Annotated in this window: 63 protein-coding genes (1 of these 63 running past the window's edge); 53 read left to right on the plus strand and 10 right to left on the minus strand. The window is 63.3% G+C overall.

What is annotated here, in order from left to right; translation table 11 throughout:
- The 44 genes from A7G45_RS27625 to A7G45_RS27835 all read left to right on the plus strand — a co-directional run.
- Positions 1-193: hypothetical protein (locus A7G45_RS27625; protein ID WP_260941590.1), on the plus strand; the 193-nt coding region annotated here is incomplete at its 5' end.
- A complete protein-coding gene (locus A7G45_RS27630; protein ID WP_260941591.1) occupies positions 190-381 on the plus strand; it encodes a hypothetical protein in 192 nt (63 codons plus the stop codon). The genes A7G45_RS27625 and A7G45_RS27630, both read left to right, overlap by 4 nt.
- Before the next feature lie 19 nt (positions 382-400).
- Positions 401-796 carry a hypothetical protein gene (locus tag A7G45_RS27635; protein WP_260941593.1) on the plus strand — a complete coding sequence of 132 codons (396 nt, stop codon included), beginning with the start codon at positions 401-403 and terminating at the stop codon, positions 794-796.
- A 190-nt stretch (positions 797-986) separates the two neighbouring features.
- A complete protein-coding gene (locus tag A7G45_RS27640; RefSeq protein ID WP_260932057.1) occupies positions 987-1,331 on the plus strand; it encodes a hypothetical protein in 345 nt (114 codons plus the stop codon).
- A complete protein-coding gene (locus A7G45_RS27645) occupies positions 1,328-1,480 on the plus strand; it encodes a hypothetical protein (protein ID WP_260932060.1) in 153 nt (50 codons plus the stop codon). Before A7G45_RS27640 ends, A7G45_RS27645 begins: the two co-directional genes overlap by 4 nt.
- A 283-nt stretch (positions 1,481-1,763) precedes the next feature.
- Positions 1,764-2,081, plus strand: a complete 318-nt coding sequence (locus tag A7G45_RS32810; RefSeq protein WP_407667549.1) for a WhiB family transcriptional regulator — start codon at positions 1,764-1,766, stop codon at positions 2,079-2,081.
- A gap of 265 nt (positions 2,082-2,346) precedes the next feature.
- The gene (locus A7G45_RS27650) at positions 2,347-3,255 is read left to right on the plus strand and encodes a hypothetical protein (RefSeq protein WP_260941596.1); all 909 of its coding nucleotides are present in this window, start codon (positions 2,347-2,349) and stop codon (positions 3,253-3,255) included.
- A 295-nt stretch (positions 3,256-3,550) separates the two neighbouring features.
- Complete coding sequence (locus tag A7G45_RS27655; protein WP_260941598.1) at positions 3,551-3,982, plus strand: hypothetical protein; 432 nt, start codon at positions 3,551-3,553, stop codon at positions 3,980-3,982.
- Complete coding sequence (locus A7G45_RS27660) at positions 3,983-4,156, plus strand: hypothetical protein (protein WP_260941599.1); 174 nt, start codon at positions 3,983-3,985, stop codon at positions 4,154-4,156.
- On the plus strand, positions 4,156-4,431 hold the full coding sequence (locus A7G45_RS27665) for a hypothetical protein (RefSeq protein ID WP_260941600.1): 276 nt from the start codon (positions 4,156-4,158) through the stop codon (positions 4,429-4,431). Before A7G45_RS27660 ends, A7G45_RS27665 begins: the two co-directional genes overlap by 1 nt.
- A 131-nt stretch (positions 4,432-4,562) precedes the next feature.
- Positions 4,563-5,147, plus strand: a complete 585-nt coding sequence (locus A7G45_RS27670; RefSeq protein WP_260941602.1) for a hypothetical protein — start codon at positions 4,563-4,565, stop codon at positions 5,145-5,147.
- A gap of 221 nt (positions 5,148-5,368) precedes the next feature.
- Entirely contained in the window at positions 5,369-5,842 is a 474-nt protein-coding gene (locus A7G45_RS27675; protein ID WP_456094115.1) for a phage terminase small subunit, read from the plus strand.
- The gene (locus tag A7G45_RS27680) at positions 5,817-7,388 is read left to right on the plus strand and encodes a terminase large subunit domain-containing protein (protein ID WP_260941606.1); all 1,572 of its coding nucleotides are present in this window, start codon (positions 5,817-5,819) and stop codon (positions 7,386-7,388) included. Before A7G45_RS27675 ends, A7G45_RS27680 begins: the two co-directional genes overlap by 26 nt.
- A 27-nt stretch (positions 7,389-7,415) precedes the next feature.
- Positions 7,416-7,613: a hypothetical protein gene (locus A7G45_RS27685; protein ID WP_260941608.1), complete on the plus strand. Its 198-nt coding sequence runs from the start codon at positions 7,416-7,418 to the stop codon at positions 7,611-7,613.
- On the plus strand, positions 7,610-8,989 hold the full coding sequence (locus tag A7G45_RS27690) for a phage portal protein (protein ID WP_260941611.1): 1,380 nt from the start codon (positions 7,610-7,612) through the stop codon (positions 8,987-8,989). The genes A7G45_RS27685 and A7G45_RS27690 overlap by 4 nt, the downstream gene beginning before the upstream one ends.
- A complete protein-coding gene (locus tag A7G45_RS27695) occupies positions 8,976-9,926 on the plus strand; it encodes an HK97 family phage prohead protease (protein WP_260941613.1) in 951 nt (316 codons plus the stop codon). Before A7G45_RS27690 ends, A7G45_RS27695 begins: the two co-directional genes overlap by 14 nt.
- Entirely contained in the window at positions 9,923-11,452 is a 1,530-nt protein-coding gene (locus A7G45_RS27700) for a phage major capsid protein (protein WP_260941615.1), read from the plus strand. Before A7G45_RS27695 ends, A7G45_RS27700 begins: the two co-directional genes overlap by 4 nt.
- 87 nt (positions 11,453-11,539) lie before the next feature.
- Positions 11,540-11,827 carry a hypothetical protein gene (locus tag A7G45_RS27705; RefSeq protein ID WP_260941617.1) on the plus strand — a complete coding sequence of 96 codons (288 nt, stop codon included), beginning with the start codon at positions 11,540-11,542 and terminating at the stop codon, positions 11,825-11,827.
- Positions 11,820-12,230 carry a hypothetical protein gene (locus A7G45_RS27710; RefSeq protein ID WP_260941619.1) on the plus strand — a complete coding sequence of 137 codons (411 nt, stop codon included), beginning with the start codon at positions 11,820-11,822 and terminating at the stop codon, positions 12,228-12,230. The genes A7G45_RS27705 and A7G45_RS27710 overlap by 8 nt, the downstream gene beginning before the upstream one ends.
- A 151-nt stretch (positions 12,231-12,381) precedes the next feature.
- Positions 12,382-12,951, plus strand: coding sequence for a hypothetical protein (locus A7G45_RS27715; RefSeq protein ID WP_377042174.1), 570 nt, complete (start codon positions 12,382-12,384; stop codon positions 12,949-12,951).
- Positions 12,952-12,974: 23 nt separating this feature from the next.
- Positions 12,975-13,343 carry a hypothetical protein gene (locus tag A7G45_RS27720; protein ID WP_260941623.1) on the plus strand — a complete coding sequence of 123 codons (369 nt, stop codon included), beginning with the start codon at positions 12,975-12,977 and terminating at the stop codon, positions 13,341-13,343.
- A 2-nt stretch (positions 13,344-13,345) separates the two neighbouring features.
- Positions 13,346-13,813: an HK97 gp10 family phage protein gene (locus tag A7G45_RS27725; RefSeq protein ID WP_260941625.1), complete on the plus strand. Its 468-nt coding sequence runs from the start codon at positions 13,346-13,348 to the stop codon at positions 13,811-13,813.
- Positions 13,806-14,222 carry a hypothetical protein gene (locus A7G45_RS27730; RefSeq protein ID WP_260941627.1) on the plus strand — a complete coding sequence of 139 codons (417 nt, stop codon included), beginning with the start codon at positions 13,806-13,808 and terminating at the stop codon, positions 14,220-14,222. Before A7G45_RS27725 ends, A7G45_RS27730 begins: the two co-directional genes overlap by 8 nt.
- A gap of 103 nt (positions 14,223-14,325) precedes the next feature.
- On the plus strand, positions 14,326-15,378 hold the full coding sequence (locus tag A7G45_RS27735; RefSeq protein WP_260941629.1) for a hypothetical protein: 1,053 nt from the start codon (positions 14,326-14,328) through the stop codon (positions 15,376-15,378).
- A gap of 94 nt (positions 15,379-15,472) precedes the next feature.
- Positions 15,473-16,000 (plus strand): hypothetical protein, encoded by a 528-nt coding sequence (locus A7G45_RS27740; protein WP_260941631.1) that lies wholly within the window; start codon positions 15,473-15,475, stop codon positions 15,998-16,000.
- Positions 15,954-16,358 (plus strand): hypothetical protein, encoded by a 405-nt coding sequence (locus tag A7G45_RS27745; protein WP_260941632.1) that lies wholly within the window; start codon positions 15,954-15,956, stop codon positions 16,356-16,358. Before A7G45_RS27740 ends, A7G45_RS27745 begins: the two co-directional genes overlap by 47 nt.
- Positions 16,359-16,747: 389 nt before the next feature.
- The gene (locus A7G45_RS27750) at positions 16,748-20,062 is read left to right on the plus strand and encodes a transglycosylase family protein (protein WP_260941633.1); all 3,315 of its coding nucleotides are present in this window, start codon (positions 16,748-16,750) and stop codon (positions 20,060-20,062) included.
- Entirely contained in the window at positions 20,059-21,693 is a 1,635-nt protein-coding gene (locus tag A7G45_RS27755) for a DUF7257 domain-containing protein (RefSeq protein ID WP_260941635.1), read from the plus strand. Before A7G45_RS27750 ends, A7G45_RS27755 begins: the two co-directional genes overlap by 4 nt.
- Entirely contained in the window at positions 21,694-23,418 is a 1,725-nt protein-coding gene (locus A7G45_RS27760) for a Gp37-like protein (RefSeq protein WP_308204176.1), read from the plus strand.
- Between the two features lie 9 nt (positions 23,419-23,427).
- Positions 23,428-24,264 carry a hypothetical protein gene (locus tag A7G45_RS27765; protein ID WP_260941639.1) on the plus strand — a complete coding sequence of 279 codons (837 nt, stop codon included), beginning with the start codon at positions 23,428-23,430 and terminating at the stop codon, positions 24,262-24,264.
- Positions 24,261-26,312: a phage tail family protein gene (locus tag A7G45_RS27770; protein ID WP_260941641.1), complete on the plus strand. Its 2,052-nt coding sequence runs from the start codon at positions 24,261-24,263 to the stop codon at positions 26,310-26,312. The genes A7G45_RS27765 and A7G45_RS27770 overlap by 4 nt, the downstream gene beginning before the upstream one ends.
- An 18-nt stretch (positions 26,313-26,330) precedes the next feature.
- Positions 26,331-26,771 (plus strand): hypothetical protein, encoded by a 441-nt coding sequence (locus tag A7G45_RS27775; protein WP_260941642.1) that lies wholly within the window; start codon positions 26,331-26,333, stop codon positions 26,769-26,771.
- 10 nt (positions 26,772-26,781) lie between these two features.
- Positions 26,782-27,159: a hypothetical protein gene (locus A7G45_RS27780; protein ID WP_260941644.1), complete on the plus strand. Its 378-nt coding sequence runs from the start codon at positions 26,782-26,784 to the stop codon at positions 27,157-27,159.
- Complete coding sequence (locus tag A7G45_RS27785) at positions 27,159-27,764, plus strand: hypothetical protein (RefSeq protein WP_260941646.1); 606 nt, start codon at positions 27,159-27,161, stop codon at positions 27,762-27,764. The genes A7G45_RS27780 and A7G45_RS27785 overlap by 1 nt, the downstream gene beginning before the upstream one ends.
- Positions 27,761-27,883 (plus strand): hypothetical protein, encoded by a 123-nt coding sequence (locus tag A7G45_RS27790; RefSeq protein WP_260941648.1) that lies wholly within the window; start codon positions 27,761-27,763, stop codon positions 27,881-27,883. Before A7G45_RS27785 ends, A7G45_RS27790 begins: the two co-directional genes overlap by 4 nt.
- A gap of 75 nt (positions 27,884-27,958) precedes the next feature.
- On the plus strand, positions 27,959-28,354 hold the full coding sequence (locus tag A7G45_RS27795; protein WP_260941649.1) for a hypothetical protein: 396 nt from the start codon (positions 27,959-27,961) through the stop codon (positions 28,352-28,354).
- Positions 28,351-29,997, plus strand: a complete 1,647-nt coding sequence (locus A7G45_RS27800; protein WP_260941651.1) for a hyaluronate lyase N-terminal domain-containing protein — start codon at positions 28,351-28,353, stop codon at positions 29,995-29,997. The genes A7G45_RS27795 and A7G45_RS27800 overlap by 4 nt, the downstream gene beginning before the upstream one ends.
- Positions 29,997-30,149 (plus strand): hypothetical protein, encoded by a 153-nt coding sequence (locus A7G45_RS27805; RefSeq protein WP_260941653.1) that lies wholly within the window; start codon positions 29,997-29,999, stop codon positions 30,147-30,149. Before A7G45_RS27800 ends, A7G45_RS27805 begins: the two co-directional genes overlap by 1 nt.
- Complete coding sequence (locus A7G45_RS27810; RefSeq protein ID WP_260941655.1) at positions 30,146-31,591, plus strand: glycoside hydrolase family 19 protein; 1,446 nt, start codon at positions 30,146-30,148, stop codon at positions 31,589-31,591. The genes A7G45_RS27805 and A7G45_RS27810 overlap by 4 nt, the downstream gene beginning before the upstream one ends.
- Positions 31,581-32,663, plus strand: a complete 1,083-nt coding sequence (locus tag A7G45_RS27815) for an alpha/beta hydrolase family protein (RefSeq protein ID WP_260941656.1) — start codon at positions 31,581-31,583, stop codon at positions 32,661-32,663. Before A7G45_RS27810 ends, A7G45_RS27815 begins: the two co-directional genes overlap by 11 nt.
- A gap of 13 nt (positions 32,664-32,676) precedes the next feature.
- The gene (locus A7G45_RS27820) at positions 32,677-32,886 is read left to right on the plus strand and encodes a hypothetical protein (protein ID WP_260941659.1); all 210 of its coding nucleotides are present in this window, start codon (positions 32,677-32,679) and stop codon (positions 32,884-32,886) included.
- Entirely contained in the window at positions 32,883-33,389 is a 507-nt protein-coding gene (locus A7G45_RS27825) for a hypothetical protein (protein ID WP_260941661.1), read from the plus strand. Before A7G45_RS27820 ends, A7G45_RS27825 begins: the two co-directional genes overlap by 4 nt.
- Positions 33,386-33,763 (plus strand): hypothetical protein, encoded by a 378-nt coding sequence (locus A7G45_RS27830; RefSeq protein ID WP_260941663.1) that lies wholly within the window; start codon positions 33,386-33,388, stop codon positions 33,761-33,763. The genes A7G45_RS27825 and A7G45_RS27830 overlap by 4 nt, the downstream gene beginning before the upstream one ends.
- A 241-nt stretch (positions 33,764-34,004) precedes the next feature.
- Complete coding sequence (locus tag A7G45_RS27835; RefSeq protein WP_260941667.1) at positions 34,005-34,283, plus strand: hypothetical protein; 279 nt, start codon at positions 34,005-34,007, stop codon at positions 34,281-34,283.
- Positions 34,284-34,999: 716 nt separating this feature from the next.
- On the opposite strand, the gene A7G45_RS27840 is transcribed toward A7G45_RS27835, so the two are convergent.
- Together A7G45_RS27840 and A7G45_RS27845 are read right to left on the minus strand one after the other, a co-directional pair.
- Positions 35,000-35,758, minus strand: coding sequence for a nucleotidyl transferase AbiEii/AbiGii toxin family protein (locus tag A7G45_RS27840; protein ID WP_260941668.1), 759 nt, complete (start codon positions 35,756-35,758; stop codon positions 35,000-35,002).
- Positions 35,755-36,402: a type IV toxin-antitoxin system AbiEi family antitoxin domain-containing protein gene (locus A7G45_RS27845; RefSeq protein WP_260942215.1), complete on the minus strand. Its 648-nt coding sequence runs from the start codon at positions 36,400-36,402 to the stop codon at positions 35,755-35,757. The genes A7G45_RS27840 and A7G45_RS27845 overlap by 4 nt, the downstream gene beginning before the upstream one ends.
- A 154-nt stretch (positions 36,403-36,556) precedes the next feature.
- On the opposite strand from A7G45_RS27845, the gene A7G45_RS27850 reads away from it, so the two are divergent.
- Together A7G45_RS27850 and A7G45_RS27855 are read left to right on the plus strand one after the other, a co-directional pair.
- A complete protein-coding gene (locus A7G45_RS27850; protein ID WP_043985442.1) occupies positions 36,557-37,432 on the plus strand; it encodes an alpha/beta fold hydrolase in 876 nt (291 codons plus the stop codon).
- 57 nt (positions 37,433-37,489) lie between these two features.
- Positions 37,490-39,175, plus strand: a complete 1,686-nt coding sequence (locus tag A7G45_RS27855) for a patatin-like phospholipase family protein (RefSeq protein WP_260941671.1) — start codon at positions 37,490-37,492, stop codon at positions 39,173-39,175.
- Between the two features lie 352 nt (positions 39,176-39,527).
- Here the strand turns inward: A7G45_RS27855 and A7G45_RS27860 are convergent, their stop codons facing one another.
- Entirely contained in the window at positions 39,528-39,875 is a 348-nt protein-coding gene (locus tag A7G45_RS27860) for a hypothetical protein (RefSeq protein WP_260941673.1), read from the minus strand.
- 122 nt (positions 39,876-39,997) lie between these two features.
- Positions 39,998-41,142 (minus strand): IS3 family transposase gene (locus A7G45_RS27865; protein ID WP_407667536.1). Its coding sequence is split into 2 segments (ribosomal slippage): positions 39,998-40,878 and positions 40,878-41,142, totalling 1,146 coding nucleotides; the frame shifts between segments, so codons are not numbered across the junction.
- 263 nt (positions 41,143-41,405) lie between these two features.
- On the opposite strand from A7G45_RS27865, the gene A7G45_RS27870 reads away from it, so the two are divergent.
- The 4 genes from A7G45_RS27870 to A7G45_RS27885 all read left to right on the plus strand — a co-directional run bounded on the left by A7G45_RS27870 (position 41,406) and on the right by A7G45_RS27885 (position 44,612).
- On the plus strand, positions 41,406-41,567 hold the full coding sequence (locus tag A7G45_RS27870; RefSeq protein ID WP_156127171.1) for a hypothetical protein: 162 nt from the start codon (positions 41,406-41,408) through the stop codon (positions 41,565-41,567).
- Between the two features lie 293 nt (positions 41,568-41,860).
- Positions 41,861-42,823, plus strand: coding sequence for an alpha/beta fold hydrolase (locus tag A7G45_RS27875; protein WP_231575561.1), 963 nt, complete (start codon positions 41,861-41,863; stop codon positions 42,821-42,823).
- A 220-nt stretch (positions 42,824-43,043) separates the two neighbouring features.
- Complete coding sequence (locus A7G45_RS27880; RefSeq protein WP_260941676.1) at positions 43,044-44,231, plus strand: PrsW family intramembrane metalloprotease; 1,188 nt, start codon at positions 43,044-43,046, stop codon at positions 44,229-44,231.
- Positions 44,232-44,309: 78 nt separating this feature from the next.
- A complete protein-coding gene (locus A7G45_RS27885) occupies positions 44,310-44,612 on the plus strand; it encodes a DUF4333 domain-containing protein (RefSeq protein WP_051954822.1) in 303 nt (100 codons plus the stop codon).
- A gap of 15 nt (positions 44,613-44,627) precedes the next feature.
- On the opposite strand, the gene A7G45_RS27890 is transcribed toward A7G45_RS27885, so the two are convergent.
- Together A7G45_RS27890 and A7G45_RS27895 are read right to left on the minus strand one after the other, a co-directional pair.
- Positions 44,628-45,380, minus strand: coding sequence for a TetR/AcrR family transcriptional regulator (locus tag A7G45_RS27890; RefSeq protein ID WP_260941677.1), 753 nt, complete (start codon positions 45,378-45,380; stop codon positions 44,628-44,630).
- Positions 45,381-45,401: 21 nt separating this feature from the next.
- Positions 45,402-46,058 carry a TetR/AcrR family transcriptional regulator gene (locus A7G45_RS27895; protein ID WP_260941680.1) on the minus strand — a complete coding sequence of 219 codons (657 nt, stop codon included), beginning with the start codon at positions 46,056-46,058 and terminating at the stop codon, positions 45,402-45,404.
- A gap of 168 nt (positions 46,059-46,226) precedes the next feature.
- On the opposite strand from A7G45_RS27895, the gene A7G45_RS27900 reads away from it, so the two are divergent.
- Entirely contained in the window at positions 46,227-46,820 is a 594-nt protein-coding gene (locus tag A7G45_RS27900) for a TetR/AcrR family transcriptional regulator (protein ID WP_260941682.1), read from the plus strand.
- 11 nt (positions 46,821-46,831) lie between these two features.
- On the opposite strand, the gene A7G45_RS27905 is transcribed toward A7G45_RS27900, so the two are convergent.
- Positions 46,832-48,310 carry a mechanosensitive ion channel domain-containing protein gene (locus tag A7G45_RS27905; RefSeq protein ID WP_260941684.1) on the minus strand — a complete coding sequence of 493 codons (1,479 nt, stop codon included), beginning with the start codon at positions 48,308-48,310 and terminating at the stop codon, positions 46,832-46,834.
- A 2-nt stretch (positions 48,311-48,312) separates the two neighbouring features.
- Positions 48,313-50,490: an adenylate/guanylate cyclase domain-containing protein gene (locus A7G45_RS27910; RefSeq protein ID WP_260941686.1), complete on the minus strand. Its 2,178-nt coding sequence runs from the start codon at positions 50,488-50,490 to the stop codon at positions 48,313-48,315.
- 136 nt (positions 50,491-50,626) lie between these two features.
- Here A7G45_RS27910 and A7G45_RS27915 point away from each other — a divergent pair, with 136 nt between their 5' ends.
- Complete coding sequence (locus A7G45_RS27915) at positions 50,627-51,946, plus strand: DUF445 domain-containing protein (RefSeq protein ID WP_260941689.1); 1,320 nt, start codon at positions 50,627-50,629, stop codon at positions 51,944-51,946.
- 12 nt (positions 51,947-51,958) lie between these two features.
- Here the strand turns inward: A7G45_RS27915 and A7G45_RS27920 are convergent, their stop codons facing one another.
- Positions 51,959-52,543 (minus strand): TetR/AcrR family transcriptional regulator, encoded by a 585-nt coding sequence (locus tag A7G45_RS27920; RefSeq protein WP_043395314.1) that lies wholly within the window; start codon positions 52,541-52,543, stop codon positions 51,959-51,961.
- Between the two features lie 124 nt (positions 52,544-52,667).
- Between A7G45_RS27920 and A7G45_RS27925 the strand changes: the two genes are divergently transcribed.
- Positions 52,668-54,431 carry an acyl-CoA dehydrogenase gene (locus tag A7G45_RS27925; protein WP_276555786.1) on the plus strand — a complete coding sequence of 588 codons (1,764 nt, stop codon included), beginning with the start codon at positions 52,668-52,670 and terminating at the stop codon, positions 54,429-54,431.
- Positions 54,432-54,509: 78 nt separating this feature from the next.
- Here the strand turns inward: A7G45_RS27925 and A7G45_RS27930 are convergent, their stop codons facing one another.
- Positions 54,510-56,519, minus strand: the 3' portion of a protein-coding gene (locus tag A7G45_RS27930; protein WP_260941695.1) for an alkaline phosphatase family protein. 285 nt of this gene lie beyond the right edge of the window; the window shows 2,010 of its 2,295 coding nt (coding positions 286-2,295); its start codon lies beyond the right edge, outside the window; its stop codon occupies positions 54,510-54,512.

Below are 56,519 nucleotides of genomic sequence, written 5' to 3' on the forward strand. Positions count from 1 at the left end.
CGGCGACGACGGCATCAACGTGGCATGGCGTCACACGTCACTCTGGCACGCAAGCAGCGAGAACCCGAAGCAGATCAGCATCCACGACACCCACCGGTACATGACCGTCGATGCGGCCGAAGCACTGGCGGCAGACCTACTCGCTGCCGCCGCTGCTGCACGTGCTGACGCCGCCGAGGGTGGGGCGAAATGAGCGGATTCAGCTGGCAGGTCGGCACACAAGACGACTTGGTGTATCTCGAAGGCCGCAAGATGAAATCCGCCGACGACTACCAGGTTCTGTGCCGAGGAACTCTTGAGCCTGATCAGGCGCGCGGATTAGCTGCCCTACTCGTCAAGTCTGCCGACGACAGCGACCGACTGCGCGGGATAACCCAATGACTGCTGATTCCCTCACATCGTGGCGCAACCGACGCAGATACCACAGAAGCGCGTGGGGTCGGCGATGAACCGTCACCAGCTCCTCGCCTGTGCCAGCGCCGAAATGCAGACCGCGCTCAAAACCTACACACACGACGACCTACCACGCACAGTCACCGACACCGCCTCAATCGACGTGCTCAGTGCGTTGCGGGAAGGGTTGCGCATCAGCACCATTCACCAGTTGGATGCGCTACCACCCGGCGTGCTGATTCGGTCGGCTGTGGTCGGGTCTGTCGGACGCTTCTACGAGAAGTTCCCCAACGGCTGGTACGAACCCGGCTGCACAAACCCATTTCCGCACCACATGCGAACCACCCTGCTCGACGCGCTACTGCTTTGGCACCCGACGTGGGCAACGAAAGGCATGAAATGAGCTTCCAGGCCAAGTACCCCGTTCAATGCGCGGCCTGTGATGAACGTATCCACGAAGGCAACTGGGTCCGCTACGAAGACGACTTCCTGGTCCACGACGATTGCCCAGAACCCGTGAATCACGATGCGCCACAACGCAACGAACGCAAATGTACACACTGTTTCACCATCCACGCAGGAGAGTGCATCTGATGAGAATTGTTGGCCTGCAAGAGCTACTGACACTGCCCAACGGCACACTGTTCGCCGAACTGCGCGAGCCTTGGGTATTCGGCGAACTCTATCTAAAAGGCGACAACCTAGGCGGCGCAAATAATGACTTCTGGTCGAAGTCGCTCGCATGGCCAGACGCTGACGAATCAGGAATGGCGTTCTCCCGACTGGATGCAATGCTGGTCGATCCAACTGTCAGCTACCCGGCCGACGAAGGCTACACGCGCGGCGAATACCTAGGCGAAACCCGCGACTACAAGTTCCTCGTCTACGAACCCGCCGACACCGCAGCACTCATCGAACTACTCAAGGAAGCGCTATGAGTCGTGGTCGTCACCGCCTGTTCGACGCCAAACGCCGCAATAAGCCTCACATCAAGATGAGCGGACAGCACCTCGTCATGGACTTCCGATTCATCGACAACCCAGAACTCGGACGATGGGAATTCCTACTGGTTCTCGGAGGCGAATGATGGACACACGCGAAGGCGAATCATTCACCGCTAGTGCGGATTGCCCATCGTGTGGACACCTGGCAGTGCACTGGATCGATTCGCCACGACTGCGGCCCGAGGTGGAAACCCCACTCCAGCAAGGGCTGAGGGTAATCAACGAGTCGATGTGGGCAATGTCTCTGTATTCACCAGGCCCATACGTGCCGAGGCACTACTACGACAAGGATGGCAACACCGTCATTCGGGTGTGCGTCAAATGTGGATACCGATGGGGCCAGCGATGAAAGCTGACCGTGACTGGATGATCAACGCAGCCTGCCGAGAACACCCACCAGACGACTGGTTCCCACACACCAAAGACAAGCACGGACAACGGCACGCAACCCGCATCTGTCAAACCTGCCCCGTACGAGCCGAATGCGCCAACTACGCCCAACAAACCGGAGCCACCCACGGCATCTGGGCAGGCCAATACCGCAACGTCAAAACCACCAAACCCGGCATCGAACACGGCACCGAAGCGGGCGCACGAGCCCACTACCGACTAGGCGAAAAACCCTGCGACAGATGCCAAACCGCAGTATGGGAAGCCAAAAAACGACGACTAGGAGCAAGATGACCTTCCATCAGTCCACATTCCTCGCGGTATGCGCACCCGACACAATGATGGGCAGCAAGTTCTGGGGTTGTGGGGCAGAGCTTTTGATCGAACAAGTGCGAGGCATCGAGGGCGCACGTGAAGCCGCCGTGGCGAACGGATGGACCTGGTCCCGACCAAGCGCATGGGACGAAGACCGCCGAGACATCACGCTCTGCCCGGAATGCACACGGATTCGTGAACAGAGGATCGCCGCCCGGAGTGGGCGTACAGGAGCCGTTGACGAATGAGCCAGTGCCGAGTCTGTGAAGGTCATGCGCAACTGTTCCTGTGCATCACCCACATCAGCAGCTTGCGAGATGCGTTGCGCGACTTGCCGTGGTGGCTGCGGAGATTGGATGAGTCGGCGGTTGGTGACGTGCGACTAGGTGAAGGTGGCCGAAGAGGTACGCGCGCACACGAGCTCGACGAGTACACCGGTCCCGATGGCGCCGAGAAGTTGGACCAGGCGCGCAAGGCCGGAAAGTTCGCCATCGATAAGGCTCTCGCCGCCGGCAGGGTCAACGCGAAAGCCTCACGCCTGCTTGGTAGCGCAACCAACGAGCTCGGTACATGGGTGCGGCACATCTGCGAGACACGCGGAGTCGAGACGCCCGCATTGAACGTCAGGGAATGCGCCAAGTGGCTGGAGAAGCACACGCACGCCATCGCATCGGATGAAGCGGCGGCCGAGTGCTACAACGCCGTCATCGACCTTATTGACCAGATTCGCAAGGTGGTCAATCGCGCTGAGCCACCCGAGTTCTGCGGCCCGTGCGATGGCGAACTAACACCCGAGCAGCGCACGAAACTCGTCACGTCAGGCGATGAAGATCGAACACATTGCCGCGTGCAGCTCTACGCCAGACGTGGCCTCACCCGCGTCACCTGCCACGACTGCGGCAAGGAGCACGACATCGCCCAATTACAGGCCGCGATGCTTGAGGAGGCCGACGAATTCAGCTTCACAGTCACCGAGCTCGCCGATGCGATCCTGCCGAAGCTGGGCATCAAGGTCTCGCGCCGGACGCTGCACGGATTGGCCAAGGTCGGCAAGCTGGCTCCGAGCGGTTGGGAGTCTGCCGTTGCTCGCTACCAACTTGGGCATGTGCGCGACGTGGTACGCGAAAATGTCCGAGGAAAACGCGCGAGATAGGTTGCGTGGACTTGCGGCTCTGACCTGGTACATTCTGAATTGCGCAGGCAAACGTCACTGACGAAGCGCGCCAGAATTACCCAGAGCCCCGTATTTGACCTCGTCATACGGGGCTTTCGTCATGTCAGCCGGTCGACGTGGCCAAGGTCTACCCAGCACCACCCCTCGCACAACGCATCACCATCGCCTTGCAACGGTTGCGTGACGCACGAGCAGACGGTGACGCCAACCGAATCCACTACGCAGCACGGTTGCTCGATCAACTTTTGGATCAATACCCGCGAGGTAAGTCGACGTGAACGAAGCTGCTGTATCTGCCCTCGCCCAGGGATTCCGCACTGGACTGAGCCATCCCGGCCGGCCCGAAGAGAACCTGCCTGCCAAGTTGATCTCGCTGCCAGTGTTCCGTTCAACGGGCATCCCCAGTGAGATGGCCGACCACTTCGCCGCAGAAGCCGGATTCGCAGACAACGACACACCCAGACTCACCGCAGAAGCCGCCGTCCACACGCTTGAGAACGCGGGCCTAACCATCATCCCCACCGACGAACTCGACGCACTCAGAACCGCAGCAGCAGACGCACCCGACGGCAAGAGGACGATCACAGCTTTCTGCCAGTGTGACGCCCAACGGTTAAACCCCTTGCTACGCATCACCATCGACAAAACCAACACCGTGGTCATCCCCGGCGCACTACTCCAACCCTGCACACACGGAGCCAGCTGAATGAAGGACCCCCACACCAACACGGTGCTGCTGGTCATCAGCGTCGTTCTCGCCGCCGTGACCCTGTGCCGCGCCGATGTCGCCACATTCGCCATCGCAGCCGGCTGGGTGCTCACATTCGGAACCTACGGCTACAGCGTCGGCTGGGACGCAGCCAAGAAGGACAACCACTGATGGCACAACTCAAGGTCGTCGTTGATGGCAAGACCATCCTCGACGGCGACCCCAAATACGTCGGCAAACCACCCGAAGAACTCGCACCCGACAAGATCCGAGCGGCCGGCAAAAAGCTCAAGCCCAGCCAAGTCGCACTAGCCACCGTCTTCAGCATCTACGCCATGCAAGGACAAGTCACAGGCGCAGTCAACTTCGACTTCGCACAAGAAGACTGGACACTCACCGTCAAGAACATCGACGGCGTCAGGCACATCGACATCGTCACAGGCTAATGCCATCGCGCGGCTCAACAACCCAGCGCGGCTACGGCTCAGGACACCAAGGCCTACGCAAACGCTGGGCCACACGAGTCGCCGAAGGTGGCGTCATCTGCTGGCGCTGCGGAGAACCCATCGAACCAGACATGGAATGGGACCTCGGCCACGACGACCACGACAGGTCGAAATACAAAGGCCCAGAACACGCCCGCGCCAAAGACTGCACCGAAGGCGGCAACCGAGCCACCAAAGGCCGAGGCAAGAAACGCGGACCCAACAACATCTACATCGTCACCGGACCACCAGCCGGCGGCAAAACCACCTGGGTCAGGGACCACGCCAAACCCGGCGACATCACCATCGACTTCGACGCCATCGCCAACGTACTCACGCCACCAGATGGCAAGCCGCACAAGCACACACCTCAAGTGCAAGCCATCACCAAAGCAGCACGGCAAGCAGCCATAGACGCAGCACTGGCAACTGTCGGAGTGGACGTGTACATCATCCACTCGACACCCGGCGCATCGACAGTGCAGCGGTACCAGGAACTCGGCGCGCACATCATCACCATCGACCCCGGCCAAGACATCGTGCTGGCACGGTGCAAAGCCGAACGACCGTGGCAGATTCAGCAGGCCGCCAAGCACTGGTACGCCGCCCAGCAAACTTCGGATGCGAGCCAGCAAACATCTGGCCAACCAGCTGCCCTCGGATGGTTCGGCACCTAAAGGCTCGCATCGGTGCAGGTCAGCGGGTTATCGAGCGATGCTAACCAATCCGCCGAGCGGCCCGTCGACAAAAGCCCAGGTCACGGGGGGTGGGTTGCCATCGAAGGGGCGACACGCCTACTGACCCCAATCGTTCCCGTCAGCCGCTGTGCGTACGGAGTCTGGGGACTTTGGACCGAGTCTGGAGATTCCAGCAAACTTTCTAGCAAACGGGGTGCGATATGGCTGGTTGTGGCCCTGCGCCCGGAGTTGGCGCCAAACCTGCTGGTCAGACACGACGACGCAACAAGCCTACGCCCATGACGGTGGTGACGGCAGATGGTGAGCAGCACGGCCCAGAGCTACCCGACACATATGAGTGGCCGCCGGCGACGTTGACGTGGTGGAAGACGTGGCGGACGTCGGCGCAGGCGTCGAAGTTCACTGAGACGGACTGGTCGTTCCTGCTGGATACAGCGGTGCTCCATGCGGAGTTCTGGATGGGTAATCGCGGACTGGCTGGCGAGCTGCGTTTACGGGCAGCGAAGTTCGGTGCGACGCCGGAGGATCGGGCTCGCCTGAAGATCGAGATCGGTGACCCGAATGCGCCGACTAAGGCGCCGACGCAGTTGCAGACCAAAGAGACGAAGAATCGGCGAACGCGGTTGTTGCGTGCCGTAGGCGACGACGGTGGCGACGAAAACTCCGACGAGTAGCCAGTTTCGATCGCTGGGCTTCTATGCCATCGCCTGGATAGAACACTTCCTGGTTCACGGTCCCGGCGACGTACAGGGGCAGCCGATCGACCTGGACGATGAGTTTGGCGCCTTCATCCTGAAGGCCTACGCACTCAATGAGTCCGGCAGCCGGAAGGTCAAGCGCGCATTCCTGTCTAGGCCGAAGGGCCGCAGTAAGTCTGGCTTGGCGGCGATGATCGAGTGTTTTGAGGCGCTCGGCGAGTGCCGGTTTGACCACTGGGCGGAAGAGGGCGAAGTCTCGGACTGGGGTTACCGGTACGAGCCTGGCGAACCTGTTGGCCGGCAGCAGATTTACGTCGAGGCGCTGAATGTCGCGACGGAGGAATCACAGGCCGGCAACACGTACGACGCGGTGTACTACATGCTGCACCCGGACACGTGCTCGCAGGAACTGCTGGACCAGTTCGGCCCGATTGACGTTGGGCTGACGCGGACCAATCTCCCGAACGCGCGGGGATTCATTGAGCCGGTGACGGCGTCAAATGAGTCGAAAGACGGTGGCAAGTCGACGTTCATCGTCGCCGACGAGACGCACCTGTGGATGCCACCAATGTCGGGCGTGTTCAAGCTCGGGAAGATGCATCAGACGATGGTGCGCAACCTATATAAGCGCGCTGTTGCATCCGGGTGGATGCTCGAGACGTCCACGATGTACGCGGCCGGTGAGCAGTCGGTTGCCGAGGGAACGCACAAGACGGCGAAGAAGGCCGAGAAGTCCGGCGACAGTCGCCTCCTGTTCGATCACCGGCAGGCGTCGGATCACTGGAACCTCGAGGATCGCGGCGAGCGCATTCAGGCACTGCGTGAGGCGTACGGTCCTGCGGCTGCATGGATGGACCTGGAAGCCATCGCGGACTATTGGGATGATGAGCAGGCGTCGGAGGCGGAGTTCCGGCGGTTCTGGCTGAATCAGCCGGTGCCGCTCGTGGATTCATCGGTGATGAGTATCGGGCAGTGGAACAACCTGAAGAACTTGGCGGCGCCCCAACCTGAACGGGTTGTCTTGACCGTCGCTGTTGCGCAGGACCGATCCTGGTCATGTATCGGAGTGGCGGGCGATGTGTTGATCGGTGAGCACACGAAAACGCTGCTGATGTGCAACTCGCTCAAGGGAATCGGCGGCGTGGCGGCCAAGATCGCTGAGCTGAAGACTGACCGCAACGTCGCAGAGGTCGCGCTAGTTGGGGCGCAAGCCAAAGCGCTACAGCCGGATTTCGTCAAGGCCGGCATCGAGTTTGAGATGTTGAGCGGCGTTGACGAGGCGGCATCGTGCGCAGGCTTCCTTGAAGCGGTCAAGGGCGGCGCAGTCGTTCATGTCGGGCAAGTAGAGCTCGACAAGTCGGTAGAGAACGCACGGACGCGAATGTCCGGCGAATCGGAGCGGTGGGACCGCAAAGACGCAAAGGTCGACGACTCTCCACTCGTGGCAGTCTCTGGAGCGCTTTTTCGATGGGGCTTACAGGAGAACGTCGTGGTTGAGGTGTGGGAGCCGCTGTGGACGTGACAGCTCAACAGGATTCGGGGTAGCCAGGTGTCAGCTTTGCAGATGGTTTTCGCGGTCACTCTTGGGGTGGTTGCGGTGGCTATCGGGCTGGTGGTGGCTGGTGTGGCGGTTCTGGTTGGTGCTGGTTTGGCGTTGATCACTGGTGGTGTGCTGCTGGCTGTGGCGGCGGTTGTGACTGGCGTGATTCTGTTGCGTGACGAGGCTAAGGCCAAGGTCAAGAAGTGACGTTCCTGGATCGTCTGCGTGGTCAGTCGTCGGAGCGGATGACTGTCGACGAGTACGCGAAGATGGTTAGCCAGTTCTCGTTCAACGGGCTGAGTTACGGGATGGGCTTGAATCCGGTTATTCAGCAGACGTTGGCTGGTCAGGCGACGGTGATGGCGCCGAACAACTACGTCGGGCTGGCTACTCAGGCGTATGGCGCGAACAGTGTGGTGTTTGCGTGCATGTTGGTGCGCCAGATGTTGTTCTCTACGGTCAGGTTTCAGTGGCAGCGGCTTCGAAATGGGACACCGTCGGGAACGTATGGTTCGGCTGATTTGGCGTTGTTGGAGAAGCCGTGGCCGGGTGGTACGACGCAGGATTTGCTGTCGAAGATGATTCAGCATGCCGACCTGGGCGGCAATTCGTACGTAGCCGACCTGGGTAACGAGTTGGTGTGCATGCGCCCCGACTGGGTGGACATTGTCGTTGAGGAGCGGCAGGGCGGTGTCACGTCGATGTACACCGGTGGCCAGGTTGGTTGGCGCAAGGTGGGTTACCTCTATTGGGAGGGCGGCCGTGGCGTTGAGAAGAATCCGACGGCGTTCCTTGCTGATGAGGTCGCGCATTTTATGCCGATCCCGGATCCGTTGTTTGACTATCGTGGGATGTCTTGGTTGACGCCTATTTTGCGTGAGATTCAGGCAGATCAGGCGATGACTACGCACCAGTCGAAGTTTTTCGAGCAGGGTGCGACTCCCAATATGATTATTAAGCACAGCCCTGGTGCTGACCGGGATGCGGTACAGAAGTGGGCTGAAGAGGTCAACAGCAAGCACTCCGGCGCCGCGAATGCGTACAAGACGCTGAACCTGTACCCCGGCGCTGATGCGACAGTTGTTGGTACCAACCTCAAAGACATCGACTTCGCCGAGGTGCGCGAGGGCGGCGAAGTTCGGGTGGCTATGGCGGCTGGTGTGCCGCCAGTGATCGTGGGCCTGGCAAAGGGTCTGGATTCGGCGACGTACTCGAACTACAGCCAAGCGCGGCGACGGCTCGCGGACGGTACGGCGCATCCGTTGTGGCAGAACCTGTCCGGGTCGTTGCAGCAGATCATCACACCTCGCGATTCGGCGTCGCGGCTCTGGTACGACACCTGCGATGTGCCTTTCCTGCGTGAGGACGAGAAGGACGAAGCAGACATTCAGGCGGTGCGGGCGGCGACGATCAACACCTTGATCACAGCGGGGTTCACGCCCGAATCATCGGTGGCGGCAGTGGAATCCGGAGACTTCGGGCTGTTGCAGCACACCGGCCTGACGAGCGTGCAACTACTCCCACCCGGCACCACCCAGACCCCGCCGGCATCAACCGATGGAGGTTCCAATGGCAACCAGTGAGCGCGCGGCACGTCCGCCGTTGCAGAGCGTGCGGGAAACCCCGTTCCGGCTGCGTGACACCAGCGGTGACAGTGAGCCGGACGACGGGCTGACCCTCGACGGGTATGGCGCGGTGTTCGGCTCGCGCACGGTCATCGACTCCTGGGAAGGGCGCTTCGCCGAGGAATTCTCCCTTGGGTCGATGAAGCGGTCGTTCCGCGAGACACCTCCCAAGGTTCAGTTCGACCACGGACGGCACCCGATGATCGGCTCCATCCCGATCGCTGCACTGCGGTCCATCAACGAAGAGGTCGACCCCGTGCTTGCGCCGAAGGGTGGCGCGCACATCGTCGCGCGAGTCTTCGACAACTGGCTGATGGCCCCCGTGCGCGACGCCATTGCCGCCGAGGCGATCTCGGGTATGTCGATGCGATTCTCGGTTGTCCGCGAAGCATGGACGACGTTCGACGGCAAACCGATCCGCGACGAACAGACCCTCATGCAATTGCTGCGTGAGGCGATCTACGACGACGTTCCCGACGACCAGTTGCCGGTCCGCACTGTCAAAGAGGCGAAGGTGCCCGAAATGGGTCCGGTTGTATGGCCGGCCTACGACGCCACATCGGTGTCCATGCGTTCCACGGTGATTGACCTGGGACGCCTTCACGAGCCCGAGCAGCGGAAGTTGCTCGCACAGGCGGTGTTCCTCGCGGACGTCGCCGAATCTGAGGACGCACAGCGAGACGCGCAAGTTGTCGAGCCGGTGTCCGACGCGCAGCAAGACACCGCCGATGCGGTAGTCGAGCGCCCGTCACCAGAGAAGAACGACGCGCAGCGATCCACACCTGTAGGTGAGCACCCGTCGAAACCGCGCAACCTCAGCGACAAGCAACTGCGGTTGAGGAATCAGCGCGATCGATTGTTGACCCTTCGAGCGATTGGAGATCGCCCACTATGAGTACCGAAAACGAGGAACAGCGCGGACCGACGCTGACCTACAGCCAGTCCCGAAACCGGGCTGACGAAATCCATGCCCGCATGGAACAGATCAACGAGCTGGACAACCCCACCCCGGAAGAGGACGCCGAGTTCCGCTCCCTGGGCGAGGAGTTCGATCAGCTGGTCGTGCACATGGGCCGGCTCGAGCGTGCCGCCGAGATGGCGCGCGTGAACTCGACGCGTGTCGGTGTCGGCGAAGGTGCCCGTCCCCGGCAGCGTGCCGTTGTCCCCGGCTCGCAGGGCTCGCGCGACGAGTACGACCGGGACTCCATCCTGGAGCCTGACAGCATCGAGGACTGCCGGTTCCGCAACCCGTGGGACCTGTCCAGCATGCGGACCTGGGGCCGGGATCAGGGCGAGGTGGCCGGTGAACTCCGCGCCCGTGCCCTGTCGGCGATCGAGAAGATGCAGGGCGCTTCCGACAATGTTCGCGAGGCGGCCACCAACATCATCGAGCGGTTCGACAACGACAAGAGCTCGCCGCTGGCACAGCTCTGCCTCGCAACGTCGTCTCCGGAGTACCTGCGCGCCTGGTCGAAGCTGGCCCGCAACGCCGGTCACACCATGACCGACGCCGAGCAGCGTGCAGTCGCTCATGCCGAGCAGGTTCGCGCGATGTCGCTGACCGACTCGGCCGGTGGCTACCTGGTGCCCTTCCAGCTGGACCCGACTGTCATCGTCACCAGCTCGGGCGTCCGTTCGGACATCCGGCAGGTGGCACGCCAGGTCGTCGCGACCGGTGACGTGTGGAACGGCGTGTCGTCGTCCAACGTGTCGTGGTCGTGGGACGCGGAAGGCTCTGAGGTCAGCGATGATTCGCCGACCTTCGCCCAGCCGTCCATCCCGAACTACAAGGCGCAGGGCTTCGTGCCGATCAGCTTCGAAGCGCTTCAGGACGAGGCCAACGTCACTCAGGCGGTCGGCGAGCTCCTGGCCGGAGGCAAGATGGACCTGGAAGCCGCAGCGTTCATCACCGGCTCCGGATCGGGTCAGCCCACCGGCATTATCACTGCGCTCGTGGCATCTTCGCCCACAGTGGTGGTGAACTCGGCGACGACCGACACCTTCGCTCTGGCGGATGTGTACAGCCTGCAGGGTGCCCTGCCGGCGCGTCACCGGGCCAACGCGTCGTGGCTGGCGAACAACCTGATCTACAACAAGGTTCGCCAGTTCGACACCTCCGGTGGTGGTGGCTTCTGGACCAACCTGAACGGCGACCGGCCGCCGATGCTGATGAACCGCAACGCCATCGAGGCTGAGGCGATGGACGGCGTGATCAACGCGGGCGCGGAGAACTACTCGCTGCTGTTCGGCGACTTCTCCAACTTCGTGATCACCGACCGTATCGGCACCACGGTCGAGTTCATCCCGAACCTGTTCGGGGCGAACCGTCGCCCGACCGGTCAGCGTGGCTGGCTGGCCTGGTACCGCACCGGTTCGGACAGCGTGAACGACAACGCTTTCCGCCTGCTGGACATCACTTAGTCACACCCTGAGCGGTAGTTGGCAGGGTGAGCGCGTGAATCACTCGCCCTGCCAACGACTCTCACGACCAACGAAGGGAAGCTAGTGATGGCAATCTATGCAGCCAAAGAGGCGTTCACGTTCGACCAGGATGGCGCCCCTCGGGTGTTCACCCCCGGTGATCTCATCTCGGATGATGACCCCGGTTACAAGGGCCGCGAACGCCTGTTCGAGGCGGTCAATGTGGTCGCTGCCCGCCGATCCGGCGTGACCGAGACGGCGTCGGCCGCACCTGGTGAGGTCCGGCACCGTGGCCGTGGACGCCAGCGTGGCACTGAAGACAAGACCGAGGAGAGCTCGGCGGACAAGACCGAAGGGGAAAACGCTGATGCATAACCTCTATTCCAACGCGCTGCCCGTTCCGGCGCTGTCGTCGCAGACGGTGCAGACCGGAACCGTCAACGGCACCGCTGTGGATACCAGCGTGTACAACAACAACTTCCGCGACGTCCTGTTTGTGCTGACGTCGGGCACCTTGACTGACGGCACGTACGCGGTCGCGGTGGAGGAGTCCGATTCCAGCGGTTCGGGTTACGCCGCAGTGGACTCGAGCCGTGTGCTCGGTGCGTTGCCGTCGTTCGCCGCGACCGATGACAACGCGGTGAAGTATGTCGGCGCGCGGCCCACGAAGCGGTACGTCCGCATCACGGTGACTGCGACGAGTGCCACCACGGGTGGCGTTCTGTCGGCGACCGCTGTGCTGGGTAACGGTTCGCTGCATCCGGTCGCGCGTTCGTAAATGATCCGCAAGTGGCTCACCGCTCGGCGCCTGTCGCGCAGTGAACCGGCGGGTTGGATGGCTCCGCGCGGAGGTGGTTATTGCCCTGGCGTGAATAACAATCCGCGCGGGCAGGTCATACCATCGCGGCACTTGCCGCCAATCGGAGGTGGTGGCGTTGTCCGAACTCGTCGCCGCTGACCTGTCGGCGTACACCAACGGCCGGCTGCCTGACAATGACGACACCCAGGACTTGCTGGATGCTGCGTTGTCGGCGGCTCGCCGTTGGTGTGGCTGGTGGGTGACGCCGGTTCAGACGGGTGTGACGGTTGAGGTTGATGGGCCTGGTGGTCGGGTGTTGTCTCTGCCGACGCTGAATCTCATTGCGCTCACTGCGGTGTCGGAATGCGGTGTGGCACTCGATGTCACGAAGCTCGACAAGTCCAAGCGCAAGGGAACTGTCGAGAAGTACCCGTACGGGTGCTGGTCGTCGCGTGCTGGTGCTATTTCGGTGACGATGACGCACGGCTTCACCGAGGATGAGGCGGCGGATTGGCGGCGTGCTGTTCTGCGGCTGGCCGACATGATGGACCGCGAGGAGCGATTCACTCAGCGCAGTGGTGGCGACATGATCGAGAAGCGTATCGATGACGTCACGTACAAGTGGGCCGTGGGCATCATCTCGGCTGATGAGCGGTTGCGGGCGTTGTTTTCGAACTATCGGATTCTGCCGTCGCCGTGAGTGAGTCGTTTGGTGATCAGGTGGTGGCGTTCGTCGCCGTGTCTCAATCGGGTCAGCCTGGCTGGGGTGGCCTGAAGACGAATACGCGCACCGCAACTCGGCTTGCTGGTTGCCATTTTCGTCCCGTGTCGTCGGATGAGACTCCGGTGACGCAGACGGATGTGACGACTGAGGTGTGGAAGTTGACCGCGCCGCCGGATGCTGTCGCGTTGGCGGCGAAGGGCAACGGCGAGCTGGTTTACGACGGCAGCCAGCACCCGGAATCGCTGGACCTCGAGGCTGATTCGACGCGCCAGTACGTGTTCCAGATCGATGGTCAGCGTATGCCGAAGTACGACTTGGACGGGAGCGTGCATCACGTGACTGTCTATCTGAAGCGGCAGGTTGGTTGACGGTGGCTAATCCGTTCTCCGGGTATGGGGTTTCGGATGAGGAGGTCGCGAAGGCGATCCGTGAGTCCGTCGAAGTGAATCTCGGGATCGATGAGTTCGTCGAGGGTGAGTTGATCCCGTTCGCGCGCAGCATCAGCCCGGTTGATTCGGGGAAGTATGCGGCGTCGTGGAAGTTGAAGAAGAAGGCTAAGAACGGGAAAGCTCTTGCGGGGCCGACTGTTTGGTATTCGCATCTGATTGAGTTCGGGACTGGCGCGGACAAGAAGAACCGCGTGCATGTCAACGACAAAAAGCCGCGTGAGGGCCGGAAGAACGTTCCGGGACCTGGTGATTCGCGGATTGTCGACATGGACGGAGAGTTCGCCGAGCTCGGTCCCGATACTCCGACGCCTGCGTTTGGTATCGCGCAGAAGGTGGCTGAGCGGTTCGGCGGCACGTACAAGGGTGGCATCGGGGTGAACGATGACTAATCCGCTGTTGGATGTCGATGCGCCGGATGGTGAGGATTTCGTTGCGGCCTGGTTGCAGCCGGTGGTCCGCGCATCGGTTGAACGTGATCTCAATGACGAGTTGCCGTTCTGTACGGTGCAACGGATTTCGGGCGCCGACGATGAGAACGAGGGCACTGATGATCCGGTCGTCCAGGTCGATTTCTACGACCGGGGCGTGAAGGCTGCTGCGGCGGCCGCGCGCCTTGGTCATCGCCGGATGCTGCGACTGTTCCGTGATTGCCCGAACGTGACTCTTTCTGATGGCACGACTGCTGCCATTGACTATGGCGAGACGGTGATTAAGCCGTTTCGCATGACTTATGCGGACGATCTGATCGTTCGTTACACGGCCCGGTACAAGCTGGGCTTCTCATACGTCACCGTCTGAGTTTTTGACGGTGCGCCGCTGCCTGTAAGCGGCAACCAAATTCTGCCCATGTCCATGCCGGATGCCGTCCGGTTCATTTCCGTACCCCGAAAGGACCGTCACTGTGGCGATTCCATCGACCGGCACCGACTATGTGGCCGGAGGCTTCAACAACAACGATCCCCGCTTCCTGGAGCGTGGCAAGCTCATGGCGGTTCTGGTGCGTGATGCGCGCGGTACCGCAACGGATATTTCGCCGTATGACGGTGCGGGGGCGGTGAAGTGGTCGCCGTTCGCACTCGATGGGAAGCTTCGCAACGACCTGTTCGCGATCATCAAGTCCGGCGGCCAGTGGGTGGTGAACCCGTCGCCGAACGAGGGCTTCCATCTGTTCACGGCGTTCAAGGAGGGGGACGGCCCGTCGGTCAAGCCGTCCATCGACAAGGACGACTTCATGATCGAGCAGCAGGACGAGCCGTGGGATTCGGTTCGTACGAAGCAGGATGAGCCGGTCACGTTCACTGCTGTTGAGTCGCTGAAGGATTCGTGGCGGCGTCTGCGTAACGATCTGCCGTTCGTGGATGCGCTGGGCAACCTGCTGGTGAAGACTCCGGGCGCGTCGTCTGGTTGGTCGAAGGCGTTGGGCGCTGCGGCTGTTGACCGGCAGGTGCTGCTGGTGCGCCAGTTCAACAAGGGCGGCAAGACGGTGACCACAGTCAAGGGTTACGCGTTGTGCCGGCTGAATGACATCGGTGAGCAGAAGATGGGCAAGAAGGATTCGGAGGCTGCGTCGTTCACGCTTCAGCCGCTCCCGGATGGCATCTTCATCTCGACGGTCGACGGTGTGAATGGTGTGCCGATCATCAAGCATGAGTGGGTGTCGTGGGGTGGCGCGTTCACGGTCACGACTCAGTACACGGTGGGTGTGGGTGCTGCTTCGGCTGGCACGTTCACGCTGACGTACGGCGGGCTGACCACGGCGACGATCGCTTACAACGCTGCGGCTTCTGCGGTGAAGTCGGCTCTGGTGGCTTTGGACGATGGTTTCGACGCGTCGAAGTGGACTGTCACGGGTTCGGCTCCGACGTGGACCATCACGGTGCCGGACAGTGGCCGGGTTCTCACTGGCGACGGCTCTGGCCTGACTGGCGCCACGTTCGCTGTCACTGCGGTGTAACAGACCTCGCCGGGTGTGCGTGGGCAGCGCACATCCGGCGAGCCTGCCCTTTCTGCCCGAATCCCTGCCCATCTGCCCGAAAGGCCCATTTGTCATGTCTGAAAACGAGTCCACCCCCATCGATCCCGAAGCCCTTGATGCCGCACGTGAGCAGGCCGACGACTTCGAAAGTTTCCTGCGGCCCCTCGAGGTGCCAACCCGCGATGGTGGCGTGTTCAAGGTGCCGCATCCCGGCATGCTCGATGACGATGCGTCCGAGGCGTACAACGAGATGCGGTGGACGTTCAACCAATGCGACCGGGTGACCGAGGATGTGCCGGAGACGACTATCACGTTGAAGGACGGCACCACCACGACGATGGCCGCGCACACCGTGGTCGGCGGGTTCATTGACCCGTATCAGAAGGACGGCGAGCGGATTCGGCCGTCGTACAACATTCAGATGGCGCAGTGCCTTCTCGGGCCGGAGAAGTACGAGGAGTTCAAGTCTGCCGGCTGCAAGTCGAATGACCTTGCGATTGCGTTGAACAAGCGGGCCGAGGAGATGCGGAACCGGACCGTCGACGACTCGAAAAGTGTGGACGGCGCTGTGGTTCCTGAAGCGGTGGCCGAAACAGATTGAATATGACCTCGCCGACAAGGACCGCAGTATTCTGCGGGACTGGCATCGAGGTACGCGCGACAAGCGCGGCCGGCTGAAAGTCACCAGCCGAGAACTGTTGGTACTCATCGAGTATCTGCCCGATGACGGGGCATTCAAGATGGCGTTGCAGGGCCGTGAAGGTGACTGGGACGAGAAGACGCAGATTCTCGCTGGGATACACGAAGAACTGTCGATGTATCACGCATCCAAGTGCGGGCAAGACATGGCGAAAGTGTTCTTGTCGCCGAAGGCTCGGATGGAAGCCCTGCTTCAGCAGGCCGAAGAAGAACAAGACGCAGCGGACGCTGAAGACGCGATTGATGAGTGGTTCGGATAGTCGGAAAGGTGGTGTGAGCGTTGGGCATTAGCCTTCCGATTGGGTCCCATCTTGACGATGGGCAAGCTCGCCGCGTCACCCGTCAGGCTGAGGACTACTTCTCGACTGCTGGCCGTCGGGCGGGTGATGAGTTCTCCCGTCAGGTGAATCAGGGGCTCGGGAAGGTTGATACCGGTCGGGCGCGTGCTCAGGCGGCGCTGCTCGAGCGGGCGTATGACAAGGCTGCTGATGCTGCGGGGAAGCTGCGGTCTGAAGAGGCCCGGTTGGATTCATTGCGGGTGTCGGGGACGGCGACTCGCGCGCAGCTGATTACTCATTCGGAGCGGGTCGAAAAGGCTCGACGTGCTGAGGCTCGCGCGACTCGTGACGCGGTTAATGCGATGCGGGACATGGAGAACGCGTCCGGGACGTTCGGGGCTATCGGTTCCGCTGCCGCGCAGATGGGTTCGGATGCGGCAGGTGCGGCGGGCAGTGTCTCCAAGCTGGCTGGTGCACTTGGTCCGCTCGCTGGTGGTGCTGCGATCGGCGGCGCGATTGTCGCCGGCGCTACTGCTGTCACTCTAGCCATCGGAGCCATTGGCGGTTCGATTGCCGAGCTGTCGGGTCTGGTCGGCACGCTACCTGGCATCTTTGCTGGTGGTGCTGCGGCGTTCGGGACGCTGACCCTTGCCACGCAGGGTTTCTCGGATGCGATGGGCGACATTCGGGATTCGAAGAAGTTCGCCGAGGACCTGAAAGAGTTGTCTCCGAATGCGGCGCAGGCTGCGACCGCTATTCAGCAGTTGATGCCGTCGCTGGATGGGTTGCGTGCGGCGACTCAGGATTCGCTGTTTGCCGGTGTGGGACAGGAACTTACGCAGCTCGCGAACACGTACCTGCCGTCGATTCAGCAAATGACGACCTCCATCGCGTCGTCGTTCAATGCGATGTTCAAGGCTGTCGGCAATCAGTTGATGACGCCGGAGACGCAAGCGGCAATCCAGTCGGCGATGGGCAACATTGGGCAGGCGTTCCAGAACCTAGTGCCCGCGATCGGTCCGGTGACAAAGGCCATCGCCGACCTCGCGAACGTGTCGACCGGGTTCCTTCCGGGGTTTGCGACGGCGATTGCTAATGCGGCGACACAGTTTTCGAACTTCCTGACGAACGCATCACAGACCGGCGAGCTCCGGCAGTGGATTCAGGACGGCGTTGACGCGTTCAAGCAATTCGTGACGCTGGCGCCGGACCTGAAGCAGATGTTCGTCGACTTCAAGGCGAACGGTGGCGCCGCGATCAATGACGTCGTTGGACTGCTGCGCGTCGCCATCCGGATCGTTGATGAGCTCGGCGGCGCGTACAGCAGGGTGTCGGGCAGCGTGAAGGCGATGGCGAATGTCGTCGCCGCGTCGTTCGGGATGATCGAGAAGGCGATCAGCATGTCGCTGGAGCCGTTGCGGGCGATGATCAACCTGAACAACAAGCTGAATCCGGTGTTCAAGATCGAACAGATTCCGCGATTCGGTGACATCACGGTCCCATTCGGCGATGCGGGCATGAACCCGTTTGCGCCGAAGGTTCAGGGCAACGCCGTCGCGGTTCCGGGTGCGGGCGGCCCATCAGTGCCGGGGATGTCGTTGGCAACTGGCGCGGTTGCCCCTCGGGTGGCGCCGGTGTTCATGCCGGATGCGGCGAAGGCTGCGGGTGGATCGGCGGCGAGCAAGTTGCCGACGGTGCCGTATGGCAACCAGGACCCGATGTCGCTGTTGCAGGGCTTCCCTGTCACGGCGTCGCTCTACGGCGCGGCTGGCGCGGTGCTCGATCAGCAGCAGAAGGTGGCGCAGGCACGTTCTGACCTTGCCGCACTGGAGAAGTCGGGGACGGCTACTCAGTCGGAGGTTGTCGCCAAGAAGAACGAGTTGGCGCGCGCTGAACGCGAGCAGCACGAGGCAGAGCTGAGACTGATCGAGGCCAAGCAGTCCGCCACCAACAAGTCACTCAAATCGATGCAGTCGACGCACGACGCGATGTCGACACTCGGTGCCGGCTTGGATCAGGACCTGGGTGCATCGAAGGGATTGGCGGGCCTCGCCGACAACCTGGTGCGATTCGTCGGGAATCTGGCTACGGCGCCGTTGCAGGCGAGCTTGCAGCGGCAGATTGATGCCGATCCCCGCAAGGGTGGTTTTGGGCTGCTGGGCATCCTTGGGGCGCAAGGTGCGTTCGGCGAGCAGTACACCGGAATGACCCAGCAGCAGGGCTACTCAGCAGCGGGCTGGTCGGGTATGCCGGGAATGCGCGGCGGCCTTCCGTATGGTCTCGCCACCGGCACCAACACTGGCGGTTACGGGTCCAGCGGAGCCGTGTTCCCGCAGTGGGTGCACGCGCTCGAGCAAGTGTTCGGGGTTAAGGCGTCGACCTACTCCGGCCATCAGGAGTCGGATCGCAACGAACCTGGATATGCCCCGAACCCGATGCATCTCAATCGGGGTATCGACTGGACCGGTTCGCCTGCGGCGATGCAGGCATTTGCCAACTTCATGGCAGGGCAACCGAACGCCGAGCAGGTCATCTACCAGAACCCTGTGACAGGCCAGAACACGGAGGCTGTTGCAGGGCAGGCGCGACCGGGCTATTTCGCCGGGGACCTCTCTGAGCACCGGGGCCACGTCCACACGCGGCAAGCGTTTGGTATCGATGCCCCCGGATTCTCGCAAGGCGCGCAGGATGCCACCGGTGCACTGAGTGGGCTGGCGGGCGCGGCGAACTCTGCCACCCAAGCACTAACTGGACCCGCCGGCGGCTGGAACGCGGACTGGAACTCCATGGCGCAGAAGGAAGCGTCTGGCAACTGGGCCGCCAACACCGGTAACGGGTTCTATGGCGGGTTGCAGTTCACTCAGCCGAGTTGGGATGCAGCTGGCGGTGGTCAGTACGCGCCGCGCGCCGACCTAGCGGCGCCGTATCAGCAGGCGTTGACCGCTGAGCAGCTTCTCAGGATGCAGGGGCCTGGTGCGTGGCCCAACACTTTCACTCCCGGTTCGGCGGGTCCGGGCGGCGGCGGCATGTACCCAGGCATGGGCATGACGCAGGGATTGCCGTTCGCGCCTCTCGGCCCTGTCAGTCCCGGCGGTCCCGCCGTGGGCCTCGGGTCTGCGGCGGGCATCGGCCCCGCGCAACCCGGCCTTGGCTCTGCCGCTGGATTCGGAGTACAGAACCCGACCCAGATCGGCGCGGTGGTTCCGGAAGCGTCGGGCATGGGCAAGGGTGGCATCGGTATGTCCGGTGGCGGTCTCATGGAAGCCGCGATGCAGGCCGGTGGGCTCGCGTTGGATGCGATGGCGCCCGGTGCTGGGCAGGCTGCGCAGACTGGCATGAAGCTGATCAATCGGACGATTCAGTACGGCGGTCAGGCGGCGGGTATCGGCGTCCAGGGGTTGATGGACACGTTCCTGCCGATGGGTGGTTCGCAACTGGCGCAGAGCAACTGGGCGACACGCATCATCGGTGGTCTGGCTGGTGCTCTGCCGGCGATCCCGAACATGGCGGGCAAGAAGGCCCCGGAGCAGGCTCAGGGCGCGCAGGGCCAGGGCGCGCAGACTCCCACGACGAACGTCACCCACAACACGACGATCAACGCTGAGGGCCGCGACAACGGTGGCCTCGCGCGCGATTGGGAGTACAACACGACTCAGGCGGCGATGACTCCGGCGGTCGGCCCGTGACGCAGGCATACCCGTCCGTGCACTACCCGGATTTGATGGGCGTGGGGGAGATAACCCCGCATGGATGGCATGACCTGATCAGCGGGAAACCGTTGATGCGGCTCAAGGCTTTTGACGGCTCCATCGATATGTTCATGGCTGGTGGGTTGTCGAAGCCGTACCGGTTCGAGTCGCCAGAGTGTGTGCGGATTCCCAAGGGTGGCTTGAAGGGTCTGATTGCGCCGTGGAAGCACATCGACCAGAAGGGCGCTGTGCAGGACGGTGTTTCGCAGCTCGACGCCCTGTATGACCCGATCGAGGTTCAGGCTGATGTGGTCTGTTACGGCCGTGATGGTGTGCATTTGCATCGGGTTGTGCGGGATGTGATCGCGGCGATTGATGCGAAGCAGACATCGGAGCTTGGGTTTCTCACGTTGGATGAGGGTTACTGGTGGTCGGATGTCCGCTGGTTCCAGGGTGCGGCGCAGAACACGGTCGATATGGGTGGGCCGTCGCGGATGCACAAGATTCCGTTGCGGCTGCGTGCGGACAACGGGTTCTGGCGGACGTACGCGTACACGGATCAGTTCGAGTTCACCTACGAGTCGTTGGTTGAGGATTTCGAGTACACGAATCCGACTGATCTGGGTGTGAATTGGCCGCAGTACTTCTATGACGCTGAGCCTTTGGCTGATGGGTTGATGGTGGCGAATGGGCATTCGGCGAAGTGGGCTCAGAATCTTGGGTTGGGTGAGCGCGCGTCGGTTGCTCTACGCAAGGACTTCACCACCACGACCAATAACCAGGTCATCACCCTGTACACAGACAAGCTGCCGGCAACGTGGTACCAGCCGAACGCCTACAACGAAATCTGGGGCCGCTGCAACGCCGACCCGACCACTGACCTGTGGGACGGCGACGGCATCCGGGCGCGTATCGGGGCCAAGGGTTTCGGCGGGTTTGTTGAGCTGTCGCGCTTCAACAACTACGTCGAGACGGTGATGAAGGTAGAGCCGTTGCTTGTGCCGCCGTGGTGGGGCGACACCTGGAAACTGGTGCTTGGCTATGAGGACAATCCGCGCTTGTACCGGTTGTTCCGTAATGGTGGTCAGGCGTTGGCGCACAAGGAAAAGGGCACCGGGTCTGTGATGGACGCCAGCCATCGTGCGGCGGGGTTCGGTATGCGCGGTGGCCGGAAGTGGCCGAACGTCCCGGCGAACGTCAAGAAGATCACAGTCGGCGACAACACCACCGTGGCGCAGAACGGTTTCGTGCAGCTGATCAACCCCGGTGATCAGCCGATGCACTGGGAGGCAACTGTTTTCGGCCCGTGCTCAACCACGCGCATATGGGATGGCCCCGGTGCGCAGGAAGGCGAGTATGTGACAGTCGGTCCACTTTCGGCGGATCAGGCGATCACGGTACGCAGTGATCCGAAGCTACGTCCGGCTATTGAGATGCCGTCGTCGGTCCCACTGAAGAAGAACGTCTATCGGTATGTCACCGGCCGGTTCTCGGATGCCGCTGCGATTCCGCCGAAGTCTCCCGGTAACCCGGTGCAGCCGTATTACCTGAAGGTCCAGATCGATGACGGGAACGCTGACTCCAAGGTGCTGATCAGCGGCGTACCCCTAAGGCGCTGGCCCCTCTAGATGGACAGTCAGAAAGCCGTTGACCTGCAAAGGTGGACGGCAGCTTTGGCGACCGGAAATACCAGCAGGATCGCCTCTGTCGCATCGGATTTGGCGAAAGCTGGGTCGAGGGTCGACACCGACTACCGGTTCACCGTATACGACAACCTGTGGAATGACATGGGGTCGTTCGGCGAGAGCATCATCGAAGCGCAAGGCTCGGATCCTAGAAACGACTGCCCCACAGGCAAGTTGGTACTGAAGGGCACCACTGACTGGGTTGACGTCTTCGCTGACTGCCGGAACACGATGGTTGGCGTCACCGTCGAAACCGCAGACCTGCGATTTCCTTTCTATGTCAAGAGTCACAACGAGCACTTCGAAAAGGGTGCCTGGACTCACAACATCGAGCTGCGTGGCATCTACGACATCCTGAACTACTACGTCATCTGGCCGACGTGGTGGCTTCCTATTCAGGCGCAACCGATTTCGCACGCGGTGTTCTTCTGGGCGTTGCAGACATGCCTGGAATCGATGGTCGCTGAGTGCGCGTTGCGGTTGCAGACCGGGATTAACGAATTCCTCAACAACGCACTGTCTTTGAACCCGGACATCCGCGCCTGGTTCGGGACGCTACTGCTGAACAACGGCAACATCTTCCACTCACTCAAGACGCCCACGTACGTCAAGCGCACCAACCCATTCCTGGACACCTCACCACTGTTCGGACGGACTGTGCGAATGGAGACCTGCGGGACGGTCATCAAGGATGCGACCAAAGCGTATGGCGTCGACACGCAGATGGACCTATGGCTGCCGGGTGATCCGCAGCCCGACCGGTGGGCCAACCTGAGCCAGCCGACCTACGTCTTCTCGACGAAGGACCGGTCGCAGATCAAAGGCCCGTTCGGCAACGTTCTGGACTCGGTTATCCGGACTGTCGTGGACCTCGAGGGCTCCCTAGTCGGCCGCGCGTTGGACCCGATACTGAACCCCAAGGGACCCAATCCCGCATTGCCTGACGGGGCGTTCGATTCATCCACCCTGGGTGTCGACTTCGACCCGCCGTACGCCATCGTGATCGCACCCGAGCAGGGTGACGATACCGGGGCGATCGAGAAGTGCGATATCAACCATCACACCCCTGATGGCTGGCAGCACATCATCGGCGGCCGGTCCCCGAAATGGCTGAACGATCTGTTCAACGCAACGTTCGCATGGCTGATCGACAGCCTCATGATCGTTGTCGGATTCGCCGGTGTGCCAAGCGATCTGCTGGCCGGGTTTATGAACAACGCGTTCTTCGCCTTCCAGCTCGTGCAGCACTATGAGCGGCGCGCGGAAGTCGGTCCGTATCACCCGGCAATTGAACGCTTCTACCCGACAGCCTCGAGCCCGTACAACATCGAGACCCTGTTCGCCTTCATCAACGCGCTGTTCGACAGCCGGGGCTATACGGCCGCGATGGTCACCATCAACCTTGCTGGCCCAGAAGTGCCTTACATCCTCGGCAAAGACATCTTCAAGGGCGGCTTGATGTCTTTGGTGTACCGCAAGCGCACCAAGATTCTGACCGACTACATCGAGAACGTCATGTGGCGCATCACCAAGGACGAGCGCACGTTGACGTGCCAGATCGGTGATGGCCGCAGAGATGAAGCGCCTTTGTCCAAGCATCAGCGGTGGATCACAGCGGCGTTTGAGGCCGCAGCGGTTCTCACCCTCTCGCCGCAATCGAGTTCATAGGAGCGTGAAATGGCTTGGCCCCTAACTGATGACGGTCAGTTCTACCGGTTTGAGGGTGAAGTCCTCATGCCGGTTGACCCGACGTCCGGTGCCTGCATCATCATGCTTCGGCCCAGTGGCGGCATGGGTGTTGGCATCCCGGCGATTGAGCGTGGCGATGACGGTCTGCCTGCGAACATCGACACAACGATCAACTGGACTCCGTTGGCGCCTGGCGATCCGACGGCGGACTATGCGTACTGGACGCAGATCACCCCGCCGACCGACACCACTGCCGGTATCTACCGGCTGAACCTTGGTCTGCATACGGGTCAGGATGGTGCTGACGGCACAACGACTTTGACGCTTGCGGGTGTTGGCGGCTCGTCGGCGCCGAAGAAAACGGTTGTTGTCAACAACGCGGGTACGGGCTTCGTGTTCCAGTCGCAGAAGGTTGGCGAACTGTTGGTCCCTGCGTCGGTCAGCAACACCGCATCCGGCCTGGGCAACAACACGATCGCGACGTTCGCGGTGGTGTCGAACCGGTTCGATTTCGATTGGCGGCCTGAGCCTGTCGGGCACACGGTCATCACTGGCACTGGCTCGAATGTGCGGGTTGATCTGGTGGCCCGGTTGAACGGTGAGACTGGCGGCAATATCGTCGGCCGCTGCCACGGCATCGCATCGACTGAGCGGCTGCACTTCTCGGGTGTTCCGCCGGCCGGTTCGGCGGACACGTTCAACAAGGTCACCGCGAATGCTGCTGCGACGATCCATGTTCGGGTTGAGCAGCAGTCCGGCTCGGATTCGTTCACCACGTCAGCATCCACGACCCTCGTGGGCGTCAGGGTGCAGCCGATCATATGACCGAGGAGGCGCCGGATTGGGTGTCGTCCACTCCGGGCGCCCCAGTCCACAACCTGCCGACGAAGCAGGACCTGACCTTTCCGTTCACTCCGCAGCAGTTGTTGGAGATCGGCGGGCAGCTGATCGAACAGTTCCTGCGCAGGGTCGTGGAAGCTGTTGTCGGGTTCTTTGTGCCGGGTGCTGGGCCTGCGTTTGATCAGTTGTTTGACTGGGCGCACGATTTGGGTACTGCGGCGTGGGGTGCGTTCAATCAGGTAGGGCAGCTGATTTCGGATATCGGCGGCCATGTCATCGGGGATGTGTCTGCCGCGCTGAACGGCGCGGTGAACGGGTTGGCGTCGCTGGTCAACAACCTGCTGCACAACGCCGGCGCGGTCATCGGCTCCATTCCGCAGACCATTGTCACCGGCCTGAACGGTGCACTGTCCGCGCTCACCTCGGGTGTCGCCGCTGCAACACAGTTCGTGCAGCAAGTCATCGACGCCATCATGTCGGCGCTGCGGGGCATCCCAATCGTCGGCGGCCTGATCCCCGACCTGAACAAAGCAGTCAAGTCCAACAAGGTCGACCAACAGAACTTCACCATCTCCGCGATCGTTTCGGACGTTCGGACCCCGAGTTGGGCTGGCCGGTACGCGATCTCGGACGTCACGTATCCGGAGTTCATCAACAACAAGCTCGCGGTGTTCGGGCAGACGGACGGCGCATCCACTGGTACCGCGCACACCCACACCATCGGCAACGCCAACAGTGCTGAAGCTGAGGCCGCCGGCTGGCTGGTGAATCAGAACGAGTCGCGCGGTTCGTATCTGCCGGTGACGAATACGACGGTGTTCGACACGTTCGGGTTGGTGGCGTGGAAAGTGTCGGGGACGTTGAACAACGTCTACGCCGAGATTTTCAAGGTCAACGACGACGGGTCGCTGCCGACGCGCATCTTCTCGCAAGAGTTCTCGTCATCGATCACCACGACGACGGGCTACTTCGAGTTCACGTTGCCGTCCCGCCTGATCGTGCAGTCGGGGGAGCGGTACTTGTGCCGGTTGCGTAACTCGTCCTCGGTGGCTACTGGGGTGTGGCTGATCGGTATGGAGCTGGTGACGTCTGCGGCACCGAACGGATTCAAGACGGTCGGAGCGACGGACACCAACAAGACGAGCTACACGGCGTCTGAGGCGGCTACCGCGCAGGCTGCCGGTAACACGCTGAACTGGTTCATGCTGGCGGCGAAGAACATGCCCTCGGTGGATAAGTCCTACTCGGATGACTTCAACCGGCTGAACATCGGTGGCCTATGGGTGCGGGCATCCTCGACGGCATCGCTGCCGGACATTTACGAGGAAGCGCTCGGCTACACCGGCTCCAGCGACGGCGACCAAGAAGCCCTGTACATCCGCCCGTGCTCTCGGGACGTGAACCGGGTTGAGGCCAACCTTCACATCAACATGGCGTCAACGGCGAGATGCGGTGTTCTGCTGCACTGTTCGCGAGACTTCGCGCAGGTCGTGTATCTAGGCGTGAATGGCACGTCGGCGAAGATTTACTCGGGTCCGATTGCGTCGTTGTCGGAGCGGGCGTCGTTGTCGTCGGGTGGCACTGCGCGGTGGGCGCTGTACTACGACGAGTCGGCTGACAAGTACGTGGCGCTGAAGGATGGCGCTAACACCGGGTTGCAGTGGACCAGCGTCGGTTCGACGGTGTTGCACGGCTCGGACTATCGCTACGGCGGCACGCGAATCTCCCTGGCCTCAGGTGAAGCTGCCGGGACGATTGACGATTGGGTTCTGCGCGACTGGTACATCGCGGTCCCGGCGACTGTTCAGGCGACGGCAGCTGTCGCATCGATCGCGGCTGGTTCGCCGAGTGTGACTGCTGGGGCGACTGTTGCCCACCCTGCCGCAACGGCATCGGCCACCGGGGGAACTCCGACGGTAACGGCTGGTGCAGTGGCGGCCACAGCTCCCGCGTCGGCAACGGCTACAGCGGGCGACGCAGCCGTTTCGAACAACACCGGCTTCCCATACACATTCCCGTTCAATCTGTCTTAGTCGCAAAGGAATACGCGCATGGCCACCTCGAAGTTCTACGGCAAGTTCTTGCAGAGCTTGTGCAACAAGGAAATCGACATCGACAGCGACACGCTGAAGGTGATGCTCTGCACCAGTTCATACACGCCGGATCAGGATGCGCATCGGTACAAGTCGGATATCACGAACGAAGTGACCGGGACCGGCTACACCGCCGGCGGTGTGACGGTCACCCCGGTGACGGTGTCGTACGACTCGGCGACGAACAAGCTGTCGTTTAGCTCGACGTCGAACCCGACGTGGACGACCTCGACGATAACGGCGCGGTACGCGATCTTGTACGACTCGACGCCCGCCACCGACGCGACTCGGCCTCTGATCCTCTACGTGGACTTCGGCGCCGACATCTCTTCAACGGCGGCGACTTTCAGTGTGCCGTGGGACCCGACCAACGGCATCGGCTACATCACGGCCGCTTAGGAGTTGACGAATGGGCATGCAGATTACGCGGAAGACGGTCGGCGGCACAGGTTGGCCGTTGCGGGACCAGGCCGACATGCTGGCCGCGTTGGCCGAGTTGTCGGCGCAGGGCTGGACGGGGGCCATCTCGTTCGAGGCTGGCGCGTGGCAGTTGCGGTTGTCGGGGGATGGCCGGAACACGGTGAACGCGACTCTCGGGCAGTGGCTTGTTGAGGACGGCGACTTGAAGGCTTTGCCGTGCAGCACTTTCGATGACGGGTACGAGTCGGACACTCCGGTGGAGTTCCCGCAGGTTGTCGAGCAGCCAGTCGAGGCGGTCGTTGAGGAGTCGGTGCCGTTCGGTTCGCTCAAGAGTCCTGATGTGTCGTCGCGGATGGTGGTCAGCTGATGACCGGTCGGCCCCTGAAGACAACGTATGTCACCACCGACGCGTTGACCGCTGCGAACATGAACGACACCAACACCGAGGTCAACGCATCCACCTACACGGGCGTGACGACATCGGTTGCCAACGAACTGGCGCTGTTCAACGGCACTGACGGCAAGGGGCTGAAACGGGCCACGAGCACCGGTGTGGTTGTGGTGAATTCGGGTGTCGTGTCGGCATCCGCACCGGCCGCCGCGTCGGTTGCTACTGGCGAGTCGACAACCTCCGGCACGTACACGGACCTGACGACGACCACCGATCAGGTGACGGTGACGATCGGTCCGAGTGGCATGGCGCTGATATCCATCGCAGCGCAGATCACAAACTCGGGTAGCGCTGGTGTGTCGACGATGTCGTTCGCAGCGAGTGGCGCCAACACGATTGCGGCTGATGATGCGAACTCGATCTTCTACAAGAACCCGTTCGCCGGCGGTAGTGGCGACCGGCATGGTACGTCGAAGCTGTTGACGGGGCTGACGGCTGGTTCGACGACGTTCAAGTTGAAGTACAAGGCCGGCAACACAGGCACTTTCACATACCGCGACATTTCGGTGATTCCGCTATGAGGCGCGCCGCCCCGATCGTTCTGGGGCTTCTTGCTGGTGGCGTCGTGTTCTCGGCTGCGTTCTACGTGTGGCTGGTGTTCGGTGCTGATCCCGACAAAGACCCGTTGCTTTCCTTCTGAAGGGTGTGATCAATGTCGTTGCCTAGCTTCACTTTCACGGGGAATTTGAAGGCGATTGGTGTCGCGGTTTCGGGGGTGTTGTCTGAGTCGGCGTTGGTGAAGGCGCAGGTTCAGTTCACGTCGAATCTGAAGCGGGACCGGCTGCTGGTGTTTGGTGGGACGTCGTATTCGCCGCCGGACACGGTGTACGGCGATGTTTCGGATACGGGGCAGATTTTCGCGAACGACGGCACCACCAATCCGGTGAAGCTGCTCGCCAGCAGCTCTGGACTATCCGCGTCCGGCATCCAATGGACCGCAACTGTCCTCATCCCGGCATCCGTTGGGACACAAAAGGTCACCTACACATTCGAAGCACCCCAAGACGGCGACACCATCGACCTCACCACGGTCATCGCCAACTCAACAACCCCCGCATACCCCACCTACGGGGAAGACGACATCACTCTCATCGACGGAGGAGCCCCGTGACCACATACCTGATCCAATCTCGGCGTGGTACCGCTGCCCAGTGGGCCACCGCCAACCCGATCCTGGCCATCAGCGAACGCGGATTCGAGACCGACACGAAGCGATGGAAGACCGGCGACGGTGCGACGACGTGGAACAGTTTGCCGTACGACGTCGACAAGTCCGATACCCCGCAGCGGGACGTCCCGGTCGCAGTCGGGTCACTGGTAAACCGCACCAAGGCTGTTCAGATCACAACGGCGGGTACGCACCGCACACCGCATTACATCGCGGCGGCGTGCACCAACCTGCGACTCGTGTACACCAACTTCCTCACCGCATACCCATACGACGGGGCAGGTGAGATCACCGCCGCCGACCTGCCCATCGCCGTCGGCCTAGAAGTCAACGGCACCATCTACCGGGCCACCTTCAACGGCCAAACCAACATCACCATCAACGCCTTCGGTGTCACCGTGTCGGACCCTATCGGCGTCGATATCCCCGCCGGGACATGGGTTTACGTCCGCACCTACACGTCGAGCACGAACTACTACGCCGACCACCAAGCAATCCTCGCCGGGTCCGGCGGCTTCACTGCCACCACCGATCTGACGGCACCCGGCTCTGCGGCCATCGCTGACTCCATCAACTACCTGCTCGGACCGGCAGCCGTCCTGGGAACTCCACTGTCGCGCATCCCCACCGTCCTCGGCGTGGGCGACTCGATCATGGGCGCGATCGGTGACCAGTTCTACCCGCCGCAGGAGTTCAACACGACGTACTCCAACGGCGGGCGTGGCGGCTTCCTCGGCCGGGGGGCGAAGAACTACGGTTTCGGCAGCATCAACGTCGGCTGCGGCGGTGAGCTCGCGTCGCAATGGAACACTGTGAACCGCGCTCGCCGTATGGGTTTCGCCCGGTACTGCCGAACCGCGCTCGTCAACTACGGCGTGAACGATCTCGCGGGCGGGGCGTCAGTCGCGACGGTACAGGCGAGCCTGATTATGTTGTGGTCGACACTGGGCGCCATCGGGCTGCGGGTGTTCCAGAACAACATCTTGCCGCAGACGACATCGACGGATCAGTGGCGTACGACCGGGAACCAGACGGTGAAGTCGTGGGAGGCGAATCGGCTGGCGTTGAATGCTTGGTTGCGTGACGGAGCTCCGATGGTCAACGGTGCCGCTGTCGCCGTCGGCACAGCCGGCGCGGTGCGCGCCCGATACTTCCAGGGCAACACTGTCGTTGGGGCGGCATCAGGCGCGCATCCGCTGTACGGAACCGTCGAGGTCGCCGATGCCGCCGAATCGTCGCGGGACTCCGGGAAGTGGAAGCTGCCGTACTCGTCGCGGACGGTCACGGATGCTGTTGTGACGGCGGCGAGTACCACGGTCACGTCGGCCACCGGCAACTTCACGACTCCCGATATCGGCAAGTTCGCGATCATCAATGGCGCGGGTGCGGCGGGAGCTGTGTACACGGGCACGGTCAACAGTGCGGCGCTCACGTCAACGCAGATCAAGGTTTATCTCGCGCCATCGACATCGGTGAACCCAGCGACGATGACGCTCCTCGATGCCGTCACCCGTGACGGCGCGCATCCAGATCCGATGCTGCACGAGGAGATCGCCACCAAGCTGCCCTACTTGCACTTCGTCTGATGCACGTCCTCACCTGGCGCGGTATCCAGATCGCCGCCGCCGAACGATTCCAGCGCCTGTGTATGGAGATGGCGAAACACCCTGCCCGCGTCCAACACCAGATGGACATCACAGCTAGCCGGCCTGCCAGCTTCGTCGAGGTGCTGACGTGATTACCGAAAACGGTTGGCCGTCATGCAATGCCGACGGCTGCGAGTGGACCACAGTCCCCGGAACCACGGTGTCGCTGCAGATTCAGAAGGGGCAGCCGCTCGCGATCATGCGTGCGTACGCCGCGGACTACAACGAGTTCGTCGAGCCGCTGCGCGACGCCGATTCCGCGAGCTGGACACCGACGAACTCCGTCGCGACGTCGAACCATCTCGGCGGCACCGCAATGGATTTGAACTGGGACAGCCACCCGTTCCGTGTCGCGGACGCCGGCTACACCCCGCAGATGATTGCCACGATGGAAGAGTTGATCGACTTCTATGAGGGCACCATGTTCTGGGCGAATGCCTGGGACGACCCCAAAGACGCGATGCACCACCAGATGGGCTACGAAACGTACGGCAACCCGCACACCGCGGACTTCATCGCCCGGAAGATTCGGCCCGACGGCTACAGCACCTTCCGTCGCGGCGGGAGCGCGCCGGCGGGGGATGCCGCGGCAGTCCTGGCGCGCGCGACCGGACTCTCGCTACCTCGGGCAGCCGCCATCCTGCCGCAGGTCCGCGACGGCCTGGCCGCCAGCCAATGCACCACACCGCTCCGGATCGCGATGTGGCTCGCCCAGATCGGCCACGAATCCGACAATTTCAACGCCACCCAGGAGTACGACTCCGGCGCCAACCACGGCGACCCCGCCGAAACCACCGACCGGTGGAAGTACAAGGGCCGCACCTGGATACAGATCACCTGGTCGACCAACTACCAGGCGTTCAGCGGCTGGTGCTACGACCGCGGCCTCGTCACCTCACCGCGCTACTTCCTGGACAACCCGCGAGCGCTGGCCGACCAGAAGTGGGCCGGCCTCGGCCCCGCCTGGTACTGGACCGTCGCCCGATCCCAGATCAACAGCCTCTGCGACCGCGGCGACATCAACGAGGTCACCCGCCTGATCAACGGCGGCTACAACGGCCTCGAGGACTTCAACGGCCAACCCGGACGCCGCACCCGCTACCAGCGCGCACTCGCGCTCGGCGACCAACTCCTCCAATTACTCACCGAGGGAGACGAATTCATGCCAGCACTCACCGACGACGAACAGCACGAGCTGCTCGACCTCGCACGCCAGCAAGCCAAGTACCGCCGCCCATCGCTCTCCCCGCTGCGCTGGCCGCACGAAGGCGACGTCAACACCTGCGCCGGCTTCGCGTGGGCAACCGACGGCAACCTGCACGTGATGCTCGTCGAGAAGCTCGCTGTCGGCTACGGTGACGCACCCGCCATCGCGCTGCTGTACGCAGTCGCGCACACCGACGAAGCTGGGCGCGACTCGGACACGGTGCTTGCCAATAAGATTCTCGCCAAGGTGGCGCCGGCCGACATCACCGCGGCACAGGGACAGATCAAGTCGTGGCTCGACGCTGAGGCCGCGCACCATGCCGCTTAAGCTCGGCGACCGCAACCCGGTGGTCCGCCGCTGGCGCCACGTCATGAACCTCCGGTTCGCCGGGTACGCCCGCAAGCTCGGGCCATTGCCAGACGACACTGACGAGTTCGGCCCGCGCGCGCAGGCCTGGCAGCAGGAGTACGAGCGCCGCACCCTTCAACTAGTCGATGGTGTCGTGTCCGACGGCGACCTCCAGGCGCTCGGCGTCGTCACGCCGCCGCGATACCCGATCCAAGGTGTTGGCGGTGATTCCCGCGCGTACCTGATGCCGCCCGACGCCCCGAGCTTCCAGCGGGACGTCCAGAACTTCGGCGCCGAAGGCCACCGGCTCCACTCGATCCTCCGCTCCAATGGGCCGGCGAGCATCGTGCCGATCGGCTACAGCATGGGCGGCACCAGCGTGAAGCGGTACCTCGACACCGTTCCGCCCGAATGGCGCGACGACATCAAGATGGTCGTCACGTTCGGTGACCCGTCTATGCCGGCCGAGGGTTCGCTGCTCGGGAACCCGCCGGGGGAGGGCATCTCGAAAGAGCCGCAGCCGCAATGGTGCTGGGACCGCTACTACTCATACAGCCTCGACGGCGACTGGTACCCGCGCGCCCGCGGACTGCTGTTCATCCTGTACCAGGTCATCTCCCGGGCTGAACTGACGCTTGAGTTCGCGAGCTGGCTCGTCACCGTGTTCCCGACGCGGGCGATGCAGGAGTTGTTCGGCTCGGCGCCATCAACGGATCCGCTCGCCGGCGTGCTGCGTGGGCTCGGCACAGCGATGAGCACCGGTGGCTCGCAGCAGGTCGGTTTCGCACTGGACCCGATTCGGGTGCTGATGCTGCTGCCTCAGCTCGTACAGCTCCTGGTCGATGCGATCAAGTTCGCGGCATCGAACGCGCATGGCTTGTACGGCGATCCTGCGCACGCCGAGTTCGACGGGCTGACCGCGGTCGACCACGCAGTCCGGACGATCCGCGAGCGCGTACCGAACGCGACTCTGCTGCTGTTCCCCGGCTCCTGGGCTACCTGGGACCAGGGCTTCCCGATGGACGTCGCGCTGCGACTGCAGGCCACCTGAGAGGAATACTCGAATGAAGTTGCCCACCATCACCGCCAAGCAACGCATGTACGCCTACGGTGTCATCGCTGCGGGGCTCGGCGTGCTCACGTTCTATCGGCTGATCGACCCGTCTGCGATCCCGGTGTGGTTGGGATTCGCGGGCGTCGTGCTCGGGATCGCGGGTAACGCAACGGCCGCCGTCAAGCTGAACGGTCAGATCAAAGGCGACCCGGTCGAGTGACCGGTGTGCGTAGGGTCGCCCGACAGTTCTGGACGCTGCTCGACTCCGAGAACGTCCGGCTGTTCGTGTGGCCCTACTACCTGTCTCTGCTGGCGTGGGGGATTTACGCCGCCGCCTGGGCCGATGCGATCACCATCGTCGAACCCGAAATGGGCCACATCACCTACGTGGCATGGATTTGGGCGCACCTCATCGGCACCGTGTCCGTCATGACCGGCCTCGTGTTGCGCGAGGGCGGCAAGACGCTCAATGAGATGACCGCGGTGTCGCTGTTCCGGGACTGGATGGGCTTGTGGCTACAGCTCGGCGGCCACGTCTGCATGGGGCTGGTGCTGATCCTGTACGAAACCTCAGGGATCCGTGGTGCCTACTTCGGGCAGGGCGTCTACTCCCTGTTCCTGGTGCCGCCGTACATCATCGGCTGCACGTTCCTCAGCTTGCAGACCGGCCGGAAACTGTGGCGCGCCGAGACGCTGAACCGCCGATTGGGGACGGACCGATGAGCAACATTGCGACAGTCCTTGTGAGTGTGGCGGGCAGCTCGGTCGTCACCGCGATCATCACCGGCATCCTGACGTTCTCTGTGAATCGTGCGTCGGCGGCGAAGATGCGGGCCGAGGCGGAGAAGATCGCGACCGAGAAGGCGTCGTTGGCGCAGAAGACGGTGCTGGAGTTGTTCGAGTCGACGAACAAGGTGTTGGAGACTCGGTGTGGCCGGTGTGAGAAGCAGCTTGAGAAGGTCGAGGACGTGGTGCGGATCCTTATCGACGCGACCGAGGCTTATGTGACCGCCACCGAGGCCGCGGTCGGTAACACGGCGTTGGATGAGCGGCTTGTGTTGCGTTCGGCGATCTGGGCTGCGAGACAGGCCGTGTGATGCGCTGACTTGTCGGCCGTCGGCGCTAAGCTGACAACTGCAAGCTCGGGTTGATCGCCGAGGACTGCGAGGTGTGAAGCTTGGTGAGCGCCGCCGAAAGCGCGCGGAGGTCGGTTCAAGTCCGATAAACACCCCCATATAAACCGCCCCCGACCTACACGGTCGGGGGCGGTTTTCGTCGTATCATGGACAGGTGCCGGGATGAGGCGCGACAACCATTCCCTCATCGAAAGGCACTCCCATGCAGAACATCACCATCGGCCGCTACAAGCCCTCGCAGCACCTGATCGACACCACGGTTCAGCTCGGACCGAACGCCGCGAACATGGTCGTTGACATCGCCAGCCTGTACGACGGCTGGATTGAGGGCGTCCGAGACGACGGCAGCACGTGGATCATGTGGCTCGACGCGCACGGTAGCCCACAGTGCTTCTGGGCTGAGCGTGAGGATTCGGGCGCGGTCGTCGGGGAGGCGGTCAACCTGCGCCGCGAATCCGATGGAACCGATCAGCCCTCGTAGCCGTCTATACCTGTAGATCGTCCCCGGCTGGTCTCTCCGTCGGCCGGGGGCGATCTGTCTAGGTCACACTTGCCAAGCGTGTCTAGTCCGACCTAGACAACTTCCGAACCTGCCCACGCCGATCGTCATACGCCTGCCACCCACACCCCAAGCACTCGTAGAACACCGCGGCCGTCGCGCCCGTCGGTGGCGACCCCCAGCCGCGTTGAACGTTGCCACGGATGGGCAGACCGAAGCCCACAGCAGACCAGTCGAGGCCGCAGCCGGGGCAGCGCATCGGCATCGTCGACGACCACATGCCGTTGTTCAGCTGCACCGGCCACGCTGTGAACCACGACCAACCAGGCATGAGGCGGACGGTACGGGCAGGGGGGGGTGACATGTGCCGTCGCGGACAGCACGGGTTTGCATAACGCCTGAAGACGGGCCTAGGTGACTGATCTTGACTGATACCAAATCGGCTGGTCAGGTCCCAAAACCGCAAGACACGCAGGGGTTCGAATCCCCTTAGCTCCACAAGTAAAACTCGTTCTGACTTCGGTCAGGGCGGGTTTTCTCGTTTGGTTGGCAGGGTCACTTGCCGGGTGAGACGGCCGAGCAGTTCCTCTCCTGGTGGGGTGACGCGCAGATCGACTGGTACGGACCCGAGAGCTTTCTGGTTGCTTGGACGACGAGCTGAAAACACCGCCTGGCGGATGATTTCCCCGTCGTCTGCGTCATGGGGAGCAACTGATCGCATTCCGCCAGGCGGCGCGCACCGCATGGAGAGCGTCCTTCGCCGATACAGTCAGTCGGGTCTGCCCGGCCAGTTGCGCCTGCCAATCCGCGTCTGATGGCGCACTGCGGAATAGATAGTCCGCAGGGTATTTGTTGGTGGGGCCGAATCGCCGGAATAGTGCGGCAGCGGCCGGATCGATGGCGCCGATTTCGTTGAGCGCCCACAGATCCCAGAGATCGCGAGCTGCGTGCCGATCGGCCCACGTCGCGGTCTTCGACGCGGCGAAGGCGGGCAAGGTCGGCACCGGTAATTCTGCGGGCGGTGCGTCGGCGTAGCGCTGGACCAGAGCGCGGCATTCGGTTGGCCACAGAACTCGATCCCTGGACGACAGCAGCTGCAGTCGTATCGGTTGGCCGTCCGCGGGACGGAGCAGCACGGGGAGCGTGTCTGTGATTGAACTCAATGCGGGTTCGACAGTGAGCCGCCCATGGCTCCGCGCCACTGCGCGGGGGAGGGAGGCATCCAGATCCTGAGCGACCCGCTTGCGATCGCCAAGGGCGATGAGATCGATGTCCTCGCTGAGCCGGCCATCAGGAAGATGCGTGCGGGCCAGTGCAGTCCCACCTATGAACTGGATCCGGTCACCGAACTCCCGACTCAGGAATGCGAGCAGATGAGAGATGAGGTGATCGCGTTCGACTTGTTCGGTGGCTACGCCGAATTGTGTTGCTACGGCGTCACGTTCGTCGAGGTTCATGAATCCGCGTGCACCCAGGCTTCTGCCCGGCGCAGTGATGCCAGCCGACGTTGGTCGGCTGCTAATTCCCGTAGCCGCTTCTCGTCGCTGCGCGCGTACAGTGCAGCGACGGCTGTGGGAACGTCGGTTTCCGCATCGCCGAGGGCGGGGCGATGCGCCAGATCCAGCACGGTCTGCTCGGGCGTGGTCACCAGCGTCGGTCCCAGCTCGGTGCGGATGAGTTCGGCGTCGATGTCACTGGTCTGACGCTTGACGAAGTGCACGACCGCCGGGCGGTCGGAGAGCGTGATCGGGCGATGCTGTTGCGGCACCGCGACGATGGCGGTTGCGAGAGCTCGCGGAATCGCTCCGTGTAGGCGTGCGGCGCTGACACCCATCACGACGCTGTCGTCCGCGCCGTAGATCGCTGCGGCGATCCCGGCGGCGGCGGCTTCAAGGACTGGAATCCATGGCCGCCCCACCATCTCTTGAGGCACAACAACGTAGTAGCCATCGGCAAGGCGGTGAAGTAGTCCGTGTTCGGTGAGTCGCGCGAGCTGTGCTCTCGGGTGGGGATACACGGCAATGGCGTCGCGCGGCCGGATGGTCCGCAACGGAACCCGGGCCAGCGCCGCTGGCATCGGTGTGCTGTGGTCTCGCGCCACGATCACCTCTTGAGTATGCGATTCGTACCTTTTTAGAGTACGAAATGCTTACTTGGTAGGCAAGAGTCGACGGGGCCGCGTGCATCCGCCCGTACCTGGGCATCCGCTTCCTTGGCTCTCGCCATCGGAACTGACCGCACGGTAAGATGCCCGGATGACTCAGCGCAGCATGCCCACTCTCGACGGCGTGACCCATGAATATGTGCAGGCCGGTGACGTGAAGATCCACGTCGCCGTGGCCGGACCGGAGGGTGGGCGCCCAGTCGTGCTGCTGCACGGCTGGCCGGAGAACTGGTGGATGTGGCACAAAGTGATTCCCGCGCTGGCCGATGCCGGCTACCGGGTGCACGCCATGGATCTGCGCGGTGCCGGCTGGAGCGAGGTCACCCCGAAGGGCTATGAGAAGGAGCAGTTCGCCTCCGACGTGCTGGCCGCGGCGACCGCGCTGGGGCTCGACTCCTTCGACTTGGTCGGCCACGACTGGGGCGGCTGGACCGCGCAGCTGGTAGCGCTGAAGGCACCGTCGCGGATCACGCGGCTGGCCATCCTCAACATTCCGCCGGTGTGGCAGGAGCCGGGCCGGGTGGCCCGACATGCCCACAAATTGGCGTACCAACTCGTCGTGGGCGCCCCTGGTGTCGGGCCGCTCTCGCACCTGTCGCCGACGCTGTGGTGGTTCATCCGTCGCAGCGGCATGCCCCAGGAGTCGGTGGACTTCTTCCGCAGCTGCTTCCGCGATCGGGACCGTCGCGTGGCGGGTTCCAAGATCTACCGGTCGATGGTCGGCAAGGAGTTCGCCAAGCTCGCGCGCGGGCCCTACGACGACCAGAAACTCGCGATGCCGGTGCGGGTGCTGTTCGGTCTCGACGACGTGGCCGTGCACCCGTCGCTGCTGGATGGCTTCACCGACCACGCCGACGATCTGAACATCACCGAGGTGCCCAACTGCGGTCACTTCATCATCGACGAGCAGCCCGAACTTGTGATCAAGTGGCTCTCGGACGTGCTGGCAGAGCCGCTGAAGAGTTGATGTAGCGAATCCGCCCCAACTGCCTCGGTCGGCGACCGGGATGACAAGAATGGACTGATGGCGAATTCCGAGCTCGTACCGTTCGGCGAGCTGTCCAATGAGTTGGCCCTGGTAGAGGAAGTCGAACCTCCTGGGCTTCCGGGCAGCAATCCCACCCTGGCGCTGCAGCACATGGAGGCCGCGCTGGTGCGCGCCGACCTCGAATGCCCCGACGTGCTCAGCGCCGAGCAGTTCCGGCGCCTGCGCTACCTCTTGAGCTTCGCGCGGCTGACGGTCTTCGAACCGGGTGCGGCCGGTCCGGGCGGTACCCGCGGCCGCGGCGACGTCACGGTCGGCGACGAGATCAGTGGCTTCCGGAGCCGAGTGATCGACGCGCTGTACAACCCGCTCCGTGGCCGCACCTCGGCGCAGGAACGGTTGGACGCGGCGAAGGCAGTCCTCGCGAACTTCGCAGAGGATGTGGAGTACGAACGGTCGTTGCTGCTGGAGCGCCACGGCAACGACTTCTCGGCGGCCGAACTCGATACCGAGCTCGGCTACAAGACCTACGTCGCCGTCCTGGGCGGTGGTGGCGGCGCCGGCTACGTCTACCTCGGCGGGATGCAGCGCATGCTGGCGGCGGGTCTGCCGCCCGCCTACATGCTGACCAACTCCTTCGGCGCCATCGTGGGCAGTGTGATGGCCCGCGTACTGCCGGTGCCCATCGAGGACTACGTCGCGTGGGCGAAGACCGTCACCTACCGCGGAGTCCTGGCCCCGGCCAGGACCCGGCGGCGCCACGGCCTCAACGGACTGTTCTCACTGCAGTTCGACGAGTTCGCCAAAGAGATGTTCACCCGCGAAGACGGTGAGCCGATGCGGATGACGGATCTGGCGATCCCGTACGAAACCGTCGTCGCCGGGGTCCGGAAACAGTCGTTCGACCGCTTACCCGGGCAGTTCCATCCGTCGCACTTCACGATGATGGGGGTGCGGGCGCTCGAACACCTCAAGCTGGGCTACGCGCCAGGCGTCGTCAACCGGCTGTGGCAGGTCGCGGCATTCATCGACTCCCGCGTCGTCAAGCCGATCGTGCTGGGCGGCGACGACCTGACGGCTGACTTCAATGTTGTTGACGCCGCGAGCTTTTCATCGGCAATCCCGGGAATTCTGCATCACGAGTCCAGTGATCCGCGCATGTGGGGCCTGCTCGACCAGTTGCTCGTGGAGAAGGACGTCGCCGCCTTGGTCGACGGGGGAGCGGCCAGTAACGTCCCAATTGAGCTGGCGTGGAAGCGCATTCAAGACGGTCGCCTCGGCACCCGCAATGCGTGCTTCATCGGCTGGGACTGCTTCCACCCGCAGTGGAATCCGAGACACCTTTGGCTGCAACCCATCACCCAGGCCTTGCAGCTTCAGATGGTGCGCAACGCACCTTTCGCGGACCGGGTCATCAGGTTCAGCCCGACGCTGTCCCCGGTCACGTTGGCGGCCGCGCCGGAAGCCATCGATCGCGCGATCGAGTGGGGCAACGCGTCGGTCGAGAGCTCGGTGCCGTTCGTGCAGCGGCTGACCGAGCCGGTGTGGTGGCAAGGAGATCAGCCGCCGCAGGTCGATCGCACGCCGGCGCGCATCTCCGCGCCGCTGCAGCCGATGACCACCATTCTCGACGGAGCCCGACGGGCCGCCGAGTACGTACCGCGGGTCACCCGGGTGCGCCGTCGGGTTGCCGCTGTTGGAGAACGCATCCGGCGGTCGCAGTAACGAGCCGTCGAGGCGACCCGCACCCGCAATGTCAGCCCGCCGGTGGTGGTGCCGCGTCGGGTGGGGGCGGGGGACCGGCCACGAAGGACACACCCGACGCATGCAGGGAGCATGAACCGGTTGGTACAGTCGAGGAGTCGTTCGCCGGGACAAAGATGTTGTCCTGCTTGACTTCCGGGTCGATATGGTCAGTAGACCCGCCCGAGTAGTAACCCCCACCGGGGCCGCCGGAATGGAATGTTGCGGGTGTGGAGTATTCGCCACCAGCGCATGACGTCGTCATGGCGACGGTGTAGGCCTTGAGTGTCGATCGACATGCTGATCTCCGTGATGCCGCGAGTTGCTGTTTCACTCATCGCCGTGTGCTCGTGGTGACCGGTGCGTGGACGATGCCCGTCTTGTTCGGGGGTTTCGTGCCTTGCTCGGGCGTCACATCACTGCCGGGAATGCTGTCGTCGCAGAACCCGTCCGGTCCTGCACATTGGCCGCTGGTTTCCGCATCATTGATTTGCTTTTGAGCCCTCTGGTGCCCGTTGTCGACCTGTAGACAGTTCGGCGTGCCCTCGTTGCAGGTGGCGAATGCAGGGGCGGCCGACCATGTCGAACCGATGAGCATTAGGGCGGGTGCCGCCGTGGATGCGGCTGCCACACCTACCGCCGTCATGAACTTCTTGGCTGTGGTGTTGTGGGTGCTCTTCATGTACGTGGTTTCCTGTCTTGGTTTGGGCCCCGGGGTGAGGCCTCGCCTACAGGTAAGTGCGTCTGGCGAGTCCCCGTTACTGAGTCCACCCGGTCATAGAGTCGGGTTGGTTTTATCCGTTCTCAGGTGATGCTGCAGGCCACCGGGGTGTGGGTGCACCGGCAGGCAGCAGCGTACTCGGCTGGCGTGCGGTAGCCCAGTGCCGAGTGGCGGTGTCGGTGATTGTGCTCGTGCTTGAAGTCGCCGATGACCACGCGGGCCTCGAACAGGGTGTTCCAGTAATTACGGTTGAGGCACTCCTTGCGTAGCCGGTTGTTGAACGATTCGATGTAGCCGTTGTCCCACGGGCAGCCCGGCGGTATGTACACCATTCCGGTCCTGTTCTCGCAGAACCGTTGCAGCGCTTGAGAAACCATCTCCGGTCCGTTATCCAGGCGCAGCACCTTCGGCGGGCCACCATTAGCGGCAAACACCTTCTTCAATTCCTCGACCAGGCGCTCGCCGGTGATCGAACGCTCCACCAGGTTCAGCAGCGACTCGCGGGTGTGCTCGTCGATCATCGAGGCGATCTTGATGGCCTTACCGTCGATGGTGGAGTCGAACTGGAAGTCGATCGCCCACACCACCTTCGGCGCATCGGCGATGATCGGCGGCACCGAGGAGATGCCCGCCCGCTTCCGCGGACTGTGCACACGGACCTGCAGGCCTTCTTCGCGCCACAGCCGGTGGATCTTCTTCTTGTTGACCTCACGGCGCTCGTCGTAGCGCAGTGTCGCCCAGGCGCGCCGGAACCCGTGGCAGGGATGTTTGGTGGCGTAGGCGCGCAGCCAGGCCCTCATCTCGGCGTCCGGATCGGTCGGGGTCTGCGCCAACGGCAGGCGGCGGTAGGTGGAGCGGGCCAGCCCAACGGCCTTGCACGCCAGCCGCTCCGACATACTCAACGTCTCCTTGAGCATGTCCACGGCGCGGCGCTTGGCAGCTGGGCTCAGAATTTTCCCTTCGCGACCTCCCGCAACGCGTCCTTCTCCAATTCGGCTTCGGCCAGCAGCCGCTTGAGGCGCCCGTTCTGCTCGCGCAGCTCTTTGAGCTCTTTGGCGGCATCGGTGTCCATGCCGCCGTAGGTGCGCCGCCAGTTGTACAGCGTGGCCGGCGAGACCTGCAGCTCGGCGGCGATCTCCTCGCCAGTCTTGCCCTCGGCAGCCAGCTCATCTGCCCGGCGCAGTTTGCGCACGATGTCCTCCGCGGAATTCCGCTTCCGACCAGCCATGTGTTCATCGTCCCTTCTGGCCCGACATCGGGCCACAGGACTCTAAAACGGGTTGGACTCATTCAGCGGGAACACGCCACGTCGACCAACCGAAAGCGGGACAGTTTTTCGAGATCCATTCGACCGCGCGCGTGGACACGCGGGCACCACCGTAGCTCCGAAAAGATCTCTCGAAAAGTTGTCCCCGCGTCATGGGTTCGCGGCTCCTACCTATGACGGCAGCCATGCGCGCTGCCGCGAACCCATCGAAAAGGAGCAAAGTCGTGAAGGTCACTAAGCGCATCCTCTCTGGAATCCTGCTTTCGGGTGTCGTAGCGCTGGCCGGGTTGGCGCTCAACTCGGCCACCGCCCACGCCAGCTGCTATGCCTCGTCGGACGGCTACGGCGGCATGAACTGCTATTACGAAGGAGACAGCATGGGATAGCTCCAGGTTGGAGGCTGGGCATACGCGCCCGCGATGGTGGGAAGCCATGTGCCCCAATCGCTTAGCGGCCAGGTGAACCTGCCGGCGCGCGTCCATGCCCAGGCCTTCGCCTCGACAAGACCTCCGCACCGTTTGGTGCGGAGGTCTTGTCGTACGCCCTGAGGCTGTTTTCCGACGTGGTCGGCTGCCCATTCGACCGGCGAGAAGTCGCAAAAAGTGTCACTGAACACCAGGTTGCTTGCTCATACCAGTACCAGTGCTCCACCGGGGCCGCCGTACTGAAGGAGAAGGCCGTGATCGCTCCCCACTCAGCGGGGCATGGACTATCGACAACCTCGCGTGCGACAGATCCCAACCTGTGGTTACGTCAGGCGGGGTTGGCCAATCCATCCTTGTCTGGGACCGACTCAAGTCGTCGAACGATCATGGTCAACGGCCGTCGGGTCGCGTATCGCGACGACGGAGCCGGGGAAGTATTGCTGCTGATTCACGGTATGGGCGCAAGCTCCTACAGTTGGCGCACAATCTTGCCGAAACTGTCGCAGAACTATCGGGTCATCGCGCCTGATCTTCCCGGCCATGGTCACTCCGACGAGCCATCCGGACCGTATTCGGCGCCCGAATTCGCCCTCTGGCTGCGAGACCTGCTTGATGCGCTCGGTATCCCGGCGGTGACTGTGGTGGGACACTCGTTCGGCGGCGGTGTGGCAATGCACTTTGCGCTCCAATACCGCAACTACTGCCGGCGACTGGTCCTGCTCAGCAGTGGGGGGTTCGGACGCGAAGTGAGCCCCTTCTTGCGGATGTTCTCCGTGCCGGGTGCCGGGATTGTGTTGCCGCTTCTGGCCTCCCGGCCGAAGACGAGTTCAGCTGCGTGCGGAGAACCGTCGACGGTGCGTGAGTCGTTGTCGCACAAACACTTGCGGCGAGCGTTTCTGTGCACCCTGCGTTCGGCCGTCGGGCATCGTGGCCAAAAGGTATGCGCCTTGGAGAGTGTGGGTGCTCTGGTGGATCTGCCTACACAGATCATCTCCGGTGAAGCCGACAAGGTCATCCCAGTCGCACACGCGCACGCCGCGCATGCAGCGCTGCCCGGAAGCCGTCTCCATGTCATCGCGGGTGCCGGACATAGCCCCCAGACGCAATGCCCCGACACGGTAGCCGAGTTGGTCGACAGCTTCCTGGCATCGACGAGTCGGTTCCCGCACCCGACCGCGACCCGAGCTGGATTGGTGTCACTGGCCCAAGTTGCCTAGCGCACAAAGGGTTTCGATCCGTACCCGACCGGCTGGCCCGCGGTATCGCCGGCAGCCCCCAACCGAGCCGGTTGACGCGGCGACGGCTCCTCGCGGCGCCGGCACATAGATCGTGGCGTCAGCCCGAAATCTGCGGCGGAAAAAGTGTCACTCAAAGCGAGTTGGCCGCACTTACATCTAAGACGCTCACTGGGAGCGGCGACATAGAACAGGAGTAATCATGACCATCGCTCTCGAGAGTGCGACGCACCCCGGGCCGGCCGGGCGATCCGCGCCGCACATCGCCGCGCCCGTACGCCCCCGTCGGCGAGCACTTCGGATGATCGCGTGGATCACGTTGGGACTGAGTTCTCTGCTGTGGGTCGTCTACGTCCTGGCGCTGGGGGTGAAGGCGGGTCCAGCCGGTCTTGCTCTGTGCACAGGGCTGGCCGTGGTCCCGGTGCCTGTGGTGCTCGCCGCGTTCCGCTGGATCGATCGTGCGGAACCAGAACCCACCCGACTGCTGGTGGCGGCCTTTCTATGGGGCGCCACGACCGCGTGCTTCCTCAGCATGGTGGTCGAGACCGTTGTCAGGCTTCCGTTGTGGCTCAGCGCGGGGATATTCGAGGAAATCGCCAAAGGTGCTCTGCTGGTGGTCCTCATCTGGTTCGTGCGCTCCGAATTCGACGGGGTGACCGACGGCATCGTCTACGGCGGGTTCGTCGCTGCCGGCTTTGCTTTCAGTGAAAACATCGGCTACTTCGTCAGCTCCTACGTCTATGGCGCCACGGCTGACTGGGCAAGCGCCCACGCGGTGCCCGGCCAGTACCACACGCACGACCTGTTCGTTAACTTCTTGCTGCGCGGCTTGGCCTCTCCGTTCGCCCATCCGCTGTTCACCGTCATGTTCGGAATCGGACTCGGGCTCGCAGTCTCCAGTGCCAAACGCGGCGTGCGGGTCATCGCTCCGTTCGTCGGCCTCACCGCAGCCATCGGTCTGCATGGACTCTGGGACTACACGCTGTTGTCGCTCCGCACACCGACAGTGCTTTTCTGGTTCATCGGAGCCGCCGTACTGCTGTTCTTCGTCATGAGCGTCGTCGTCGGCCAGATTCGTCGCCGCGAGCTGCGCAGCATCGGAGGCCATCTACAGGGCTACGCGAACCAAGGCTGGTTCGCGCAGAGTGAGCTGTACTCGCTGTCCACCTTCAAGGGTCGGCGCCAGGCGCGGCGCTGGGCCGCATCGATCAGCGGCGCGCACGGAAAGCGCGCCATGGTCGACCTGCAGCATGCCGCAACCAAACTGGGGCTGCTGCACCGCAAGCTGGCTGCAGGTCGCACCGTTGCGGACTTCGACGTCCGCCAGCGTGCATTGCTGGTGCAGCTGGCCGGCGCTCGCACGGTACTGGTGTTATGGCAGTCGTTCTAGGCCCGGGCCATCGTGAACAACCGGGTGCCGGAGTCAGCTTCCAACGCAATTCCAACTGCCCGTAGCTACGTTCCTGCCATGACCCGATCCACCGGATTCATCGGCACGACGCTCATCTGCGGAGTGCTCACGCTGCAACTCAGCGCGTGCGGTTCCACCATCAAGCCCGACGGCGCCGCGCAGTCGGTGACCGACTTGGTGACCAGCCAAACCGGGTTCCACCCGACGGACGTCAAATGCCCGTCCGGCGTCGACGCCAAGGTCGGCGGTGAATTCGACTGCACCTTCACCGGTCCGGAAGGGCCGTACAAGGCGCACTTGAAGATCACCAGCGTGGACGGCGAGAAGGTCGGCTTCGACATCAAGACGAGCCGCAGCTAGGAGGTGTGCCTCCAGCTAGGAGCGCGGTGCCTTGCGGGCGCGCGGGGCAGGCTTCTTGTTGGCCTCGATCAGGCGTTCGGCGTGGTCGAGGATGCATTCGAGCCCGAAGCTGAAATTGTCTTCGTCCGCCGTGCCGAGATGCTGGCCCTCGTGAATGGCGCGGGCGAGCTGTGGAGCGGTCTCGGGATCGATGGTCATCACGTTTTGGCGGCTTCTGGCTGCTTCGTTGGCGGCTGCCTTGTCTCGAAGACGATGCAGCACAGCCGATCCACGGACGTGAACTGACACCGCTGAGTAGGTGGCGCATGCGCTCTCCGGTGGCAGCCCTGCTGCCACCAAGCTTGTGATCGCCTGTTCCGCCGCTGGCACGTCCAAGAGATCGGCGTTTGGGCCCTGTGCGGTGCGAATGAGAATCAGGTCGCACAGAATCGGGTTACTCACAAACGTTTCGCGCATCGTGCGGGCATGATTGCGTAACGTCGAACGCCAATCTTTGGCTTCGACGTACGATGCGGCGACCGCGTACCGGCGCAATGCGCGGTCCGTCATGGCGTCGAGCAGGTCGTCCTTCTTCCGGAAGTACCAGTAGATGCTGGTGACACCGACATCGAGGTGCTTGCCCAGCATTGGCATGCTGAAGTTGTCGACTGAAACCTGTTCTGCGAGTTCGAATGCACCGTTGATGATGTCGTCGGGATTGATCGAACCCCGCTCACGCCGCTGGCGCTTTTCGGCGGCTGCGATCTTTGCCACGGCGGGCACCCCCATCTGAAAATAGGTATCCAATTCTCACTTTGGCGCGGTGAACCCGTTCGCCAAGAAGTCCCAGACTTCGTCTGTGGTGATGGGCTGGACGGCTGCCTCGCCGGTGCGGCCGCTGGATTGGGCGATGAACATCACCGTCTGCATGGTCATCGCCGCCATCCGTCGCGGATCGACGGTCGAACGCAGTTCTCCTGCGGCGCTGGCACTTTCCATTAGATCAGTGAGCAACGCCAGTAGCGGTGCGTAGGCGATCTTCACCTCGGCCGGATGCGTGGCTATTAGTCGGGGAGCGAAGTCGGTGAACAACGGCCGCTTGGCTGCCGGGTCGGGCCGGGACAGTTCGAAGAGCAGCTCGACCGCAATCTTCAGTCGCCTCAGTGGGTCGCTCTCGGCGTAGGCGGCGGAACGGATCTGGTCAGCTGAACTACCCAGTGCATCTTCGAACAAGGCCAGTAAGAGTTCTTGCTTGCCGTCGAACTGCAGGTAGAAGCTGCGCAGAGACTGGCGTGAGCGGTCGACGACTTCTTGGACGGTGAAATCCGTGCTGCCCTTTTCGGCGATGATCGATTGGGCGGCGTCAATGAACCGTTGGATGCGTTGTGCTGCCCGGAGTTTCGCGGTCTTGACCGAGCGTTCGACAGCGCGTTGCTTCCAGGCTGGATCTTCTGTCGGGCTGGTCACCACATGCCCGTGCCATCGGCGGAAAACACGCATGAACTGTACCCGAGGACGGGCTGGTAGCTGGTCGTGCCGTGCGTCTGCTTAGCATCATGGCGTCGCCGCAGTTGGGCGATGGTGCACGGAGAATGCCGATGGGTGCGGCAGCGATAGAGGACGGACGGTGACGGTATGGCATCGGAGCGAAGGATCGCTGGGCCCGAGGCGAAGAACCGCGGAGCTCTACTAGACGCCGCCGAGTCGTTGATGCGGGACGAGGGCTACGCCGCGGTGACATCCCGTCGGGTCGCCGAGCGGGCCGGTCTCAAGCCGCAACTGGTTCACTACTACTTCCGCACGATGGACGATCTGTTCCGTGCTGTTTTCCGGCGCAGGACCGAGCAGGGGGTGGAGGCGCAGCAGCGGGTCCGGCATGCGCCGAATCCGCTGCGGGCACTGTGGATGTCACTCATTGAGAACCATGACACGGCGCTGGTCACGGAATACGCAGCCCTAGCTAACCATCGCAAAGAGCTTCGACCCGAAATCGCCGACGCCGCGCAGCAGTTCCTTGAAGCCCAGATGGAGTTGGCCGGATCCCTCCTGGCGCGTCACGGTATCGATGCCGACGAGCTGCCTCCGGCCGTCGCGGTTTCCTTGATCGTCGGGATGTCGCAGCTGATGGCCCTGGAGGACTCCCTTGGGTTGTCTGTCGGGCGTGACGAGATCATCGGGTACTTCGACCGGCACCTTCGCAAACTTGACGGCTCTGCCGGCAACCAATAGAAGTGGTGGAGCTAAGGGGATTCGAACCCCTGACCCCCGCTGGCTGTCCCGAGTTGCGCGACCCCGGCATCCCGAATCACCTTGGCGCGGTCCGATTTACCGGCTGATTTGATCGTGGCCCGCGCCTCGCTGCGGCGTTCATCGATGAGGCGGCCGAACTCGCGAGACAGTACCGGCCGGTCGGTCAGCAATCGTTGGATCTCGTCATGCTCGATCTGTAGCAGGGTGACCTCGTCCAGGGCGTTGACGTAGGCCAGGTTGGCCTGGTGGGTGAAGGCGGCGACTCCCAGCAGCGCACCTTTGTCGAGGGTGCGGACGCCTGCGATCGACCCATCGGGAGTGGCTACCGCCAGTCGGACGTGTCCGGACACGATCACCGAGACGGTGGCGGGGATGTCACCGGGCGTGTGGATGAGTTCGCCGGTGCCGTACCGGATCAGGCGTGCGTAGGGCGCCACCGCTTGTTGGTCGGCCTTGTTCAGTCGGAGGGCGGGCGCCGCGACTGATTCGAGTGCCGCTTCGACGCGTTTGTCGGTCGAGTAGTCGTCGCCGACACCGTCGAGATGAAGTTTGTCGCGGCGCGCGGCGTACCAGGCCCAGCGCAGGAACGTGGCTTGTACCGCGTCGTCGTCCCCGGGGGATTTCAAGCCGATGGTGGTGCGGTACTTGTGGTCGCCGATGGGCACGGTGGCGGGCTCGACGGTGTCGCCACGGTTCGGCAGGGCGGCGGCGATCCGGGTGAGCGTCGCGCACACCTGGTCGGGCGCATCCGTGGCTGCGAATGTGGTGGTGATCGTGATGTGCGAGGTGGCCAGCCGGCTCAGGTTGGTGAACGACGTGCCAGCCAGCACCGAGTTGGGGGTGATCTGTATACCGGTGCCGGACTCGATGTGGACGGCGCGCCAGTTGACCTCCACGACGCGGCCCCGGGCCGCGGCCGTGTCGAGCCAGTCGCCCATCCGGAACGGCTGCTCGAACAACATGAACAGGCCGGACACGATCTGGCCGACGGAGTGCTGCAGCATCAGGCCGAGGACCACGGAGCTGACGCCGACCGCGGTGAAGACGCCCTTGATGTTGCTGCCCCAGATGTACCGGGAGATCACCGCCAAGCCGAGGATGATCAGCACCATCCGGGCCACGTCGAGAAAGATGCGCGGGATACGGCTGCGCCAGGAGGTCTCCGGGGCGTTCGCGAACACGGTGTTGCTCAGGCCGGACAGCACCAGCAGCAGCACCAGGAAAACCAGTACGGTCGCCACGATCCGGATGGGCACGTCGCGGGCGGGCACGACGGCGACCTTGAGCATCAGCAGCAGGACAGCGATCACCGGCAGCACATAGGTGCGCAGCAGTCCGACGGGCCCGGCCAGCGGACTGTGCCGGCGGATCAGGGACCGGCGCCACTCGGTCAGGACGATCAGGCCGACCGGCAGTCCGATCGCTATTGCCGCGACCCACACGAACCATGACGCACCGGAGGAGTACACGCTTACCGCCGCCCCGCGAGCCGCCAGATCGGCTCCTCGGTATCGCCGACGGTCAGTTGGCCGGCCGGGGTGAACCGGTGGGTGTCGTGCACGGCGTCGTGCACTCGCGCGGTGATGTAGATCCCGGGTTCGGCTCCGCCGGCCTGGACCTGATAGGCCAAATCGACTGCGCTGCCCCACATGTCGTACATCATCGTGGTGCCGCCCACCAGGCCGCTGGTGACGGTGCCGGTATCGATGCCCGCCCGGAAACCCAGCTGCAGGTTGTCCTCGTCATTGAAGCGGGCCACGATGCGCTGCAGTTCGATGGCGAAGTTGACGGTGCGCTCGACGTTGTCCAGCCGGGGCACGTTCAATCCGCAGCTGGCGGTGTAGCCGTTGCGCAGGATTCGCACCGGCTCGACCCCGCTACGTTCGGCGGCGTCGTCGAATTGGCGCACCAATTCGTTGACCACGGTGAGGAACTCGTCGGCCGGCAGTTCGTTGGACAGGGCGTCGAGGCCGTCGATGTCGGCGAAGAGCACCGCAACGTCCTGGTGGTTCTCGCTGATCGTCTCCTCGCCACTGCGGTACCGCTCGACGATTGATTCAGGCATCAGGGAACGCAGCAGCTGTGCGTTCTCCCGGCGTTCGCGGCGCAGCAGATCGTCCTTGATGCCGAGCAGGCGACTCATGTCGTTGAACGTCTTGGTCAGATCGCCGAACTCGTCCCGGGTCCGCACCGGAATAATCGCGTCGTAGTCTCCACGGCTGACTTGTTGCGCGCCGGCCTCCAGGCGACGGATGGGCCGCACGAACAACTGTGCCAGCGCCATCGCGGCCAGGCAGTCCAAGATGACGATCGCGGTCACCGCCACGCCCATGGTCCTGGTGAAGACGCGTTCGGGTGCGAAGGCTTCGGCGGTGTCGATCTTGGCCACGATCGACCAATTCACGTCGGGCCCGACGGTCATGGGCGCATACGACTGCAGCGTTTCCTTGCCCAGGTAGTCGGTGGCGATCAGAACCCCGGACTGGCCGCGCTGCGTCGCGCGGGTCGCCGGGCCGCCGACGGGCTGCAGCAGCGTCGTGCCGCCGAGGCGGACCGCCCGCTGCGCCAGCTCGGCCGGCGTTCCGGCCGCCGTGACATCGCGTTGATAGGTCTGCGGATTCTCCTCGAACAGGCGCGAATTCGAGCGCATGAGGTCGTCGGTCCCGGCGAGATAGGTTTCGCCGGTAGCCCCCAGGCCGTTCGCTTGCCACTTGCCGTTGAACGTCATCAGCTCGTTCAGCCCGCTGATCGGGAACTGCAGCGCCACCACTCCCACCGTGCGACCCGCGGCAACGACCGGCGCCGCCATCCACGCGGTGGGGTGGTCTGCGGCCGGGTGATAGGTCTGATAGTCGGTGACAGCGACGTACCCCACGCGGTCGGCGCCCATGGCTTTCGCGTAGGCCTCATGCAGGTTGCCCTGCTGGTACGGACCGGACAGCACGTTCGTGCCGAGGTCCGCGCGCTTCTTGGCCGAGTACACGACATTGCCCGAGGAGTCGATCAAGAGCGCGTCGCCGTAGCCGAACAGCCGCACGATCTCCTGGAAGAACGCGTTGTAGCGGCTGGCGGCGGCGCCCCAGGCGCTGGGGTCGGGCGGGGGTGGCGGTCCATTGGGCCGCGCGGCGGCGACGGTGTACCGGGCCTGCAGATACTTGGCCGCGTTGGACGACGGCAACAACACCTCGAGGTTGAGCTTGGCGCCCGTCGCACGTTCGACGGGATTGACCAGATCCTGGTTGTAGTAGTTGACGATGGCCTGTTGCTCAGTGGGATCGATTGTGGCATTGGCCAATTCGTTGAACCCGGCGCTGAAGGCCTGTACCGCATCGGCCATCGCCGGTCCGCTCGTGTAGATGAGCAGGGCATTCTTCAAGTTCGCGATCTGGATGAGGAACTGTCGGGACTGCGTCTCCCGGACCTGCGTGAGCCGGTCAAAAGCGGCGTTGCGCAGCGAGGCCTGCCCCGTCTGGTACCCGATGAACCCAACCACGGCGGCCGACACGATGCTGGCCCCCAACAGCATCGCGATGAGCTTCGACTGGATGCTGAACCGGCCGCGCACTCGCCGCGGCCGGACCTCGGGCGGTGTGTCACCCGAGGCTGCCGTCACGACCTCATCGTGATCCTCCGGTGGAGGGTTGACCATCGGGCCTCCTGTCGTCGGCAGCAAGTACATCACGACCTTCGGCGCTCGCTGGCCGGTTATCGCAGGTACCTGGTGAAAAATCATGCAATATATGGCCTTTCGGCATAGCCTTTGCCGCCATGCGGGACGGTGATCGGTGAACCGCGAGGTCGTCCTCGCGATCCAGAGCTGGTCCGAGATCAAGGCCGATTTCGGTGTCAACTGGCTGGTCTACCTGTCCATGCCCTTCGTCGCCGCTTTCGTGGGCTGGAGCACGAAGATCGTGGCGCTGGAAATGCTGTACCGGCCCTTGGACTACCAGGGCATCGGTCCGTTCGGCTGGCAGGGCATCGTGCCGCGGCGGGCCGGCAAGGTCGGCTCCAAGACCATCGAATTGCTGACCGCGAACCTGCTCAAACCCGACGAACTATTGAGCCGGGTCGATCCCGACGAGCTGGTGGCGGCATTGCGAGTGCCGCTGACCCGAGCGGTCGACGAGATGTCCCGCGAGCTGGCCGAACAGCTCCGGCCCGGGCTGTGGGACTCGCTGCCCGACGCCGCGCGCCAGGCCATTTCGGTCCGGGTTCAGGCGCAGACGCCCCGCATCGTGGCCCACATGCTCGGGGAGATCAGCTCCGATCTGAACCGCTATCTGGATTTCCAGTTCATCGCGGTGACCACCCTGGTGCGCAACAAGGAGAAGCTCGTCAGGTTGATGCGCAGCGTCGCCGACGACGCGATGGCTTTCATGCGACGTAGCGGCATCTATTTCGGGCTGGGCATCGGCTGCGTGCAGATGGTTGCGTGGGGTCTGTTCCACAATCCGTGGATCATGCCGGCCTTCGGATTCGGGATCGGCTCGGTCAGTGACTACATCGCGCTGAACATGCTGTTCCGCCCGGTGTATCGGAAGAAGTATCTCGGGCTGTTTCCGTTTCGCGGACTACTGCACGACCAGCGCGAAAAGATCACCCGCGACTACGCCAAGATCCTGGCCCAGGATCTCTTTTCGCCCGACATCCTGTTCGACGCCGTGCTGACCGGGCCGGGCGCGGACAAGCTGTTCGCGTTGGCGGCCAAGGAGATTCAGGCCGCCATCGACAGCCAGCTCGGCGCCGCGGTCCCGTTCGTGAAGTTGGTGGTCGGTGGGCAGCGGTACAACGCGCTCAAAGGCACCGTGGTGGACACCGTGCTCGCTCGATTGCCTGAAACGCTTGCGCTGGCCGAGGTTTACGCCAAGGACATGATGGACCTGGACAAGATCATCATCGACAAGATGAGTCAGCTCACCAACGAAGAATACGAGTCGATTCTGCGCCCGATCTTCAAGGACGACGAGAAACTGGTGATCGCCGTCGGTGCGATGCTGGGCGGAATCGTCGGTGAAATCCAGGTCCAGATCATGGAGTTGTTCGGCCGTGACGTGCAGAGCCCCGCTGCGCTGCACGACTTCGTGGGGGTCGTCCTGCACCGCTGACCGGTAGGTCGGTCAGCGCACCAGGCGGGCCGCGACCTGGGCGTAGATTTCGCCCAGTTTGTGGGGATCGCGGTGCGTGCGCGAGGGGAACCACCGGCAGACGTCGACGCACAGCGATGAGATCGCCATGACGACGTCATCGAGGTTGTCGACGTGGAATTCGCCTGTCGCCATGCCGGTTTCGATGATGTTGGCGATCACCGCGGTGACCTGGTGCCGCAGTGGCGCGATGGTGCGGTAGTGGGCCGGGGTCAGGCCGTGCAGCTCGTATTGCACGACCCTGGCCTGCTTGCTGTTTTCCGCATGCCAGGTGGCGAAGGCCGCGACGACCGTATGGAAGCGCTCGGCACACGGCGCAGTGGGGTCATCGGTGGCGCGCAGGGTCGCCAGCAGGCTGCCGTGCCCTTCCAGCGCGATCGCGTAGAGGAGTTCTTCCTTCGACCGGTAGTGCGGGTACATGGCCGTCGCGCTCATGTTGAGGCGTTTGGCGATCTGGCGGGTGGAGGTGCCGCCGTAGCCGGACTCGGCGAATGCCTCGATGGCCGCGCGCCGGATGCGTTCGGCGGCGGCCGAATCGGTCGTCCGGTCGGTCTTCATGTGCACGTGATCGTACACACAGTTGACACATGCCAGGCTGATAGGCGATATTAGCAATCGCTTAGGAAATGAGCGACTGCTAATGTCTGGCTGCATTGGAAGGTAGAACCCAGTGACTGATTTCATGTCTCGGCGCGACCTGGACTTCTTGCTGTACGAGTGGCTCGACGTCGTCGAGCTCACCAAGCACGAGCACTTCGCGGAGCATTCGCGGGACACCTTCGACGCCGTCCTCGACCTGAGCGCCGACATCGCGACCAAGCGCTTCGCGCCGCACAACAAGAAGGCCGACCACAACCCGCCGTTCGTCGACGAGAGCGGCAAGGTCGTGCTGATCGACGAGATCAAGCAGGCGCTGGACGACTTCAACGGGGCGGGCCTGATGGCCAGCTCGTTCGACGAGCGCGTCGGCGGCATGCAGCTGCCCAACGTGGTCGCGCAGTCCTCGGCGGCGTTCTTCCGGGCCGCAAACCCCGCCACCTTCTCGTACGCATTCCTCACCGTCGGCAACGCCAACCTGCTGACCGAGTACGGCAGCGAAGAGCAGATCGACACCTGGGTCCGCCCGATGCTCGAGGGCCGCTACTTCGGCACCATGTGCCTCTCGGAGCCCGACGCCGGCTCGTCGCTCGCCGACATCAGCACCAAGGCCACCAAGTCGGCCGACGGCACCTACCGGGTCACCGGCACCAAGATGTGGATCACCGGTGGCGACCACGAGCTGGCCGAGAACATCGTGCACCTGGTCCTGGCCAAGGTCCCGGGCGGTGGCCCCGGCGTCAAGGGCATCTCCCTGTTCGTCGTGCCGAAGTTCCTGACCGACGGCACCCGCAACGACGTCGCGCTGGTCAGCCTGAACCACAAGATGGGCAACCACGGCACCACCAACGCCCTGCTGAACTTCGGTGACGGCAGCCACCAGCCCTCCGACGAGCCCGGCGCTGTCGGCTACCTCGTGGGCGAGGAGCATCGCGGCCTGGGCTACATGTTCCACATGATGAACGAAGCCCGCGTCGCGGTCGGCTCCATGGCCACCGCCATCGGCTACGCCGGTTACCTCACGTCGCTGGAGTACGCCAAGGTGCGTACGCAGGGCCGTCCGGTCGGCGACAAGGACCCGTCGCGCGCGCAGGTCGCGATCATCGAGCACGCTGACGTCAAGCGCATGCTGCTGGCTCAGAAGTCTTACGTGGAAGGCGCCTTGGCGCTGGGGCTGTACTGCGCGCGGCTCGTCGACGAGATGCGGATCTTCACCGGCGCCGAACTCGACGAGGCCAACCTGATGCTCGAGGTGCTCACCCCGATCGCCAAGAGCTGGCCGTCGCAGTGGTGCCTGGAAGCCAACAACCTCGGCATCCAGATTCACGGCGGCTACGGCTACACCACCGAATACGATGTCGAGCAGCAGTACCGCGACAACCGCCTGAACGCCATTCACGAAGGCACGCACGGCATCCACGGCATCGACCTGCTCGGCCGCAAGGTCGTCATGCAGGACGGCGCCGGCCTGAAGCTGCTGCAGCGGCGGATCAACGAAACCGTCCAGACCGCATTGCAGTCGGAGGCCACCGCCGGCTACGCGAGGGACCTGCAGGCCCAGACCGAGCGCCTGGTCGAGGTGACCGCGACGCTGTGGGCCGCCGGTGATGCCGAAACCACGCTGGCGAACTCGACTGCCTACCTGGAGGCGGCGGGCCACATCGTGATGGCCTGGATCTGGCTCGAGCAGCTGAACGCTGTCGGCGGCAACACCGGCAACTTCTACGACGGGAAACGTGCTGCGGCGCAGTACTTCTTCCGCTACGAGCTGCCCAAGGTGACGACCCAGCTGGACCTGCTGGCCAGCCTGGACCGCACCACCGTCGAGGCGCAGGTCGACTGGTTCTGATCTGCTGAACTCCCAGAATTGAACGTAGGGTCCGAGGTTTCCTCGGGCCCTACGTTCAATTCTGGGGTGGGTATCCGGTTACGGCATGACCGGTGGTGTGCCCCAGAAGTCGTTGAGCGGTGCGGCGTAGGTGTCGTTGTTGGTCAGCGGTGCCAGCTTCAGCGCATCCTCGATGGTGCGCAGCAGACTGTAGTGATTGGCATAGCTGGTGTCGGTGAAGTTGCCCGACCGCATCCCGGCGCTGACGGCGCCGGGGGACGGGATCACCACGGTGACAACACGATTGCCGCCGTTGCCGAAGCCCAGTGACAGATTGTCGGTGTCTTCGTCGAATGTGACGACGATGGCCGACTTCTGCGTCGGGTCATTCCACACCGCCGAATTCAGAATGGTCGGGATGGTCTGCTGCGCGAACTGGTCAGCCGCCTTGACGTTGTACTGGTGGTTGGTGAGCAGCGCGCCGATGTAGTTGAGATAGCCGCCGGGGAAGTCGAGCGGCCCTTCGCCGTTGTTGGCCTCGTTCGCCGCGAACCACGCGAAATTCGGCGTGGTGGCCGACGACGAGAGGTCGGTCGCCATCTGGGTCAGCGGGTGCAGGTGCGCGGCGGCGCGAGCCTGGTCGTTGAAGATGTCGCGGTACGCCAGGAACGGCAGCTGGTCGGGCGCGTAATCGCTCGTCGAGACGTAGGGCCCGGCCGCGGACATGCCCTGCGCATACCCGGCCCACGTCTTGCCGGCCGACTCGATTCTGTCGGCGAGGTTCGTGGCATCGATGCAGTTGGTCGCGCAGTTGTAGCTGAGACCGAAGTCGGAGCCGCCGAGGATCGGGTAGTAGTTCGGGTCGCTCGGGTGGGTCAGCGCGTAGTAGTCGGTCGCGACGCCGTAGGTGTTGATCAGGCTGTTGAGGTACGGCGCGTTGGGGCTGCCGACGATGTCCTTGTAGCCCTTGTTCTCCAGATAGACCATGAACACGTGGTCGAGCGCGCCCACCGTCGATGCCGGCGGCGTGGGCGGCGGAGGTGCCGGGAGCGCGGCTCCCACGGTGAACGACAGATCGTCGGCGAATGCGTTGTTGTATCCCCCGGTGAACGGGTTCGAATCCTTGAGCGTCACGACCACCTGCGCGGTGCGCGTACCGACGGGGATGGTCCCTTCGGTACTGCGCTGGAGCAGTCCGGTCTGCAACCAGCGCTCGAGGGGGCCGACAGGCGCCACTTTCCCGACACCCAGCTGCGTTCCGGTGGCGTCCAGGAACGTGACCTTGATCGACGCCGCAGAGGGATCGATCATGGCGCCGCCCAGGAACCCGCTGAGCTTGAACGGCGTCGTGCCGGCGTCGATGCCCGATGCGGCGCCGCTGAGATCGACTGTCTGGGTCAGCGTGGAGGTCGCGACATTGCCGCCGCCGAAGAACTGCGTGTCTCCGGGGGCGGGCCGATCGCTGGGGAAGTTGAAGATGGCGGGGAGCGTCGGCCCGGGTGTCGGCAGGCCCAACGGGAGCTGGCGCACGGTGCCGTACTTGATGACCGTCGGCGTGCCGGTGACGGTCCAGCCGGGGATGGACACCGTGCTGCCGCCGGACAGCGATGGATCACCGAGCTCTGCGCTCGGGTTGGTCAGGAGATTCGGGCTGGTCACGTTCCATGCCGAAACCACATGGGGTGGAAGGAGATTCGTCTCGATCTGCTTGCGCACCCAGGCGAGCACCGTCCACAGGACCGGCGAATTTGCCGGCACGTTCGACGGCAGGGTCGATACCAGAGGCCTCAGCGCGATACTGATGAGTTGTTTTGCCGCGGTGACGATCTGGCCGATTGCGCCGGTCGCGCTCGGGGCGGACACGGTGGGGGTGACGAGTGCCGCCGATGGTGTCGCCGCGGCGGTACGGGCTATCGATGCGGTGGTCGGCACGGCCGCGGTCGCGACGATCGATGGTGCGGGGGAATGGTCGACCGTGGCGGCTTGCGGCCGACCGATTTTCTTTGTGGCGCTGACGGATTCGCCGGCCGGGGGCGTCGAGGTCGGCGCGGTCTTGGTGGTGCTGCCGGTGTGAGCGTTGACGTTCGCGTTACGGTGACGGTTGGTAGC

Origin of the sequence: Mycolicibacterium llatzerense, from assembly GCF_025331195.1 — a bacterium.
Taxonomy (GTDB): Bacteria; Actinomycetota; Actinomycetes; order Mycobacteriales; family Mycobacteriaceae; genus Mycobacterium; species Mycobacterium llatzerense.

What these genes read in the sequence shown, in the direction of transcription:
- A7G45_RS27695 (WP_260941613.1), top strand. Translation starts at nt 8,976, where the DNA reads ATGGCAACCAGTGAGCGCGCGGCACGTCCGCCGTTGCAGAGCGTGCGG.
- A7G45_RS27760 (WP_308204176.1), top strand. Translation starts at nt 21,694, where the DNA reads ATGGACAGTCAGAAAGCCGTTGACCTGCAAAGGTGGACGGCAGCTTTG.
- A7G45_RS27790 (WP_260941648.1), top strand. Translation starts at nt 27,761, where the DNA reads ATGAGGCGCGCCGCCCCGATCGTTCTGGGGCTTCTTGCTGGTGGCGTC.
- A7G45_RS27750 (WP_260941633.1), top strand. Translation starts at nt 16,748, where the DNA reads ATGGAGAACGCGTCCGGGACGTTCGGGGCTATCGGTTCCGCTGCCGCG.
- A7G45_RS27840 (WP_260941668.1), bottom strand. Translation starts at nt 35,758, where the DNA reads ATGAACCTCGACGAACGTGACGCCGTAGCAACACAATTCGGCGTAGCC.
- A7G45_RS27805 (WP_260941653.1), top strand. Translation starts at nt 29,997, where the DNA reads ATGCACGTCCTCACCTGGCGCGGTATCCAGATCGCCGCCGCCGAACGA.
- A7G45_RS27700 (WP_260941615.1), top strand. Translation starts at nt 9,923, where the DNA reads ATGAGTACCGAAAACGAGGAACAGCGCGGACCGACGCTGACCTACAGC.
- A7G45_RS32810 (WP_407667549.1), top strand. Translation starts at nt 1,764, where the DNA reads ATGATCAACGCAGCCTGCCGAGAACACCCACCAGACGACTGGTTCCCA.
- A7G45_RS27740 (WP_260941631.1), top strand. Translation starts at nt 15,473, where the DNA reads ATGTCTGAAAACGAGTCCACCCCCATCGATCCCGAAGCCCTTGATGCC.
- A7G45_RS27900 (WP_260941682.1), top strand. Translation starts at nt 46,227, where the DNA reads ATGGCATCGGAGCGAAGGATCGCTGGGCCCGAGGCGAAGAACCGCGGA.
- A7G45_RS27660 (WP_260941599.1), top strand. Translation starts at nt 3,983, where the DNA reads ATGAAGGACCCCCACACCAACACGGTGCTGCTGGTCATCAGCGTCGTT.
- A7G45_RS27910 (WP_260941686.1), bottom strand. Translation starts at nt 50,490, where the DNA reads ATGGTCAACCCTCCACCGGAGGATCACGATGAGGTCGTGACGGCAGCC.
- A7G45_RS27675 (WP_456094115.1), top strand. Translation starts at nt 5,369, where the DNA reads ATGGCTGGTTGTGGCCCTGCGCCCGGAGTTGGCGCCAAACCTGCTGGT.
- A7G45_RS27815 (WP_260941656.1), top strand. Translation starts at nt 31,581, where the DNA reads ATGCCGCTTAAGCTCGGCGACCGCAACCCGGTGGTCCGCCGCTGGCGC.
- A7G45_RS27880 (WP_260941676.1), top strand. Translation starts at nt 43,044, where the DNA reads ATGACCATCGCTCTCGAGAGTGCGACGCACCCCGGGCCGGCCGGGCGA.
- A7G45_RS27650 (WP_260941596.1), top strand. Translation starts at nt 2,347, where the DNA reads ATGAGCCAGTGCCGAGTCTGTGAAGGTCATGCGCAACTGTTCCTGTGC.
- A7G45_RS27670 (WP_260941602.1), top strand. Translation starts at nt 4,563, where the DNA reads ATGGAATGGGACCTCGGCCACGACGACCACGACAGGTCGAAATACAAA.
- A7G45_RS27860 (WP_260941673.1), bottom strand. Translation starts at nt 39,875, where the DNA reads ATGAAGAGCACCCACAACACCACAGCCAAGAAGTTCATGACGGCGGTA.
- A7G45_RS27705 (WP_260941617.1), top strand. Translation starts at nt 11,540, where the DNA reads ATGGCAATCTATGCAGCCAAAGAGGCGTTCACGTTCGACCAGGATGGC.
- A7G45_RS27925 (WP_276555786.1), top strand. Translation starts at nt 52,668, where the DNA reads ATGTCTCGGCGCGACCTGGACTTCTTGCTGTACGAGTGGCTCGACGTC.
- A7G45_RS27890 (WP_260941677.1), bottom strand. Translation starts at nt 45,380, where the DNA reads ATGGGGGTGCCCGCCGTGGCAAAGATCGCAGCCGCCGAAAAGCGCCAG.
- A7G45_RS27665 (WP_260941600.1), top strand. Translation starts at nt 4,156, where the DNA reads ATGGCACAACTCAAGGTCGTCGTTGATGGCAAGACCATCCTCGACGGC.
- A7G45_RS27855 (WP_260941671.1), top strand. Translation starts at nt 37,490, where the DNA reads ATGGCGAATTCCGAGCTCGTACCGTTCGGCGAGCTGTCCAATGAGTTG.
- A7G45_RS27920 (WP_043395314.1), bottom strand. Translation starts at nt 52,543, where the DNA reads ATGAAGACCGACCGGACGACCGATTCGGCCGCCGCCGAACGCATCCGG.
- A7G45_RS27850 (WP_043985442.1), top strand. Translation starts at nt 36,557, where the DNA reads ATGACTCAGCGCAGCATGCCCACTCTCGACGGCGTGACCCATGAATAT.
- A7G45_RS27765 (WP_260941639.1), top strand. Translation starts at nt 23,428, where the DNA reads ATGGCTTGGCCCCTAACTGATGACGGTCAGTTCTACCGGTTTGAGGGT.
- A7G45_RS27630 (WP_260941591.1), top strand. Translation starts at nt 190, where the DNA reads ATGAGCGGATTCAGCTGGCAGGTCGGCACACAAGACGACTTGGTGTAT.
- A7G45_RS27785 (WP_260941646.1), top strand. Translation starts at nt 27,159, where the DNA reads ATGACCGGTCGGCCCCTGAAGACAACGTATGTCACCACCGACGCGTTG.
- A7G45_RS27645 (WP_260932060.1), top strand. Translation starts at nt 1,328, where the DNA reads ATGAGTCGTGGTCGTCACCGCCTGTTCGACGCCAAACGCCGCAATAAG.
- A7G45_RS27780 (WP_260941644.1), top strand. Translation starts at nt 26,782, where the DNA reads ATGGGCATGCAGATTACGCGGAAGACGGTCGGCGGCACAGGTTGGCCG.
- A7G45_RS27730 (WP_260941627.1), top strand. Translation starts at nt 13,806, where the DNA reads ATGACTAATCCGCTGTTGGATGTCGATGCGCCGGATGGTGAGGATTTC.
- A7G45_RS27830 (WP_260941663.1), top strand. Translation starts at nt 33,386, where the DNA reads ATGAGCAACATTGCGACAGTCCTTGTGAGTGTGGCGGGCAGCTCGGTC.
- A7G45_RS27775 (WP_260941642.1), top strand. Translation starts at nt 26,331, where the DNA reads ATGGCCACCTCGAAGTTCTACGGCAAGTTCTTGCAGAGCTTGTGCAAC.
- A7G45_RS27835 (WP_260941667.1), top strand. Translation starts at nt 34,005, where the DNA reads ATGCAGAACATCACCATCGGCCGCTACAAGCCCTCGCAGCACCTGATC.
- A7G45_RS27640 (WP_260932057.1), top strand. Translation starts at nt 987, where the DNA reads ATGAGAATTGTTGGCCTGCAAGAGCTACTGACACTGCCCAACGGCACA.
- A7G45_RS27885 (WP_051954822.1), top strand. Translation starts at nt 44,310, where the DNA reads ATGACCCGATCCACCGGATTCATCGGCACGACGCTCATCTGCGGAGTG.
- A7G45_RS27710 (WP_260941619.1), top strand. Translation starts at nt 11,820, where the DNA reads ATGCATAACCTCTATTCCAACGCGCTGCCCGTTCCGGCGCTGTCGTCG.
- A7G45_RS27820 (WP_260941659.1), top strand. Translation starts at nt 32,677, where the DNA reads ATGAAGTTGCCCACCATCACCGCCAAGCAACGCATGTACGCCTACGGT.
- A7G45_RS27770 (WP_260941641.1), top strand. Translation starts at nt 24,261, where the DNA reads ATGACCGAGGAGGCGCCGGATTGGGTGTCGTCCACTCCGGGCGCCCCA.